This window comes from Candidatus Defluviilinea gracilis (genome assembly GCF_057138825.1).
The window spans coordinates 1-50,394 of the sequence record NZ_DBNHEF010000022.1 but is presented as its reverse complement, the minus strand read 5'-3'; the positions used below and the strand labels follow the sequence as shown (position 1 = coordinate 50,394).

Sequence of the window (50,394 nt, the reverse complement as noted above, 5' to 3'; positions counted from 1 at the left end):
ATTCCACGTGCGAAATGTTGATCGTGATGCCGCGCGCTTTTTCTTCCGGCGCGTTGTCGATCTGGTCGTACGCTTTCACTTCTCCCGACCCGATCGCCAAGGCCGCTACCTTGGTGATCGCCGCCGTCAATGTCGTCTTCCCGTGGTCGATGTGCCCCATCGTCCCCACGTTCAGATGCGGTTTACTCCGATCGTATTTTTCCTTCGCCATAAGAGTCTCCTTGATATAAAAACGAGTTAAGCTTTCAAAATTTCTTCCGCGACCGATTTTGCAACCGGCGCATAGTGATCGAATTCCATATTGAACACGCCACGCCCCTGGGTGGCAGAACGGAGTTGTGTGGCATAGCCGAACATTTCAGCCAACGGGACCATAGCGCGCACCGCTTGCGCATTGCCCAAACGGACTTCCATGCCTTGGATCATCCCTCGGCGGCTATTAATCTGTCCCATCACATCGCCAAGGTATTCTTCCGGCACGACAACTTCAACCTTCATCATCGGCTCGAGCAAAATAGCATTGCCTCTTTGCACGCCTTCTTTGAAACCCAAAATCGCCGCCATCTTGAACGCCATTTCGCTTGAGTCGACTTCGTGGAAGGAACCGTCGAACAACGTCACTTTGATGTCTACAACGGGATAACCGGCAAGCACGCCGCCATCCGCCGCTTCTTTGATTCCTTTTTCAATCGGGTTAATGTATTCTTTCGGAATGGCGCCGCCAACGATCTTATTTTCAAAGACAATTCCGCTGCCACGCTCACCCGGCTCAAGGGAAAATACGACATGCCCGTATTGACCTTTACCACCGGATTGCTTCGCGTATTTGTAATCCACTTCCTTGACGACTTTGGTGATGGACTCGCGGAACGCCACGCGGGGCGCGCCGACATTTGCCTGAACTCTAAACTCGCGGAGGAGGCGGTCTACAATAATATCGAGATGCAACTCGCCCATGCCGCGCAGAATAGTCTGGCCGGAATCTTCATCCGAATTTACGTGGAGTGTTGGGTCTTCTTCCGCCAGTTTACGAAGAGCTTCTCCCATTTTTTCTTGATCGGAGGAACTTTTCGGCTCGACAGCAATCGAAATCACCGGCTCAGGGAAGGAGATGGTTTCAAGAACGAGGGCTTTCGTGTCGCACAGCGTATCGCCGGTAAAGCTTTCTTTGAAGCCTAGAACTGCGCCAATATCCCCAGCGCGGATTTCGGTCACATCTTCGCGGCGATCGGCGTGCATACGGATCAAACGACCGATACGTTCTTTCTTGCCTCGCTTGGTTGTGTTTTGAACAGTTTGCCCCTGGCTGACAACGCCGGAGTACACACGAACATAAGCCAAGCGCCCCACATAGGGATCGGTAACGATCTTGAATACCAGCGCGCTCAACGGGCTACCATCCTGCGCGGGTATCTCAAAAGTGTTTTCCGGCTCATCGGGAACCGATACGGTTACGATCGGCTTATCAGCCGGGGAGGGAAGATAATCAACTACGGCATCCAGTAGAACCTGAACGCCTTTATTCTTTAATGAAGAACCGCAGAAAACAGGCGCGGCTTTGACGGCAAGCACGCCTTTACGCAAGGCGGCTTTGAGTTCGTCAATGCTGATTTCCTGACCTTCAAGGTATTTCATTGTCAGTTCATCGTCGAGTTCCGCGATCTTCTCCACCATTTTTGCGCGGGCTTGCTCGGCGTCTTTTTGCATTTCCGCCGGAATATCCGTTATTTTTGGCTCTTTACCGAGATCGTCTTCCCAAATGACTGCTTGCATCGAAAGAAGATCAATGGCGCCTTTGAATGTCGCCTCAAATCCGATAGGGATCTGCATTGCGATGGGGTTGGCGCCAAGACGATCAATGATGGTGTCAATGGTGCGCTCATATGAAGCCCCGACACGATCCATCTTATTAACGAAACAGATCCGCGGCACGCTGTAGCGGTCCGCCTGACGCCAAACGGTTTCACTTTGGGGCTCGACGCCTTGTACCGCATCGAAGACCACCACCCCCCCGTCCAAGACGCGTAGTGAACGCTGAACTTCAGCGGTGAAGTCAATATGTCCCGGCGTATCGATCAAGTTGAACTGATAGCCTTTCCATTCAGCAGAAACAGCCGCAGACACGATCGTAATTCCGCGTTCGCGTTCCTGCACCATCCAGTCGGTCACCGTGGTTCCATCGTCAACGGAACCAATTCGGTGAGTCTTGCCGGTATAGAACATGATCCGCTCGGTCGTGGTTGTTTTCCCGGCGTCAATGTGGGCAATGATCCCTATATTTCGATATTTCTCAAGCGGATACTCGCGAGCCATTCTTAGTTAAACACCTTTTGTTAGGATTTCAAAAACACTCAAATACGATAATGTGAAAATGCGCGGTTAGCTTCCGCCATCTTGTGGGTTTCGTCTCGCTTGCGGATCGCCGCGCCGGTTTCGTTGAATGCGTCGATCAATTCACCGGCAAGTTTGTCCGGGAAAGATTTGCCGGAACGCTCGCGCGCCGCGGTCAGAATCCAGCGGATCGCCAGCGTGGTGCGACGGTCCGTCGAAACTTCCATCGGCACTTGATATGTCGCCCCGCCCACGCGCCGAGGGCGGACTTCCATGGCGGGCGAAACATTTTTAAGAGCGCCGTCGAAAACGTCCATTGGATTCTTCTCGGTGCGCTCTTTGATCAAATCCATCGCGCCATAGATCAGCCCAATGGCAGTGCTCTTTTTACCGCGTTTCAAGACGTGTTGAACCATCGTCTGCACATGGACGCTGTTGTAACGGATATCAGGGAGAATCTCCCGTTTTTCAGGTTTTGCTCTACGCATCTGTCATTACTCCATCAGTTTACTTCGGACGCTTCGCGCCATACTTGGAACGCGCCTGTTTGCGATTAGCAACACCGGTCGTATCCAGCGAGCCGCGCACAATGTGATAGCGAACGCCGGGCAAGTCCTTTACACGACCTCCGCGGACAAGAACCACGGAGTGCTCCTGCAACTGGTGACCTTCACCGGGGATATAGGCAGTCACTTCCAAGCCATTTGTGAGACGCACACGCGCAATCTTGCGCAGCGCGGAGTTCGGCTTCTTCGGCGTCATAGTACGAACGACCGTACATACACCGCGCTTTTGCGGCGCTCCTTTATCCTGGCGGATGCGCCGCTGTTTATAAGTGTTCAAGGTGAATTGAAAAGCCGGCGCCTTGCTTTTCGCCTTCTTGCTCTTGCGGCCCTTGCGGACCATTTGATTGATTGTCGGCACGATCAGCCTCCGATAATAAAATTATTCACAAAGTTTTTTTGCACAAAATGAGGCCATCAAGTCGATCTGTGATGGCCTCACAAGGTAATGCCATGCAAGCGGGGGTAATGCCGCCTTTTTCAATTGGCAACGGAGCGAGATTTTATCACGCTATTAATATAATCGTCAAGATTTTCGCTTCGCTGTTAAGTTGTCTCCAATGCCCAGCAAGCCGGTATCCATGCGAGGCGGATGCTGTTTCTCCTCATCTTTTCCAAACTTGACAACATCACCGCCTTCGCTAACAGCTTCCACTGCCAACCCCAGCGATTGCAACTCTTTGACCAGCACCCTGAACGACGCGGGGATGCTTGGCTCTTCAATCGGCTCGCCCTTGACGATCGCTTCATATGTATTGACGCGTCCCTGCACATCATCAGACTTGACCGTCAGCATTTCTTGCAATGTATATGCCGCGCCATACGCTTCAAGCGCCCACACTTCCATTTCACCGAAACGTTGACCACCGAACTGCGCTTTACCGCCCAGGGGCTGTTGCGTTACCAAACTATATGGACCGGTAGAACGCGCGTGAACCTTATCTTCAACAAGGTGGTGTAATTTCAATACCGTCATCACGCCTACGGTCACAGGCTGATCATACGGGATACCGGTTTTACCATCACGAAGGGTTTGCTTGCCAAGGATCGGCAGCGGCTGACCCGTGGAATTAACGATCTCCTGAGCAACATCCATCAAGCGCGCCTCAGCCACTCGCCCAGCATGACCCTGGGCTTCGATCCACAAGCGTAAGCAGGCGTTCACTGCCGCATCATTGTATTCCGTCCGATCTTTCGGGTTGATCTCGTCCGGATAAAAAATAGTATCGGGGTCGTAATCCCGGTCACGTAACCATTCGGTTGCTGTGGCAAGGCGAGCATAATCCACATCGTTCAGATCGTAGGCATCATACTTGCGCTTACTCAGCCACTCTTCAAGGTAGAGGCGCCGTACTTCATCATCGTCCTGAATCGACTCAGGATCATACTCCTGCTCCTTGATCCATTCCCACGCTTTCACTCCCACTTCCTTCCAAGCCTCATCAATAATCCAGGCGCGGGCGAGTTCGGCTTCGATCTCCTCTTCAGATGCGCCGTCGAACACCGGCGTGACCGCGCGATACCCCAACCGCTTCGCCGCCCAGCCCAGATGAACTTCCAAAACCTGGCCGATGTTCATACGTCCGGGAACACCCAGCGGATTCAAAATTAAATCCACCGGAGTGCCGTCTTCGAGGAAAGGCATGTCCTCCACAGGCACTACTTTCGAGACGACACCTTTATTCCCATGTCGTCCTGCCATCTTATCGCCCGCGGTTAACTTGCGGCGTTGCGCGACCGAAACACGCACCATCATATCCACGCCCGCTGATAGATCGGAATTTTCTTCGCGCGTGAACACTTTCACATCCACCACTTTGCCGCGTTCACCGTGCGGCATGCGCAGAGATGTGTCTTTCACATCGCGCGACTTTTCACCGAAGATCGCTCGCAACAACCGCTCCTCCGGGGTTAATTCTTTTTCACCCTTCGGCGTGATCTTGCCAACGAGAATATCGTTTGGACCGACTTCCGCGCCAATGCGGATGATGCCGTTCTCGTCTAAATCTTTGATCGCATCCTCGCCGACATTCGGGATATCGCGGGTAATCTCCTCGGGCCCTAGCTTCGTATCGCGCGCTTCCACCTCATATTTTTCAATATGCACCGACGTGAAGCGGTCTTCCTGCACAAGTCGTTCAGAGATCAAGATCGCATCTTCAAAATTCCCGCCCTCCCATGAAAGGAAAGCGATCACCACATTTTGCCCTAGCGCCAACTGACCGCTTTCTGTAGACGAAGAATCAGCGATGATATCGCCCTTCTTGATCTTCTGTCCTTTGACGACAGCCGGGCGCTGGTCAATGCACGTGGATTGATTGGATCGTTGATACTTGCGGAGTTGATACGTGTGATTACTTCCGCCTCGTTCGCGGACGGTGATCGTGTTTCCGGTTACCGACGTTACTTCACCGTCAGCCTCTGCCACCACCACCTGACCCGAATCCAACGCGGCGTGATATTCCATGCCTGTCGAAACAAGCGGGACCTCCGGGCGCACCAGCGGCACAGCCTGCGCCTGCATATTGGACCCCATCAACGCGCGGTTGGCGTCGTCGTGCTCAAGAAACGGAATCAGCGCGGCGCTGATTCCGACCACCTGATGGGGCGCAACATCCATGTAATCAACCGATTCGGGCACTGAGAAAATAAAACCGGAGTGATATCGGCAGGATACGCGCTCACGCACATATTCTTTTTTCTCTGTAAGTGGCGCATTCGCCTGGGCAATCACATATTTGTCTTCCGCATCGGCAGAAAGATAATCAAATTGGTCTGATACATACGGAACAATCTCCACCGGCTGCGCCAGCTTGGAGATCTTCTTCATCATCTTCGAATCTATGGTTTCGCCAGCCTCGAACAACACTTCTTCCGATTTCGGGTCGACAATTTTTTCACGCAAGGTGCGACCCTCAAGGCGCTCATCGTCCGCTTCCATAACTCGGAAGACTTTGCGATACGGGGTTTCAATGAAGCCATACTCGTTCACCCGCGCAAACGACGCAAGGCGGCCGATCAAACCGATGTTTGGACCCTCAGGCGTCTCGATCGGACAGATGCGGCCATAGTGCGAGTGATGCACATCGCGCACATCGAAACCAGCGCGTTCGCGCCGCAAGCCGCCAGGTCCCAAGGCAGAAAGAGTGCGTTTGTGGCGCAACTCGGCAAGCGGGTTGGTTTGATCCATAAACTGAGAAAGCTGTGACGAGCCGAAGAATTCACGCAGAGCGGCAACGACCGGGCGGATATTGACCAGCGTCACCGGCGATAATTGCTCCTGATCACGAATGGACATGCGCTCTTTAATCACGCGCTCCATACGTCGGAGCCCGATGCGGAGCTTGTTTTGGATCAACTCACCCACCGTCTTCACGCGGCGGTTACCGAGGTGGTCGATGTCATCCGCAGGCTCGACGCCATTATTGATCTGGATCATCCGTCGGATGAGCCGAATCACATCGTTCTTGGTGACTGTGCGGTGCGGAATCGGGACGTTGAGATCGAGTTTCTGATTCAATTTATAGCGACCAACGCGCTCAAGGTCATAATGCCTCTGGTCGAATAGCTGCTCCTCGAGGAACTGCCGGGCATTGTCCAGCGTGGCAGGATCGCCAGGGCGCATTTTCTTGAAGAACTCAATGAGCGCCGCTTCGGCGATGGTCAGTCCGCCGGAAAGGTCCCATTCAGGTTCCTGTTTTAAAGTAGAGGGCAGGAATAGACGTTCCGGATTATTGTCCACATCTTGAAATAGCGACAACAACTCTTCATCTGTTCCAAGTTTGAGCGGCGAATCTTTTATCCCATCATCGACCGCCGCTAATGCGCGCAGGAACACCGTAATCGGCACCGTGCGTTTGCGGTTGAACTTCAGGATGATGTAATCGGATTTTCGGGTTTCGAACTCCATCCACGCGCCGCGGTCTGGAATCAACTTGGACATGGCGAGCAGGCGACCCGTCGCGCGATCCGTGGGGGCTTCGAAATATACACCCGGGGAGCGGATCAACTGCGAAACGACCACGCGTTCCGTTCCGTTAATAATGAACGTGCCTTTGTCGGTCATCTCGGGGAAATCGCCAAGAAAGATATCCTGCTTAATCGGCTCAGGCACATCGGCGCCTGCCAGTAAGACCGAAACGTATAATGGGCTTGCGTAGGTCAGGTCGCGCTCCACACACTCTTCGATGGTGTGTTTGGGATCGCCAAACCAATATTTTAAGCCCCATTGTTTGGCTTCGGGTCCCCGACCGGGAAAAAACAGCTTCATCCCTTTGTTATACGATTCGATCGGCGACACCTCATGGAAGAGGTCGCCCAGTCCCTCTTTTTTGAGGCGTTCGAATGAATCCAATTGGACTTCGATGAGGTTGGGGAGTTTGATGTTGACAGGGATACGGGCGTAGGTTTTACGAGGCAAAGTGGAAGACATTTGGTTCGCTCCTGGCTATATGTCTGTGCGCCGTTACGAAGTACCCACTCTCATCCCTGAATTTAGTGCTTGCCGGGTAACAGATGCAATTCAAATTTGGGATGCGTTCAAGAGTTAGTAAACACACGAAGCCATCCCGCGCGATGAGCGGGATAGCAAAACTTGATTATATATGAAGGGTTTGATATACGCAAGGGATTTAAGAGATGAATTTCAACCCATTCCCTCATTGCGATTAGGGTGATTCTATCACAAGCAAGATATTTCGCAACTTGATTAGGTTACACGGGGTTTAGATATACGACACTCACCTCAAAACCGGGAGGACGCAATGACAACAGCACAATCCACGATAAATGATCGGCGCGAAATTTTTGGCTGGGCAATGTACGACTGGGCAAACTCGGCGTTCAGCACCACAATTGGTTCGGTTTTTCTGGGACCGTACGTTAGAGGGCTTGCCACGGCAGTTGCGGAATCTGAATTTCTTGCAAGAACCGGCGCGGCCTGGACCGAGGCAAGCGGACAACCGTTGGTCGTTAAATTCCTCGGCCTTCCAGTTGCGCCCGAAGCGGTCATCGCTTTTGCCATATCGCTTTCTGTTGTATTTCAGGCGGGCTTTCTACCCATTTTGGGCGCCATTGCCGATTACTCTCATCGCCGCAAGCAAATGCTTCAACTTTTCGCAACGATTGGCGCATTGGCGACAATTGGCATGTTCTTTGTCACCCTCGACACGTGGACTCTCGGTCCGATCCTATTTATCATTGCTAACCTGTCCTTTGGCGCGGCGCTGGTTTTCTACAACGCATATCTGCCGGATATTGCCAGCGAGGAGGAACGCGACCGGGTCTCATCTTATGGGTTTGCTTTGGGATACATTGGCGGATTTGTCTTGCTCGCCCTCAACTTGGTGTTGTATCTGCTTCATGAGAGTTTCGGGATTTCAGAAAGCATGTCGGTCCGCATCAACCTCGCCTCGGCGGGAATTTGGTGGCTGGCTTTTTCCACCGTGACGTGGAGAAGGTTGCGTTCGCGCCATGCCGCCCATGAAATTCCGCCTGGCGAAAATTTATTAACCGTCGCCTTCAAGCAACTCTCTAAAACAATGGATGTGCCGGCAAAATCCATTGCCTTCTATCTGCTCTCCCCTCTCCTCATATTGATATGGGCGCCCTTGATTACGCCTTTTATCACGCAACTGATCGGCAGTGGACAATTGGATGCGGACCTCGCGCTTCTGCCGGTCTTTGTTCCCCTGTTTGGTCCCATCATCCTGTTAGTTCGCTTCCTGCGTAACAAGTATCGCACCACACCTGAAACATCCAAATTCCTGACATCGTATTTGATCTATAACGACGGTATCCAAACCGTGATCGCCGTCGCGGCTGTCTTTGCCGACGCGCCTCTGATCCGCGGCGGACTCGAGTTGGGACAAACGACCCTGATCTCTGTCATATTGTTGATTCAATTCGTGGCATTTTTCGGGGCGTTGTTCTGGGGCAAACTCGCCAATTGGATCGGAGCCAAGCGCGCCATTATCGTCAGCCTTGTGATTTGGGCGGCGGTTGTGATTTACGCTTACGGCGGCATGAAAGGCGACTCGCGCGCGACGGAGTTTATGATTCTTGGAGCCGTCATCGCTCTTGTCCTCGGCGGCTCACAGGCGATCAGCCGAAGTTTGTTCGCCCAGATGATTCCCAAGAACAAAGAAGCGGAATTTTTCTCGATCTACGAGATCAGCGAACGCGGCACATCCTGGCTGGGGACGTTGGTCTTCGGCGTCGCAGTGACAATCTTTGGCAACTTGCGAATCGCCATCCTTGCGTTGATCTTCTTCTTCGTGGTCGGCTTGGCAATCCTGCCCTTCGTCAACACCGACAAGGCGATAGAAGACGCAAAACGAGAAGGCGCGCACTAATCAAAACGGGCTGAGGATTTCTCCTCAGCCCGTCAAGTTATAACTGCACCTTACTCAGAACGTCCCGCAGGTTTGGTTGACTGAGCCGTGTTATACAAAAAAAACTGCGGGGCGGCGTATCGCATCTATTACAACTTCGGCAGGACAATCGTCTTCTGTCCTTGATACTTCCCCTTCTTGTCTGCATACGAAACTTCACACTCCTCATCCGCCTCAAAAAACAAGACTTGCGCCAAGCCCTCGTTGGCATAGATCTTCGCAGGGAGCGGGGTCGTGTTCGAGATCTCGAGCGTGACGTAGCCTTCCCACTCTGGCTCAAACGGCGTGACGTTAACGATCAACCCGCACCGCGCATACGTGGATTTGCCCAAACAGATGGTCAACACTTTGCGTGGAATGCGGAAATATTCAATAGTCCGCGCCAAAGCAAAAGAATTCGGCGGGATGACGCATACGTCGCCTTTGAACTCGAACATGGATTTCGGGTCGAAGTTCTTCGGATCAACGATCGCCGAGTGGACGTTCGTGAAGATCATGAATTCATCCGCCACACGAATGTCGTATCCGTACGACGAAACGCCGTAGGAGATCACTCCCTGCCGAACCTGCTTGTCAACAAACGGTTCGATCATGCGTTGTTCCTTTGCCATCTTGCGAATCCAGTGGTCGGGTTTGAGTCCCATAGTTATTCTCCAATTGATGTCACCCTGAGCCGTTAGGCGAAGGGTCTCCAATGCCACGAGGAGATTCTTCGCCGCTTTGCGGCTCAGAATGACATGGGTTAGATTTTATTTCACAACAATCACAACCTGCGTAAGTTTTCCCGATTGTACTTCAACTCGCCTTTCATAAAGGCCGCCGTGATACATGAACGTAATACGATAACGCCCAGCAGACAGGTCGTTGATCCCTATATTCTCCTCGCCTAACGCCAATGTTGAATCATACGTTTCAAGGTAGATCAAACCAAGAATTTCGCCCGAGGGAGAAACCTGCTGGAGAGTGATATCCGCTTTTTGTAACGTTGAATTCGCATCCTGAACCGAAATCGCCAACGCGCCAAAATCTGATTTGCTTGGCAAGAGCCACAATTCAGGGTTGACCATCGAAAAATAATCCTCCACAGCCCCACGGCGGACTTCAAAATGGAGGTGACTCCCAATCGCCACGCCACTGCGCCCCACTTCGCCGATCTTATCACCCGCTTCAACACGATCGCCTGTTGCAACATCAATTTTGGACAGGTGGGCATACAAGGTGAATAATTCATCGTCATGTTGAATCACAACAAGGTTGCCATAAAAAATTGTCCAAGGGGAATAAATTGCTACCTCGTCTGGACCTGCGAAGACGACAACCCCCTCCCCCGCCGCATGGACAGGAGTCCCCAACTCGTTGATAAACTCCACGCCGCGATGCGGGTCGCGCGTCCCGTTGCCTGTCGACGCGAACGGATACGTTCTCTCCACCGAATCATTCGCAGGAGGGTGGATCGGTCGCTGGAGGAGGAAATGTCCATCGGTAATGCAGAAATCGGCGGTGAGGGGATTGCAGGGAATTGGAGTCGCTGTCTGTGTTGACGTTGGAAGCGCTGTTGCTGTTCGCGTGGGAGGAATAGAAGTGGACGTTGGTTCGAAAGGAGGTTGAATCGTTGATGTTGCGCTAACCACTGGCACAACCGTTTGAGTCGATGAACAAGATACGAGGAATATCAAAAAAAGAAAACTGGAAATAATTCTCATGCGGACTATAGAAACCCCGAAGGGGTAAAACGATTATAGATTGTTTTGTAGCTATTCTGTTGTTACGCAATAGATGCTACGACGCGAGATGTATTTCGATTTTGATGTTATTCATGAGAAAGGGCGACATGAATGTCGCGCTACGGAAGCCAAATCGGCTTTGCTTGCGTAACGTCACTAACTAAATCCCACCCCGCTCCTTCATCACTTTGCGGATTTTCGATTCAAGGGTGTCTGCTTGTTTTTCGAGTTCGGTGAGTTCGCTCAAGTATCCATCCCCAGCGGATTTGTCTGGCAATGAATGGATGTTGATCCGCACATTGTAGGCGGCGGCGGTGAGCGATGCGCGCGACATGGCAAAACCTGACAGCGCGTCGCTGATGGCGTTGAGGTTGCCATGCTCGGCGCACTTGACCGCGAGTTCCATGATCTTGACGGATCGTTCAGCTGAATGAAGAGGGATATGCGCGGCATTCAACGTGGCGCGTTGGATCGCGGCAGTGCGGGCTACTTGTTGTTCTTCAGTCTCTTTCGGTAATTTGAATGCACCAATGACCGCCTCAAACGACGCGGCGTCGTCGTCCACGGCTTGGGTCATTTCAGCGCGGAGTTTTTCAGCCATCACGCGCACGGCTTGCATCTCGGCTTCGACTTCGGCGTATTTTTTTCTCCCGATGGTGAGACCCGAAACCATCGCGACCAGCGCGGCGCCCATTGCGCCAGCATACGCGGCGGCGGATCCGCCTCCAGGCGCGGGCAAGGCGGACGCTAACTCGTCTAAAAATGAAGCGGGCTGAGGGGGGGGAGAAGCGGCGGCGGAGGACGAGGTAAAGAGTCGAGACTCGAGAATCTGTTCGGGAGAGAATGAATCCAATTGGGTGTACCAGACCGCCGCATCCACCAACGCTTCTTGCGGAATCAATCCGACGAGTTCGCAGTGATGAATGTTCACGCCGTATCGTCCCGCCTCGCGTCGAATGAACTCGACCACGCGCGCGATGGGCGTTTCGTGAAAGTTGGTGAGATTCATCGAGACCTGCGCGCGTCCATCCACGAGCAAGCCGAGACCTTTCACATATCGAAGCCCGCCCGATGAATGACGCACCGCCTTCGCGATCTTTTTCGCGATGCTCACATCGTCGCTCGTGAGATAGACGTTGAACGCAATCAGCGGAGCGCGCGCGCCGATAACTGTTGCGCCCGCCTTCGGAAGTTTGCTCGGACCATAATCGGGTTTGCGATTCGGATCGGACTCAATTTCGGTCTTGAGTCCCTCGTATTGCCCCTTGCGGATGTTTTCGAGATTCGCGCGCTCGGGACGCGTTGCCGCCGCTTCATATAAATAGACGGGGAGGCTGAGTTCGCCCGCGACGCGTTGACCAAGCCTTTGAGCGATCGCAACGCACTCGTCCATCGTCGCGCCACTGAGCGGAACGAACGGACAGACATCCGTCGCGCCAATGCGTGGATGCTCGCCCGTGTGCGCGTCGAGGTCAATGAGTTCGGCGGCGGTCTTGATCGCGCGGAACGCGGCTTCCTCCACGCCTGCGGGCGAACCTGCAAAAGTCAGCACCGTGCGGTTGTGGTCGAGGTCGGAGGAGCGGTCGAGGAGTTTCACCTCGCTGACCGCTTGGATGGCGGCGACGATCTGGTCTATCACTTCAGGTCGCCGCGCTTCGGAAAAGTTGGGGATGCATTCGATGAGGGTAGTCATGTAGTTGGTTAGTCCGTTGGTTGGGTGGTTTGTTGTGGATTAGTGACGCAATTATAAAGGGTAGAAGATTTTTACGGGAGGTAATGTATAATTTCGAAACTGAAAACTATGTTTGATATAGAAAAAATAGATGTGGTAGTCAATCAATTTATTGATGTAAAACAAGAAACCAGTATAGAAAATTACTGGAACAATGTTGCTGAAGTTATTACCCAGACACTAGGTTTTTACTTCGCTGGGATATACCTATCTGATTCCAATAATAAATTTGTGGTCTTCAAAGGAGGAAGTGGAGAAGCAGGAAAAGCATTTTTGAAAATTGGACATAAGTGCAAGATTGTTAACGGCAAAAACCAATCATGGCACGCGGGGACTGCCGTTTACTCGAATGAAATACAATTGATAAATTGGGCAAAAGGGGAAATTCTCGGCTATCAAATTATGGAACGCAAAGTTGTCAATAGAAATTTCCTAGCGAAAATTGGCAAGTTTTGGAGTCCTCAGTTGCCACTTACCCAGGGAGAATTATTTATCCCAATACAAACAAATCATAAAATAATCGGGATCCTAGAAATCAATCTCGATGTGGAGCCAAAGTTTTCGGAAGAAGAAATAGTTAAGCTATGCTCTCTGGCAGATCACATTGCTTCAATATCTAGGGGAAAATTAGGTGTAGATAATCTCTGACACAACTCATACACAACCAACGGTAAAAATCAAAACACGCACTTCGTCAAATATATAAATCTATATTTACGAGGTGCAGATGTGAGTCCAAACAATTGGAATCGGGGGATTATTGATGAATTTCGAGCCAATCAAGGTAAGGTTGGGGGACATTTTGAAGGGAAAACATTGCTTCTCTTACATACCACTGGAGCAAAGAGCCAAAAGCCGCGTATCAACCCGGCGGCATACGTGAAAGACGGTGACCGCTATGTGGTGATCGCATCCATGGGCGGCGCGCCGACGAACCCAGACTGGTATTACAACCTCGTCGCGCATCCCTCGGTCACTGTGGAGGCGGGGACGGAGAAGTTTCAAGCCGAGGCGAAAGTGATGAGCGACGAACCCGAACGGACGCGACTCTACAACAAAATGGCTGAAATGATGCCCGCCTTTAACGACTATCGCCAGAAAACGAAGCGCGTCATTCCTGTGATCGTGTTAGAGCGCAAGCATTAAGTCTCCTTCAACTCTGTAAAATCCAATTCCCTCCTGACTTCGTTGGGAGGTTTTAAGGTATCATCGGCAAAAAATACAGAGCGGAAATTCGTCAATCGGAGAAAAACATGAAACTTCTTCGCCCTCTTTTATTGATTGCCGTCGTCGTCTTCACCATCGCCTGCAACGCCATCCTACCCACCGAGGAACCTCCGGGCGTGGGAGACTCCGCCGAACGCGGCTACGCGCTCAGCGAGCCAGTCATTGCCGCGCTGGAGGAATACAAAACAGACCATGGCGTCTACCCAGCCACGCTTGACGAACTCACGCCGGACTACATCCCTGAAACGCCGAAGAAAATTGACGGGTTGGATTTTTCGTACAGTTCCACCGGCGATAGTTTCATTTTTTCCTTCCACTATCTCGGTCCTGGCATGAACACCTGCGCTTACACGCCCGAGGAAGAATGGCAATGTTCGGGAGCATATTGACACTTCGTATCAAACGGAGTTAACCAAGACTTACGCGCCATTGGTTTATTGCCCGCTACTTTACGCCAATCTCTGCAAATTTCAAAGTGAATAACGAAAGCATCCAAAAAAACAAACTCGCCAGCGAAAGATCGGTTTCGCTGGCGAGTTTGTTTCTCTCATACCTGCAAGCGGTTACTTTTCCGCCTCCACTTTCACCAGCACGGCGCGCGCAACAACGCGCTTCAAATACGTATTCGTCTTCTCGTCGAAATCTTTGCAGGTGACCAGCGTCAACCATGTTTGTTCCTCGTGCTTGAACACCGACGAATCCTTCGGGCTGACTTCGCGGTTCGCGCGAATTTCATAAATGTATTTCTGCCCATTGGCATGGACGATGACCTGGTCGCCATACTTCAACTTGCCCAAATTTACAAACGGACCCGGCAAGCCGCTCGCCAACACCACGTGACCGGTCAACACGCTGTTTCCCTGCAAGGTTGGGAAAGCGCTTCCTTCCAGCCACCCAGCCTGTTTACCCAACCAGGCGACATTCCACCCCCCATTGCGGAGCGGCACGCCGACGATGTTCATCTTCACGCCGAGCGAGGGGATCTCCAGCCAGATATCGTTGGCAAACTCGGAATACGACTCGCGCGGCACATTGCTCAAGTCGGTGACCGCGTTCGGGGCAAAGCCGGTCGCGGGAATATCTGCCCGGATGGCATTCGATGAACCGGTGCCCGGCGCGCCCAGCACCAGAGTTGAACTTACGCCGTAGACATCGATCGGATCGCCGGGGTCGTAATCGCGTTCAGTCGAAAATATATTGCTGTTCTGTTGCCCCGGCGGATTGCCCACCGGGCTGGGCGGAACGCCCGGCAGACTCGTCCATGCCACAGTGCCTACATTCGTGGCAGGCGCCGACAACACAGTCACATCAAACGTGATGCGCCCATCGCCGCCGCCCAATTGGAAGTTGCTCCACGCGGCAGAGATCGTCCGCGTGCCGGCGTTGTACAAACACGCGCCCACATCCGCAGGTTGAGCGCCGGCGTTGCAGTCCAATGAGCCGAGAACCATATCTAGTTCCACCGGCAACGGATCGGAGACGACAAGGTCGTACGCGTCTGTTTCGCTCGCCGCGGTATGGTTGATCGTCAACGTCAGGGTGACCACAGAACCAACAGACACAGTGGACGAACTGGACGTTTTCAGGATCGACACATCCGGTTCCACGATGGTCACCGTCGTTGCGCGCGGACCCACTGTGCCGGCATCCGAACTCCAGACCGCGCTGTTGTCCAGATCGACGCCGGAGACGTTCGCCGCGCTATCGAGAATCACGGCGCGATAGTCGATCGTCAGGGTTTGTGGAGCGCCGGGGTTGGTGAGCAAGCCAAAATTAAAGGTGACGCGTCGCCCCACATCCACCGGCGTTCCGCCGCCGGCATCATCCACAGTTGGGTTGGCGCAGATGGCGGCAAAACCTCCCGCGATGGAAGTGATCAACGTTCCGGCGCTGATCGCCGCGCAATCGATGAACGAAAGACCGCGCTCCATGGTATCCACCAACTGCGCGTTGTTAAAAGTTCCGGTCGGAATGGTGATCTGAACCCGGTAGGTAACGATCTCGCCGATGGCGACATCCGGGTCGATCGTAAATGCCTGGTTGCTCGAAAGCAGTGTTTTGGCAAAGCCGCCGGGGTTGGCTTGTTGAATGAAACCAAAATCGAGTGTGGGATTCGAAGTGGTTCCGTTATTCTGTGTGACTGTGTTGTTCGATGCCGCGCCGGCGCTCCCCGGCGTGAGCGTGATCGCCGCGCTCGAAACCGCGCCCGAACCTGTGCCGATACCATTATCGTTATTGTCCGCATTTACATCGGGGTCGGTGGAATCGGCGGCGTCGAACGAGTCGATGGCGCTGAGGTATCCCGCAGGCGGTGTAACGCGCGCAATGTAATCGCCCTGGGGCAAACCGTTAAAGAGATACGCTCCGCCCGCGCCGGTGATTATGCCGCCTGCCGCATCGTCTGCCGTTCCCAAAATACCGTCGGGACCGACGTTGATCTCGGTTGCGCCATCTGCGGCAAATAATTGAACTGTCGCGCCTGCGATTGCCACATCGCCCGCGTCGAACACGCCGTTGATGTTCACGTCTTCAAACACAAGGTTGCCCAACTGCTGGCGATAAAAGCCGAAATCCACAGTCATATCGGCGCGATTATCCGCCGCGCCCTGACCCGACCCGGACAGATCCGTTTCTCCGGTTGGTTCAGTGGAGCCGGGTCCAAGTGTGACGGCTGAACTGATCACCGCCCCAGCGAACGCGCCGGCATTTTGGCGCGCGCCGTTATCGTCTGTGTCCGATACAACGAGGTCGGCATCCGGGGCGGCTGTTTCACCGATCACGCCCGCGCCGCTGATCGTTGTGCCGCTGCTCCAATATCCTTCGAGCGCGCCGCCGCCTGCAAAGTTGCTCGCGGGCAGAACCGCCACATAATCCCCGGCGATCAGGTTATCGAAGCGATAATATCCGCCGCCTGCTGTTGTGGTAGTCCCCAGCGCAACCCCTGTGGGATTGCCCGCTCCATCTGCCGCGTAAAGTTGAACGGTTACTCCATTCACCCCAACTTCGCCCGCGTCGATGGCGCTGTTGTTATCTGTATCGAACCAGACGCGGTTGCCGAGGCTATATGGAACGGTCACCACGCCTAGATCGACGCGCGGTTCGTCTGTTGTGCCAGTGGCATTGTTGGCGGAAGCCTCGGCGCCCGGCGTGAGCGTGACCACCTCAGTCTGGATGACTCCGCCCGCGCCTAACACGCCTATGACCGATCCGTTATCGTCGTTATCGCTCGTGTCGACATCCGCATCGGGCGCGGGTTCGTATATTCCGCCGCCCGAACTGGAGGTCAACCCTTCGAGCGTGCCGCCCACGTTGAATTCTGCCGCGGCAATACGCACGATGTAATCGCCGGCAGGAAGACCGGCAAACGAATAATCGCCATTGCCAGCGGTCGTGGTTGTGGCGATGACCGTCAAGCCATCGCCGGACAGCAATTCTAAATCGACTCCGTTAATGCCGATCTCGACGCCCAGCAAGCCGTCATCGTTCGCGTCTGCCCACACGCGGTTTCCAAGAGTCATCGTGTAAAAGCCAAAGTCCACCGTCATATCGGCGCGGTTATCAAGGGCGCCTTGCCCGCCGGAGAGGTCGGTCTCGCCGGTCGGTTCCGCTGAGCCGGGACCCAACGTGACCGCCGCGCTGAGGACTGCCCCGTTGAATGCGCCGGCGTTTTGAAGCGTGCCGTTATCGTCGGCGTCGTTGACAACAAGGTCGGCGTCTGGAGCGACAGGCTCGCTGAGCGCCCCGTTCGGGAGGCGAGTCGTGCCGGAGGACCAGTAACCAGCCAACACGTCGTTGGAACCGTTGACGATGAAATTATCCGCCGCGACGACGACCACATAATCCCCGGCGACAAGATTATCAAAGCGATAATATCCGCCGCCCGCTGTAATTTGATTGGCAAGCGCCGCGCCGGTTGGGTTGCCCGCTCCATCCGCGGCGTATAACTCGACCAGCGCGCCATCGATGCCAAGTTCGCCGGCATCGAGCGCGCCGTTGTTGTTGGTATCGAACCAAACGCGGTTGCCGAGGCTGTAGGCGCGCACAAAGCCAAAGTCCACCGTTGGGTCGGATGTGGTTGCGGTTGCGTTCGTCACGGTGATATTTGCGGCAACTTCGCCGGGCGTCATAGTAAGCGTCCCGCTATTCACGGCGCCGCCGGCAACGCCAATGCCGTTATCGTTGTTGTCGGTGTTCGTATCGGGGTCGATCGTGTCGGCAGGCGCGGCAGTATCCACCGTGCTGGTGAATCCCACCGGCGGCGTGACGCGCGCGATGTAATCGCCGGCGGGCAACCCGCCGAAGGTATACACGCCGCTCGCGCCGGTAATCACTCCGCCAGGCGCGTCATCGGCTGTGCCCAGAATGCCATCCGGTCCAACATGGATCTCAGTGACGCCATCCGAGGCAAACAATTGCGCCGTTGCGCCAGCCAGCAAGGCATCCGTTCCCGCATCATAATCGCCATCGCCGTTCACATCTTCAAAGACGAGGTTGCCAATTTCGACCCGGTAAAAGCCGAAGTCAACTGTGCGGTTGGATCGGTTATCCGGCGACTCGCCCGCTTCAGGATTCGCTACCGGGTCTGTCTCGCCCGTAGGTTCCGATGTGCCCGGCCCCAACGTCACCGCCGTAGATGCCACGTAATCGATGGCGGCGCCGGTGAGGGTTGTGCTCCCGTTATCGTCGCTGTCCAGGACGGTTGTGTCCGGGTCGTTCGCGGTTGCGTCGGTGATCGCGCCGTTCGCCGCCATCGACGTGAGACTGCTCCAATATCCCGCCAGCGGATTCGCCGGCACGGTATCCCCCACTCCCACATCGCGGAAGTTATCGTCGGGGATCAAAACCACAAAGTCGCCCGCGGGGAGATTATCAAACCGATAGTAGCCGCCGGCATCGGTGGCATCGAACGAGAGGAAGGTGTCGCCCGCATCCCACACGCCCGGCGTTGCGCCGTTATCCTGGAATAATTCCACCCGGACCCCGCTCACGCCCACTTCCGCGTTGTTCAACAAGCCGTCATTGTTCGTGTCAAACCAGACGCGGTTGCCCAAACTATACGATTGTGTGAAACCAAAATCGTAGGTGTGATTATTATCGCCCGCGTTTCCCGTTGTGATCGTAATGACCGCGTTGTTTCCATTATAGGTTCCATCCGAATCGCGCTGATCGGCATCGGCATCTGCCGGGGAGAGCGCCAACCCGGCAAGCGGGGCTTGCTGGCTCCCGCCCAACGCATTGGGAACGCGTATCTCGTAGGTGGTGTTCGGGTCGAGGGTGTCGAGCAGGTAGATGCGACTGCCGGTGGAGGCGCCGGGTCCCGAACTAAAGTAATAACTCCCGTTCGCATCGGTCACGGCGGTGGCGATCAAAGTTCCGCCTTGATACAGTTCCACGGTCACGCCTGCGAGCGGTAACTCGCCCGGGTCTTGAATCCCGTCTCCGTCCGATTCCATCCACAGACGATTCCCGATCTCGATGGGAGCCATGTAGCAGAATCCTTCCACGTCGCCGATGCCGGCGGCTTTGCCAAAGAGGCTGGCATTGTCGGTGCGCGGGAATAACTCAAAGGCGCGCGTGCGCATGCCGGTCAGGTTGCTGAACCATGCCACCCCGCCCGAGCGAATATCGAATGGATCGTATACAGAAACGGCGATCTCGTCGGTGCCCGGCATAAGCACCAAGCCGCCCAATGTCACCTCGTTGTGGGTGCCGGAGTTGAGCGCGCCGGACACGGCGTACATATCCTGCCAGTAATATTCGCCGCCACCCGGTCCTTGCGCGGGCGCGCTCCCTGCCCCGCCGGTGGTGATGCCTCCGCAGGTGGCGTTATTCTCCAACACAAAAGTTCCCGCTACATTGCACACCCGCAAGATATCGCCCGCCGAGGTGCCTTCAAAGGTGGAGCCGGCGTTGATGGTCACCGAAGTGATCGTGTACCCGGTCGTAAAATCGTAAAAGTTGAACGATGTGGTTGCCGCGGAGGTGGAGTAGTTGACCTCGCCGGTCTGGTGACCCATGCGATCCATCAAACCTATGAGCATATCGCCATCTGTATCGAATTCGATATCGGACAGGATCGGCTGGGGATAGATCAATTGATTTCCGTAGGAAAGCCCGGGCGCGCAAGGCGCTTCGCAGAGGGTGGTGAACACGTTCGACCAGGGGCGCCATTCTGCCGGGTAACCGGGCGCGTCCGCGCTGACCACGCCGCGCGGATAATTCAAGGCGAATTCATACACCAGCGTCCACGCGCCCGGCGCGGATTCGCTGGTGCGAATAATATACGCGCGCAAGTCGTTGACGCTCTGAGTGCTCTCAGCCGAACACACCACGCCCACATACACATTGCCTTGATACACTTCCACCGCCCACGGGCGCGTGTCGCTTGCCGCGCAGGCTGTCGCGCCGGGGGGAAGAGTGATGGCGGTTGCCGTGTTATAGGTTGCCGGCGCAACGGCGGGAATGCCAATATCGAGAGAGTAAAGTGAACGGTCTGTAAGGTTGATCAACCACAAGGTATCGTCGGACGCGCCGATATCCATATCGCCGATCGCTTGTTTGCCCACAGCATCCCACGCGTTTGGATCGTTGTTGGGGGTGGCTGAAACAGCCGGCAAGCCGCGCGCGGTGTCATCCAGCGCGCCATCATCCACGCCGGCGAAGGTGTCGATATCGACAAACGTGGAAACCGATGTGGAGGCGCCCGTTACCGGGTTTACGACAATGGCGTAAATTCCGCCGCCGCCCAATGAGCCAAACCCCGAATGTCTCTTTGCCAGCGCGGCGGCAAATACTGTGTTGGTCGAGCGTTGATACGCCAAGCCCCAGGTCGCTCCGATTTGCGCGTTGGTTGCCAAGATCTGTTCAACCGTGTTATTCGCGCGCCCATAGGCAGAATTGGGTATCGAAACCATGGCGTCGGTGGCGCCAGATGAACCGCCGCCTAATGGATCGCCATTGACATAACAAGGCATCACCAGGAACGGGTTGTTCTGGCAGTATTCATCCGGTTTGGATAACCCCAAATCTACACCGGCAGAGGGACTGGTGACGAACTGGACCGTTGTTCCCGAGTCCCTGCCGAATGCGCCGGGGCGAAGCGCGGCAGGAATCCCCGTGAATTCGATGCGGACTTGCGTCCCGTTGGGGATGGCGAGCGTGTATCCCCCGGAGGCATTCGTCACCGCGCTTGCCACAACGGCGCCGGTCGCGTCATACGCCGTGACGGTAATGCCGGCAACGGCGGTATCCCCCGCGCCGCGGACTCCATTATCGTTGTAATCGGTAAAAACGTTTCCGCTCACGGTGTTCGGGTTGGCGCTTGTGATAACCAGTTGGGCGCGGTTGTAGAAGCCCGTTTGCCCCGCGCTCGTATCGCAGATACGCAACACCCAGGTTCCCGCAGAATTTTGCCCTTTGAACGCGCTCAATAATTCATAGGGTCGCGCGGATGTTCCGGGAGGGGCGGTCTGTCGATCGTAATAAGGAAAGCCGACGCTGTCATTGCTGTTATCGTAGATCGAGCCAACCGCCGTGTCGTCCAGCATGATGTCGTAGTTATCGTAATCGTCCGGGCTGGCGATGGTCGGCGCGCCCAAGCCGCCACCGGAGATCAAGACGACCGTTGTCCCCGCCGGCGAAGTGAGTGTGACGCGCACGTCACTGCGGCGGGTATGATTAAGATTCACGCCAACGTTAATATCTGAGATTACGACATTCGCGGCAACGGCGATATTCCGCGTCAGCGGAGCGCCGCAACTGAGATCAGTAATTGGAGCAAAGACCGGCCCATCATTGACTGTGGTGGTTAATGCGCGCGCAACAGACACCCCCATCGGGTTAAAAAGGAAGACAAAAGACAAAACGAAACAAAGTATTCGAATAACCAACCCATGGGGTGCGGTTCTCATAACACGCCTCACAGCCGGGCGCGCCCGGCGACGGAAGTGCAAGAATATTAACACAAAATGGCTGGCGCGCGCCAGCCATTTTGTTAAAGTATCAGATTACCGATCGGCGGCGGTCACATCCACCAACACGGCTTTGACCATGACCCAGTGTTTGTAGGCGCCTGTTTTGATATCGTACTGGTCGCAGGTGAGCAAGGTCAGCATGGGCTCATCGGCATGCTCGAGAACGCCAACCGAGTGCGGCTGGACAACCTCTTTGGAGATCACCTGATAGGTATAGAGATAGCCGGAGTTATAGACGTACACGTACGCGCCTTTAACCACATACTTCAAACGATAGAAGACGCCGGGTTTGCCGTCTGCCCCAACCACGTGACCACTGATGACGCTGTTGCCGCTCCAAGTGGGATAGGCGGTCTCTTCCAGCCACCCAGCCTGATTCTGCAACCACGAGGCGTCCCACATCCCGTCTTTGAAATCCATACCCACGATCGGCGCGGACATCTTGATGGACGGAATCTTAATGGTCAGGTTGGACGAGTCGTAGGTGGGCTTCGTGGCAACATCCAGCGGGGTGACGGTATCCGGGGCAAAGCCGAAACCGCCGGAGACGAGGATGAAGGGACCCGTGCCGCTCTTTGCGGTCGTATTACCGCCCCCGCCCCCGCCACCTCCGCCGTTGCCGACGGGGTTCAACACGAGGTTATCGCTATCGCCGTAGATCGTGTTGATCGGGTTCGGACTGGCAGGGTCGTAGAAACGTTCGGTGGCAAATCCATTGGGCGGGTTGGAGAATGAATCCGGCGTTTCCTGCGGACCAAGCTCGCTGGTCCATTGAACGTTGGCTACATTGGTGATGGTCGTGCCCGGTGTCAGAGTCGCGCTGCCGGTTACCTGGAAGCGGATGATCAACCGGTCTGTGGTGGGCAGGCGAGTGAAAGCGCTCCATTCGCCGATGATCGTATTCGTTGGCGCATCATACGCGCAGTTCACGAGCGCGGCATCCTGGTCGCCGTCAGTGCATATGATCGAACCGGCGACATAATCCAACCCGGCCGGTATCGGGTCTGTCACCAACACATCGAACGCGTCGGCGAGACTGTTGGCAGTGTGAGATATGGTCAGCGTAAAGTCTACCGGTGTACCTGCCGCCACAAAGTTCGTGCTCGATGATTTCACGATCTGCAAGTCTGGCTCGATCAGAGTCACCTGGCGCGACACCGGTCCAAGCGTGCCGTTGCTGGAGGTGAACACCGCGCTATTGTTGAGAACCGTTTGATTATTGAGCGTGCCGCGATTGGATGGAATGTCGAGAACGATGGCGCGGTAGGTGATGGTCAGGGTGGCGTCGGCTTGACCGGAGTTGACGATATTGCCCAGCGAGAAAACAACCTGGCGATCTATATCTTCCGGCAAACCTGTGCCCGTATCGTTAGTCGTCACGTTATTGGCGCAGATCGTTGAAAAATCACCCGGCGCGACACTGGTTGTCAATGTAGCCGCCGAGGCGGTTACGCTGACGCAGTCAAACAGGGCAAGCCCGCGATCCATCGTGTCGGTGACGACAGCGTTGTCGTACGCGCCGGCCACAGACGGCGGGATTGTCACCACCACCTGATATGTTACCAGTTCGCCGATGGTGAGAGTCGACGGATTAACCGTTTTCAGAATTCCGTTGTTTGCCTGCACAAACCCAAAGTCAACGGTGGGATTGCGCGTGGTTCCATTGTTTTGGGTAACTGTATTGTTGTTCAACGCGCCCGCGTTGCCCGGTGTAAGCGTGACAATCGCGCTTGAGACAACCCCGGCGCCGGTGCCGATGCCGTTATCGTTATTGTCGCGGTTGATGTTGGGGTTGGCGTTGTCGGTAGAGTCGAATGTGTCGATCGTGCTGGTATACCCGGCAGGTCCCGTCACACGGACAATATAGTCGCCTTGCGGCAAACCGCTGAACAGGTAGTTTCCATTGACATCAGTTAACACGCCGCCCGGCGCGTCGTCTGCCGTGCCGAGGATGCCATCGGGACCAACATTGATTTCCGTCACACCGTCCGCGGCGAATAGTTGCACGCGCGCGCCTTGCAGAGGTACATCGCCCGCATCGAACGTGCCATTGTTATTTACATCTTCAAAGACCAGGTTACCCAGTTCGAGGCGATAGAAACCAAAGTCCACGGTCATGTTGGCGCGTTGGTCGATGTTGCCTTGACCGGTGGGTGAAAGGTCGAGTTCGTTGGCTGGCTCGGAAAGACCGGGTCCCAAGGCGACGACGCTACTGACTACGGCGCCCGCAAACGTCCCTGCGGTTTGAAGCGTGCCGTTGTCATCATCGTCGGTATCGTTATCGGCTGGCGCGGCAACAGTCTCGCTCGTTGTGCCGTTATTATTGATCGTTGTGGCGCTGCTCCAGTAGCCCACCAACGCGCTGCCCGCTCCGCCCGGTGAGAAGTTGTCGGCAGGGATGACGACCGAGTAATCGCCGGCGGGGAGTCCGTCGAAACGATAATAGCCGTTGGCGTCGGTGGTGGTTGTGGCAACAAGCGTATAGTTGCCAAGCGCGTCGACAGAGTACAACTCGACGATCACGCCCGCCACGCCCACTTCCACGCCGTTGTCTCGCGCACTGTCGTTATCGGTGTCGAACCAGACGCGGTTGCCGATGCTGTAAGATGGCACGAAACCAAAATCGACGGTCATGTTGGCGCGCGAATCGGGAGCGCCCTGCCCGGCGAAGGGACCGCCGGTGGGAATATCCGGTTCATTGGTCGGTTCGGCGGGGCCGGGAGGACCGAGCACAATGTTGTTACTGCGGATGCCATTGAGCACATCGGGTACCGTCCCGATACCGTTGTCGGTCTGATCGACGTCCACATTGGGATTGGTTTCATCCGGTGTGCTGCTTGCCAGGCTGAACAACGGGTTGCCCGAGTTGAAGTTCGCGGCGGGAATTTCAACTACATAACCGCCCGCGCGCAAATTATCGAAACGATAATATCCGTCGGCGTCTGTGGTCACTGTTGCGAGGATGGGTCCATCGGGGATGTTGTCGCCGTTATCGTCGCGATAGAGATTCACCACGACGTTCGCGATTCCAACCTCCGCCCCATCCTGGATACCATTGTCAGCGCCACCGCCGCCTGTGCCATCGTCCAACCACACGCGGTTGCCGAGGCTGTAGGTGCCGGTGAATCCGAAATCGTAAGTGTGATTATTGTCGCCGGGCGCGCCGGTCGTCACAGTCACCACGGCATTTGTGCCGACTGGCGTTCCATCTGAATCGCGCTGGTCTTCTGTGTTTCCGTTCGCGTCGTTGGTGGTGAGAGTCAAGCCGCTCAACGCCGGCTGTCCCAACGGAATGCGCACTTCATATTGCGAATTCGGCAACAAGCCGGTGGTCAGCGAACTGAAAATATAATTTCCATTCGCATCGGTCGTAGTTGTTGCAACCAGGTTGCCGTTTTGGTCATACAGCTCAACCGTCACGCCTGCCAGCGGAGTTTCTCCCGCATCTTGAATGCCGTCGTTATCCGCATCCAGCCAGACGCGGTTGCCGATCTCGATGGGAGCGGCAAAGCAGAAGCCTTCGATATCGCCCAAACCTGCGGCTTTACCGAAGGTAGTCGCCCCGCCGCCCGCGTCGATGCCAAACACTTCGTATGCGCGCGAACGGTCACCGGTCAGGTTGTTGAACCAGGCAATACCGCCCGCCCGCAATTCAAATGGATCAAAGACCGATACCGCGATCTCGTTCGTGCCGGGGATCATCAACAAACCGCCCAATGTGGTTTCATGATGGATGCCGCCGTTCAGATCGGTGCTGGGGGGATGCATTTCCTGCCAGTAGTATTCGCCTCCGCCCGGACCTTGCGCCGGGGCGCTACCGGCTCCGCCCGTGGTAACACTTCCGCATGTGGCGTTGTTTTCGAGGATGAAGCCACCGCCGCCGTTACTGCACAAGCGGATCGTATCCCCGGCAGATACGCCTTCATAGGTCGTCACCGGGTTGGTCGCCGGGATGTTGACTACAGCCGGCGCGTAGGTATCTTTGTTATACAAAGTCACTGTGCCCCATGGGTCTGCTGTGGCAAAGTTGGCATTACCCGTTTGATGCCCGAGACGGTCCATGAAGCCGAGGATCAAATCGCCATTGACGTCGAACTCGATATCCGAAAGCACCGGTTGCGGGTAAATGATTTGCTTCCCAAACGCCAGGTCGGCTACGGAGGCGCACGGCGCGGCGCACAATGACGTCATGGTTGGGATCCAGGGGCGCCACTCCGCCGGGAAGCCGGTTACAGGATTGCCGACAAAGGCCGGGTTGGTTACAAACCCGCGCGGGTAATTCAGGGGAATATCGATAACAAGTGAAAACGCGCCGGGCGCGGCTTCGCTCATGCTCAAAACATATGCCCGCAAATTATTCACGTTTTGCGTACTCTCGGCGGAACAGACCACGCCAACATAGACGTTGCCGCGTGAAATTTCCACCGCCCACGGACGAATGTCACCGGCAGGGCAGGCTGTCGCTCCCGCCGGCAAAGTAATGGGGTATGCAGTCAGATCGGCGACTGTGGGAGTGACAGGCGGATTGCCAACGTTGATAGCGTATAAAGTTTGGTTGGCAAGATTCATCACCCAGAGGGTAGTGTCGTTCGAGCCCATGTCCATATCGCCGATGGAAACTTTGCCAACCGCGTCCCAGGCGTTGGGATCTGTATTCGGCAATGATGAGGTGGGACCCAAGCCGCGCGCGGCATTCGACCCTAACGACCCAGCCCCGGTGGGAATGCCCAAAGTGGCTAGATCAACAAACAATGTCGGAGCGGAACCGGCGCCTGTGTTCGGATTCAAAACGAGAGAGTAAATCGCTCCCGCGCCGTTCGGTCCCAAACCCATGTGACGTTTTGCCAACGCCCCGGCGAAGACCGTCCCCGTTGCGCGCTGGAAAGCCAAGCCCCACGTGGCGCCGATTTGAGATCCGGTGGCAAGCGTATTCTCGATGGTGTTGTCTTCGCGCCCATACGCATCGTAGGGGATGGAGATCAAAACATTTGCCGATCCAGCAGTGCCGCCGCCGAGAGGGTCTCCATTGATATAGCAAGGCGAAACGAGCCAGGGGTTATTCTGGCAATACTCATCCGGCTTTGCCAAGCCCATATCCACTGCCGCGGCGGGGCTGGTGACAAACTGAACGGTCGTTCCCGAATCGACGCCGAACGCGCCGGGGCGCAGGTTGGACGGGATGTTGGTAAATTCAATGCGTAACTGCGTGCCGTCCGCGATCCCCGCAAAAGAATAATTGCCATTTGCGTCCGTAGTGGTGGTAGCGACAACTGCGCCTGCCGCGTTATACGCTGTGATGGTTACGCCCGGCACGCCCACATCGCCCTGCTCACGCACGCCGTTATCGTTGTAATCTGTAAACACTACGCCAGAGACGGTATTCGGATCTGCGCTCACGATGGTGAGTTGCGCGCGGTTGTAGGTTCCAACATCGCCGTTCCGGGTATCGCAAAGTGAGAGAGTCCAGTTTCCAACCGCGTTTTCGCCTTTGAAGTTGACGAGCGCTTCAAACGGGCGCGCATTGCGATCGTAGAAAGGCGCAGCCACATCGTCGTTATCGTTGTCGTACAACGAATTGATGCTTGAATCATCGAGCAACACATCGTAATTATCGTAATCATCCGGGCTGGCGACCACAGGATTGCCCAACCCCGCGCCGGAAATCAAAACAACTGTGGTGCCGGCTGGCGAAGTTAGGGTGGCTCGCGCATCGCTTCGACGCGGGTGGGAAATATTCAAGCCGATGTTGACATCCCCAATAATGATCGGCGTCGGCGAGCCGACGGTGATCGTCCGATTCGTGCAATTCGGCGCTGGGGGCGCGTCGGGAATCAACACCGCGGCGACGGGAATATCATCTATAGTTGTAGTAAGCGCCAGGGCGGGTTTAACGCCTGTCCCAAGCGCGCCCAAAACTAAAACTAATATGACCAGCAATGTCAGGATTTTGGAGAACGAGCGAGCAATAGGATAGTTCATCTTCTCTCACCTTACAAATTACTTACAGAATCGGATTTTTGTATTATATCTTACCTATTTGAGAAATGGCGACGAATTTCCCAACTGAGCGAAAAGTTCGCGCCTCCAGCCCAAGCGGCACTCTGCCGATGGTCGGAGCAAGATCAATGAAAAGCGCCGCCAGCAAATCGTTGCAGTGGAATCCAAAGATCATATTTCGAAGTGAACAACAACAGAGTAATCACCGGCTGAACCATCAACTCTACAGCTTGCATCGGAGCATTGAACGCGAACTGCGTATAAAAAAGCCCGTTTGCAAGGGAGATGTTTCGGTGCCAGCCAAAACTTTCCCCAAGCAGGTACAATCTGTTCGCTCGTCAAGACGAAACTTTACCATAAAAGATACAACACACCTCTTACAGTAGTGATTTGAGAGGGGTGATAAAATCACCCAATGCTCCCAGATTTCAGAGTCAGACAGCGCGACTACCTCCTCGAACTCTCGCGCGCGCTTACGCAAGAACTCGACCTCGAAAAACTCCTCGCGCGGATTTTGCTGATCGCCGTTGAAATGCTCGCGGGACAGGCTGGCATCATCGCGCTCAAAGAACGGGATGGCTGGCGCGTCGCCGCCGCCCATGGGATTGCCCCGGCTTTCCTCAGCTACCTCACCCCCCTGCTGGCTGACGAAGACATGCGCGAGTTGGATGTGATGGAACTCAACCGCATGTTGAAAGAGTTGACGTACACCGCCAGCATGGGACTGCTCAACGGCACCGCGCTCGCGCTTGTTGCCCACAGACAGGTGATCGGTGTCATCTTTATTTTCCGAAATTATGAAGGTGGATTCACTCCGAACGACCGCGTCATCCTACAATCCTTTGCAGACCAAGCCGCGATTGCCGTGTACAACGCGCAACTGTACGGACAGGTCTCGTACGAAAAGCAACGACTCGACGCGCTGCTCGACTCCGCCGCGGATGGGATCATCATCCTCAACGCGGACCTGACCATCGAGCGCGTCAACGACGCCTTTGAGCGAATCTACGGGAAGACTCACGCCGAACTTGTGAACATTCCTCACAATGATGTGATCCGTTGGGATGGCGATCCGCAAGGATCGACACTGGATGAAGCGATGACAAACGGCTGGCCCCTCACACCAAATGCAACGTTGTACGTGGAGGGTGATCTTGAACGCGACCTACCACCAACATTGCCAGTCGGGGTCACGTACGCCCCATTACTTTCGTCAGATGGGAAACTTCGCAACATCATTGTCAGCGTGCGCGACATTACACACTTCAGAACAGCGGATGAACTCAAAGCAACGTTTATCTCGATAGTGAGTCACGAACTACGGACGCCTGTCGCGTTGATAAAGGGATACGCGTCCACGCTTCGGCGCGACGATGCAAAATGGGACAAGCGCACGATCAGCGACTCGCTGGCGGTGATCGAAGAGGAGGCAGACCGCCTGAGCAAGATGGTTGATGATCTGCTCGACGCGTCTCGCTTGCAGGCGGGCGGGTTGAGTCTGAATCGAGCAGATGTTTCGCTCCCCGCGTTGGCAAAACGAATCGCCGAGAAATTTTCGACGCAATCGAAGAATCACACTATCGTCACCGACTTCCCTGAGAATTTCCCCATCGTGCTGGCGGATGAAACACGCATCGAGCAAGTCATTGCTAATCTTGTATCCAATTCTTTGAAGTATGCGCCGAAAGGCGAGATCAAGATCAGCGGCACGGTGTACCCCGAACAAGTTGTGATCTGCGTATCCGATGAAGGCGCGGGGATCGATGCAAAAGATTTGCCACACATCTTCGACCGATTCTATCGCTCGACGAAAGCGGTCAAGCAGACAAAGGGCGCGGGGCTGGGACTGTATCTCGCGCGCGCGATCGTCGAGGCGCACGGCGGGAGGATTTGGGCAGATCCCAAGCCCGATGCAGGGGCGCGGATTTGTTTTTCGTTAGTCAGGTAATTCTTTTTCATCTACAACTTGTTTTCCTAATGACACTTTGCAATTTAATAACTTACTTACGCAGTTAACTCCGTAACGCGAGATTTATCTCGCATATTAGGCTGTTCTCGCGCAAGAGCGACATAAATGTCGCATTACGAAAACCAAATCGATTTCATCAGTTAATAATTCATCTTACGCAGTCACAACTCCGAAGGAGTGAAATGATTATAGAGGGCGCATAAAATCGGACGCCAACCCCGAAGGGGTGTCATGGGTTTTCTATGAAGGCATATCATCCCTTCGGGATTTGATGGTGAATGGTTCATTTTCTACAATTCTGCCATCCCTTCGGGATTGAACGCGCACTACGCAAAGGTTATTTACTGGGAGAGGGGAACCGTCAGGGTGGTAAAATTTGAACGAAAGCCGACTCAAGCCGACCCTGAGAAGGACGCGGGGTTACATCCAGAAAAGGAAAATTAATCATGGCGAACACAATCCCTCTTCGAAGCAAGATCAATAAAAAATTTACGTGGAATGCCGAGAGCGTTTTTAAATCCGCGAAGGAATGGGAGGCGGAGGTTGCCGCGATTTTGGCGGACTTGCCGAACGTGAAAAAGTTCGAGGGCAGGCTCGGCGAAAGCGCGGACGTGTTGCTCGAGGGGATGCGCGCGGTGGAGGCGCTGGCGAACCGCACGTATAAAATTTTTATGTATGCGGGGTTTTCGTATTCGGTGGATACGACGAATCAAAAATCTGCGGCGTTGTTTGGCAAGGCGCAAGGCGTGGGGGGACAAGTCTTTGGCGGGCTTTCTTTTGTTAATCCCGAATTGATCGCGATGGGAAAAGCCAAACTCGACGAGTGGATGAAGGGCAACGAAAAACTTGCGGTGTATCGGCACAGTTTTGAAGATTTGTTCCGACAACAGGCGCATGTGCGTTCGGGCGAAGTGGAAGAATTGCTCGGCATGGTCGGCGACCCGTTCAGCGGCGCGCAAAATAGTTCGAGCATGTTGGTGAATGCCGATTTCAAATTCGCGCCCGCGAAAGACAAGAAGGGCAGGAAGTTCGAGGTGACGCAGGGGAGTCTTGCCTTATTGGAACATCCAGATCGCAAAGTGCGGCAGAGCGCGTTCGAGAGTTACATGGACAAACATCTCGAATTCAGAAACACGCTCGCGGCGAACCTCAACACTTCGATCAAGAACAATATCTTCAACATGCGCGCGCGGAAGTTCGACACGTCTCTGCAAGCCTCGCTGTTCGGACTCAACATCCCCGAATCGGTTTTTCATAACCTGATCAACACGTTCAAAAAGAAATTGCCTGTGTGGCATCGCTACTTTGAATTGCGCCGCAAGGCGTTAGGTCTGCGCGACGTGACGTATTACGATATGTGGGCGCCGATCGTCAAAAGCAAGCCGAAAGTTCCGTACACCAAAGCGGTCGATCTCATTTCTGAAAGTCTCGCGCCGCTCGGCAAAGAATATGTGGATGTGTTGCGGCAGGGTTGTCTCAAAGACCGCTGGGTGGATATTTACCCGAACAAAGGCAAACAGAACGGCGCGTTCTCATGGGGCATCGCGCCCGACACGCATCCCTTCATTATGATGTCGTACACCGATGAAGTGGGAAGCATGAGCACGCTCGCCCACGAACTCGGTCACTCGATGCACTCGTACCTCACGGGTCAAAACCAACCGCGCGTGTACAACAATTACTCGCTGTTCGTAGCGGAGGTCGCGTCGAATTTCAATCAGGCGATGATGCGCGGTCACTTGCTCAAGACGGTGAAAGATAAAAACTTGTTGATCGCGTTGATCGAAGAAGCGGTGGGACACAACTTCTTCCGCTACTTCTTCCAGATGCCGACTCTGGCGCGCTTCGAGTTAGAGACTCATCAACGCGTCGAACGCGGCGAAGCGCTGACCGCCGACTCGATGCAGGAACTGATGGCGGATCTCTTCGCGGAGGGATTCGGTCCCAAAGTGAAAGTGGATCGCCCGCGCGTCGGCATGATCTGGTCTACATTCGCGCATCTTTTCTCGGACTACTATGTCTACTCGTACGCGACGGGCATTTCTGGCGCCCACGCCCTCGCGGGACGAATCCTGCGCGGTGAGCCGAACGCGGCGCAAGATTATCTCGGCTTCTTGAAATCAGGTTCATCACTGTATCCGCTGGATGTGTTGAAAAAAGCAGGCGTTGATCTCGCATCGCCCAAGCCAGTGGAGGAGACGTTTGCTGTGATGGAGAGTTATATTGATCGGCTTGAGGAGTTGGTTGGGTAGTTAGATAGTTTTGTAGTTGGGTAGTTTTATAGTTAGATAGTTCGCTGGTTGAGTAGTCCCGCGCGCGCTGAGCGGAGCGGTAGCGAAGACGAAGCATCGCGGGACGTATCAAAACCAGCAGTAACTTGAAAATAAAACGCTTGAATCGAACTCGGTGGTTTCGATACGTTCCTCGCTGTCACTCGGAACTACTCAACCACCGACTATAATAAAAATCGTAAATCTAAAATCGGAAATCGGAAAATCGTAGAATGCCTCAAACACAAATCGCATGTCCTAATTGCCGCCAGATGATCGCGGCGAACGTTGAACAACTCTTTGATGTGACGCAAGACCCGCAAGCCAAACAGCGACTGCTGGGCGGCGTTTCAAATATGGCGCGTTGTCCGCATTGCGGGTTTCAGGGACGACTCGCCACGCCGATCGTCTATCACGACAACGACAAAGAATTGCTCCTCACCTTCTTCCCGCCTGAGTTGAACGTGCCGCTGAACGAGCAGGAGAAGATCATCGGTCCGCTCATCAAGAAGATCACGGATAGTCTGCCCGCCGAAAAGCGGAAAGGGTATCTGCTCAATCCCTCCCCCAACTTGACGTACGAGTCAATGATCAAAGTGATTCTCGGCAAGGATGGCGTCACGCCTGAGATGCTCAAGGCGCAACAAGATCGCGTGCAGATCGTCGAGCGACTCATCCAAGCCAGTTCGGCGGATGTGCGGAGCGAGATCATCAAACAAAACAGCGCGTTGTTCGATGAGCAATTCTTCGCGCTGTTCAGCCGTCTCGCGCAGGGAGCAATGCAAAGCGGACAGGACACCATCGGCAAACAACTCGCGGATGTGCAACGTCAACTGCTCGACGAGACCGAGTTCGGGCGCGGGTTGCGCGAGTCGGTTGGGGAACTGGAGACAGCCCAAAAGTCCCTGCAAGAGGCGGGGCAAAGTCTCACGCGCGAAAAACTGCTGGACTTCGTCTTAGAGTCCCCGAATGACGCGCGTCTGCGCGGCTACGTCACCTTGGCGCGGCAGGGAATGGATTATCAATTCTTCCAACTGCTCACCGAAAAAATCGACAAGGCGAGCGGCGATGAAAAGGCGCGACTCGAATCGATCCGCGAGAAGTTGCTTCAATACACGGATGAGATGGATAAGCAGATCGAAGCGCGTTACAAACAGGCGCAAGAGTTTGTCGAGTCGCTTCTTGCGCAGGAGGATATTGTCAAAGCCGTGCGCGATAATCTCGACGGCTTCACACAAGATTCAGTTGACTTGGTGAATCAAATGTTGCGGCAGGCGTCTGAGAAAAACGATTACACGCGCATGGGCAAACTGCAAAAGATGGTGGAAGTGCTACGCGAAGTTTCGACTCCGCCCGAAGTGGCGCTCGTTGAACAATTGCTCGACGCGCCCGATGAGGCGGCTGTCGAAAACATGTTGGAAGCGAACAAGGCGATGGTCAATGACCAGTTCATGCAAGCATTGATCGGACTGGTCGGGCAAGTGGATCAAGCCGCAGAACAAGGCAATCCCGAAGCGAAGGCGCTGGGCGAGAAAATTAACGCGATCTACAAGACCGCGTTGAAGTTTTCGATGAAACAGAATATGTGACAGAAGACCTCACAGGTCTTGCAGACCTGTGAGGTCTTTATTTTTTAATCGTGAGCAACTTTCCACACGCGTTCAAACTCCATCAAAAATTGCTGGGCTATCGCTTCGTTATAAATGATAAGCAGGTTTTCGTCGTTGCGCGTTTCGGCGCTTTGCGAAAAGTTGTAGGAGCCAATCACCACAATGGACTCATCAATGATGAATACTTTGTGGTGCATCTGCCCTTCGATGCCGTCAATGCGGACATCCATCCCCGCTTGCTTGAACGGATCGAACTCCGTTCCCTGATTCGATGAGATTTGCTCTTCATCCATCACGCCTTTCACGGTGAGTCCATCCTCCGCTTTTTCGCGGACGATGTCGCCGAGGTCATTCGATGTGAACGAAAAGGCAAGGAAGTAGATGCTTTCCTCCGCGCCGCTCAACACAGCCGCCACTTGACTCTGCACGCCGTCGTCGGGGGAGAAAAAAGTGTCCACGCGCGTCGAATCAATCGTCAGTGTGGGATGAGGCGTTTCGGGAGTTGTGTTTTCGCCGAAGCGGTTATCCAGAAACATTTCATCAAATTCTTTTGTGTAGTTCTCCGCCATCTTCGTGGAGAGGATGCGCATCAAACTATTGTCGTCGTCGTACGCGCCCGAGTCGGTGAAGTTCATCGAGCCAAGCCACACTTCGGACTTGTCGATCACCATGAACTTGTCGTGCATCAAGCCATCTTGTTTATCGCCGATGATCGGGATGCCCGCTTCGAGCAACTTTTCCACATCGGACGAATCCATGTTCGTGGACTCCATCACCATGCGGATCGTCACGCCGCGATCGTGCGCGTTCAACAACGCATTGCGGACGCTGTTCAACGTGAGGCTGTACGCGGCAACGTCAACGCTCAGCCGCGCCGCGTCAATCGCCGCGACGAGCGGCACATCCACGCCGCCCGTGCCTTGCGACGAGAACGGGTCAACGGGATCGGTGAAATATAACTCGAACCACGAGCCTTTCACGCCGTAGCCTGTTTGCAAGTCAATGGGCGTGAGTTCGGTTGAGGGAGTCGATGTTTCGGTGATCTCGATGTTGGGAGTTGATGTAGATGATCCGCAAGAAGAGATCAACAAGCATATGACACAAAGCAAACTACGAATCTTTTGCATGCTCATCCCCAGCCATTTGCACGGCATTTTTCAGGAATTGGTCGTAATGCATTTGACGCAGTAAAAGAAAGCGCACGAGAGGACGCCGCAGAAAGCGCGGGAGCGGTAGATACATCACCATCGCATCGTGGACACGCGTCCCGCCGTCGGGCAGCGCTTCCAGCCGAATTGTCTCAGACATCTTTTTCTGTCCATTCTCAAACGAATCAATGGTGGAGTATTCGAATGGACGCCAATCGAGAGTCACTTCGGTGCTGGTGTTTTTTCCATGCGCGCAATGATTGCTTGCGCCTCTGCCCGCGCGCCCGCGCGGTCTATCGCCGACACTCCATTTGACATGACCCTGCATCCATAAGTTGCGCTTGAGCGGGTCTTGCATCCATTCCCACGTCACGGCGGGAGGCGTGGGGAAGTCAATGCGTACGATCACGTCCGCATCTTTTTCGTCAATCAAGATGCGGCGCGTTTCTGTGAGTTCTTTGTATCGCTGATGCAAGTCAATGTTGTAGGTTTTCACATCGCCTAAATGTTCGTACTCTTCCATCTGCACATGCGTGTTCTCAAGATTCAAATTCAAATGGTCGAGGCATCGTTCAGTGATCAGCATGTACGCCCGCCAACCCGTAGATTCAGTGACATGATTCTTCAACAACCGATGCGTGAGATTGACATCCGTGCCAACCATCTCGCGGATGTCTCGCACTTGTTGGATCACATAATCGCCGTGATGCGCGATGAATTTCAGGTCGAGCGTTGGGATGTTGCGGCACGCATTGCACGTACAGGTCGTTGCGCGCTTCATTGAAACTTGCTTGTCCCGAAACGTCACATATGTTGATTCCATCAACTCAAGGATCGTCTCGCCGCGCGTGATCCTTGATTCGGGGATGTACGCGAACACGGCGTCACCTTCCAACTTGTGCAACGTCAAAACCGTTTCGATCTTTTCGCAGATTGTCTCGAGCAGGTCAGAAAGTATTTCGTGCGAATGTTCCAACTCCGTTCCCGCGAGGAACGATGTGTATCCCGAAATATCGGCGATGACCAAATATCCGTGTTGGGTCACTACGCTCATAAGCATGATTATAATCCCGACCCCGACCCCCACCGCCGCTGAAGCGGCACCTCCCCCAAATTCCGCTTGCGAATTATGAATAATCATTCAAACTTTTTCTGCGGAATTTGGGGGAGGCTGGGAGGGGGTCGTTTATAATCTCCGCTCGTGACAACTTCCAACGCAAACAAACAGATCGCGCGCGCCGCGGGGACGGTGATGTTCGCGATCCTCTTCGGTCAACTCGCGGGACTCGCTCGCGGCATCCTCGTCGCGGACACATTCGGCGCCTCGCCCGAACTCGACGCGTTCTTCGCCGCGAACCGCGTCAGCGAGACTCTCTTCCTCCTCGTCGCGGGCGGCGCGCTTGGCTCGGCATTCATTCCGACGTTTACTGGACTGCTCGCCAAAGAGGATACGGATTCGGCATGGCGACTCGCCTCCGCGCTTGCGAACACGGTCACTCTCACCCTCAGCCTGCTCGCGGCATTAATAGCCTTGTTCGCCCCTCAAGTTGTCCGCTTCGCCCTCGCCCCTGGACTCTCTACTGACCCTCAACTTTTTTCGCTCACGGTATCACTTCTTCGCATTCAATTGATTTCAGCCGTCCTATTCGGCTTGGGTGGATTAATCGTCGGCATCCTCAACGCGCATCAAATCTTTCTCATCCCCGCGCTCACTCCCGCCATGTACCAACTCGGCATCATCTTCGGCGCAATCTTCCTCGCGCCCTCAATGGGAATTTATGGACTTGCTTGGGGAGTCGTCATCGGCGCGGTTTTATATCTCGTCGTACAAATTCCATCCATATGGAAACTCCTCACTGAACGCCAATTACTGATCACTGATTACTGGTCCCTTGGTCTTACTAACTCTCATGTTCGCAATGTCCTCCTCCTCATGCTCCCCCGCCTCCTCGGCGTCGCCGTCGTTCAACTCAACTTTTGGGTCAACACGAATCTCGCCTCTACAATGGAAGCAGGCAGTGTCGCCAGCCTCACATACGCATTCTCATTGATGCTCATGGCGCAAGCCGCGATTGCTCAATCGGTTGCGATTGCCGCCATGCCAACTTTTTCTGCACAGCACGCGCTCGGCAAAATAGACGAGATGCGCGCCTCGCTTGCCGCATCGCTTCGCGGAATCTTGTTGATGGCTGTCCCCGCCAGTGTGGGACTCATCCTCTTGCGCGGGCCGTTGATCTCATTCCTTTATCAACGCGGCGAATTCGATTCGCGCGATGTTCAACTCGTAGCGTGGGCATTGCTCTGGTTCGCGGCGGGACTCGTCGGTCACTCCATTATGGAGGTGTTGACGCGCGCCTTCTATGCACAGCAAGACACAAAGACCCCCGTCATCATCGGCACGATCGCGATGGGACTCAATGTGGTGTTCAGTATCTTATTTTCAAAATATTTCGCGTCAATTGGATGGTTTCCGCTTGGCGGACTTGCGCTCGCAAATTCACTCGCCACCGCGCTTGAGGCAATCGCGTTGTTCATCTTCATGCGAAAACGGTTGAATGGAATTGAAGGCAAGGCAATCGCAAACAGCGCGTGGAGAGTCGCGCTGGCGGCGCTGGGGATGGGAATCGGCTTAGAGGTGTGGACCCAGTCCACCCTAGGTCAGACGCGTTGGCTTGTCGCGTTGGGAGGGGTCGCGCTTGGGGGAGTCATTTATGTGGCGGGGGTAACGATTCTCAAAGTCCCAGAAATCCAAATTGTAATTAGGGCTGTAATGAGGACGCTTTCGCGGCTTCGTCGGACTGCGCCCTCCTCGCAATGACATTTCATTTCCAGATCATCCACTGACTCGTCGCGACGATGATGCCCAATAAAATTCCGCCCGCCACTTCGAGCGGCGTGTGACCGATCACTTCGCGCAAATCTTTTTCGCTGAAGATGTGCCCCTTCAACAATTCATCGAACAACACGTTGATGCGTTGCGCGTGGATGCCCGCCTGCTGGCGCACGCCCGCCGCGTCGTACGTGACGATCATCGTGATGGCAACGCCCAACGCGAACAATGGATTCGCAAAGCCGTGATACAAACCGATTGCGAGAGTCGTGGCGGTCATCAACGATGAATGCGAACTCGGCATCCCGCCTGTCGTGAGCATCAACGACCAGTTCCATTTGCGCGTGCGAAAAAAATCGAGCGGCAATTTGATGATCTGCGCGAGTATCCATGCGATGAGACCCGCGATCAGCGCTTTGTTTTGCAAAATATCCAACACACTCATTCAGACTCTTCCTCGAACGCGGACACATCGTCGCCCGCGACTTGCTTCACTTTGAGTTGCGCCGCCTCGAGCAAGACGCCACATCGCGCCGCCAGAGCCTGCCCGCGCTCAAAAAGTTTGATCGCCTCATCGAGTTGACTCTGCTCCCCTTCCAGCGTTTCGACGATCCCTTCAAGTTCAGCCAGCGCTTCTTCGTAGGTTAATTCTTCCACAGGTCTTTCTGATTTCTTGGTTGATGCTTTTGGCATAGTTATTCCTTTTCCGCGCTGAGCGGAGGGACGGCGCTTCTCCGTCCCGCAGACGAAGCGCAATTTGATTCAAATATTTGTTTGCCTGATAGCGCCCTTCGTCTACGAGACTTCGACTTACACTCAGTCTCTCCGCTCAGGGCGAGTGTTTGACTTCAAACTCTCCATCACTGACTCTAACTTTCATTTCATCACTCGCCTGCGCAACGCGGGATACAACACTGCCATCGTCTTTTCGCGTCACCACGGCATATCCGCGCGCCAACACCGCCAGCGGACTCAACGCTTCGAGTCGTTTGCGAGTCCCTTCGAGGTGTTTGCTTTCCAAAATTATACGATTGAACGCGGACGAAGACGCGCGGCGAGATAATTCATCCACGCGCTGGGATTCTGATTGGATGAGGCGCGAGGGAGAAAGATAGCGGAGTTGGGAGGCAAGTGAGTTTAGAGAGAATTGTTTTGAGGAGAGGGTTGTTAGTGTGTGGGTGAGAATTAGAGAATTGAGATTGGAGATTGTGGCGGCTAGGTCTTGGATCGTGATCTGGGTTGCGAGTTCCGCGGCGGCGGTGGGAGTTGGGGCGCGGAGGTCGGCGGCGAAATCGCAGAGGGTGAAGTCCGTTTCGTGACCGACGCCCGAAATGATCGGCACACTCGACGCGGCTACCGCGCGGACGACGCGTTCGTCGTTGAATGCCCAGAGATCTTCAATGGAGCCGCCGCCGCGGGCGAGGATAATTACATCGGAGGATTGGAGAATTGGAGAATTGATGGCTTTGACGAGGGCGGGAGGAGCTTCGTTTCCCTGCACGGGTGAGGGGGCGAGGACGACTTCAACGAGCGGCAAACGTCTACGCAGTGTGTTGAGCATATCGCGCAATGCCGCGCCTGTTGCGGAGGTGACGATCCCAATCTTGCGCGGCAGTTCAGGGATGGAACGTTTGCGTTCAGGGTCGAACAATCCCTCGGCTTCGAGTTGCGCTTTGAGGCGCATGAACTCTTGGTATAGCGCGCCCTCCCCCACAGGGCGGATCTGATCCGCGTAGAGTTGATATTGCCCTTGCGGTTCGTAGATGCCGATCTTGCCATGGACTTCCACTTCCATGCCGTCGCGCATCGCAAGGTTGAGTCGCGCCGCGCTGGTCTTCCACATCACACACTTCAACGAAGCGTTGGCATCCTTGAGAGTGAAGTACACATGTCCCGACGCGGGACGCGAGAGATTCGAGATCTCTCCCTGCACCCACACATCTTGAAGAATCTCGTTCTCCTCCAACAATTTGCGGATATGGAATGTCAGTTTGGAAACAGTGAATGTTTGCGGCGTTTGAGCGGGGAAAAGGGACGGTTGCATTGGTGGGAGGATAATCGAAAAAGGATGAATTAGGAAGGATGAAGGATGAAAAACTCAGGGTTGTTAGATTTTTTAGCCTATAATGGCTATAGCTCAAATCCAAAGAGGTAGAAATGGGTAAGTTTTTTGAAAAGTTTTTCATGGCTCTTCGAAATATTCTTTTAGCAATTCGCGAATTCATAGATTCGCTTATTGGAGATAATCAAGAAACGCCTTCCCAAACACTGGAACGGGAAGAAAAACGCGATGTAGCAAGACCAGTAGAGTTGGGCATCTCAAGCCACGACCAGCCAGCATATAAGAAAAAACAATATGTAATTACATATCGAGAAAAAGTCTTGCTGGAATCTCTGCGGCAGGCAGTTGAGGATAAATACACCATACTTATGAAGGTGCGAATGGGAGATTTCATCACCCTTAGAAACGAACCTGAGAATCGTAAATTTCACGAGAATCAAATTATGTGCAAACACGTTGACTTTTTACTTTGTAGCAGAAACAACATTGAGCCAATACTTGTTATAGAACTTGATGACAGTAGTCACAAAATATACTATAACGCGGAACGTGATAGGTTTAAAGATGAAACATTTAGGGCGATTGGGCTACCATTTATTCGAATGAAAGTACAAGAAAAGTACGACCCAACCGAGTTAAGAAAACAGATACAGGAAAGGATTTCTTTCATTTCCCAATGAATCACCTCTGGTCACCGTGGCGTATGGAATACATCGAAAATCACGACAAAGCAGAAGGCTGTGTGTTTTGCATTGCGCAAGCGATGGAAGACAGCGCGGAGAACCTCATCGCGTATCGCGGCGAGCGGGCGTTTGTGATCCTCAACCGCTATCCCTACACGAGCGGACATTTGATGGTCATCCCCTTCGTCCATAAGCCAAATCTCGAAGAGTTGGATTCAGCGACCCGCGCCGAAATGATCGAGTTGACTTCGCGCTGTACGACCGCGTTGAAAAACATCTACCACCCGCAGGGATTCAACGTCGGCGTGAACATCGGCGAAGCGGCGGGCGCGGGCGTGAAGGAACACGTCCACATCCACATCGTGCCGCGCTGGAAGGGCGACACGAACTTCATGTCAACAGTGGGGGAAACGCGGGTGCTGCCTGAGGAACTTGAATCAACGTATGAGCGCGTGAAGAATGAGTTTGAGAAATTGTAACAGTAGGGGCGACCCGTCTGGGCTTCCCGCGCGTCATACACAGCATCGTACAAACACTAACAATCGTCACGTTTGGCATTGGCGGGTCGCCCCTGCTTCAGGTGACTGTCACTTACGAAGTGACAGTCACCTGCATTGGCTCATAGTATTTTTTCTCCTCCTCGTCAGTTGCGCACCCACCACCGCAACACAACCCGCGCCAACGAACACCCTCGAGCCAACCTCTCCCCCGCCGCCGACACAAACCATCGAACCTCCGCAACTCATCAATCCGCTCACGGGCTTGCACGTGCAAGACCCGTCACTGCTCGAACTTCCCGCGCTACTCGTATCGATCTCGCATTTCCCCGTCACCGCGCGGCCGCAGGCGGGCTTGTCGTTTTCGCCGCTCGTGTTCGAGATCTACATCACCGAAGGCGCGACGCGGTTCCTCACAACTTTTTATGGCGAATTCCCCGCGCCCGAATCGCCCGTCACTGGCGGATGCGATACGCGCCGCGAAATTTTCACGCAGACAAATTTCATCCTCGGCAACCGCGCATGGCTCGATGCGAATCAAAACAACATGCAAGACGCGTGGGAACGCGGCGTCGGCGGCGTGTGCGTCAACCTCTACGACGCGAATCTCAACCTGCTCCAACAAACGACGACCGACAGCAACGGCTATTATGGATTCAACGTGAGCGCGGGCACATATCACATCGCGGTTGCGAATCCCCCGCAGTTGGAGTTCGCGCAGAAACATGTCGGGGATGAGAGTCGGGATTCCGATGTGGATCCAGCCTCGGGGTGGAGCGACGCGGTGAACGTCGAATCCACGCTTCTTTCTCTGGACGTCGGCTTGATTCAGTCCAGCGACATTCTCCCATCTTCGACGACTCTCCCCGAACCCAAGATCGGACCGATCCGCTCGGGGCGACTCGTGTACGCAGACATCGCGGCGATGTTTACCAACTCATGCCTGATCTACGCGCTCGCCTCGCCCGAAGTGTTGACGGAACTTCCGCAGTGCGTGCTGGTGACGCATGATATTCAGGGCGGCGGATATATGTATGGAATTGACAACCTGCCCGCCGTTGCGCGAAATTACAAAGAGCCAAAGATTACCATTGATTACACGAGCAACACATTTTCAGAGGAGCCGCCCGCGGGAGGAATGATTGCCGATGAACTGCATGTATTCATCGCTTATTTGAATCAATCGGGCTGGGAATACGACGCGCTCTCGCAAAGTTACTGGCGATCGGTGGATGATGCAAGTTCAGACACAGCGGGCATCCTGCATCCCGAAGTGGATCGTTTGACGAATCGCCAACTGCAATTCGAGAACGTGGTCGTTCTGTTTGCGAAACACGATGTTGTTTCCCCCACCAATTTGGATATTCATCTCGAGGCAAACCTAACGGGCGACGCGATTCTATTCCGCGATGGATTGCGATACGACATCCGCTGGAGCACCGAACTCAGCGAAGAGGAAATTCAAACGGGCGTTCGCAAGCCGATTCGGTTTTTGTATGCGGGTGAGGATAAATTATTCCCGCTCAAATTTGGTCAAACATGGGTGATCGTCGTCACGCCTGAGACAACGGTGACGGAAGAATTCTCTAGCGAATGGTTGTTGCGATTCGCGCAACCTGAAGGGGCGAAATAACAAAGCAGGACTGACGCAGTTGGCGGGCAGTTGTACTGCCGCCGCCGCAGTGCAACTACGGCGCAACAGGTTCACCTGCGTAAGTTCTAAAAGTAGAAAATTGATTACCTGACGCGTTCAAAATCGAGACGCAGATGAACGCTGAACACGCAGATTGTTCTTTCCGAATCAGCGTCAATCAACGTTTAACTGCATCCCCAAAACCATTGCGCAAGGTCGTCAGGAAGAAAGTATATTCGATCTCGTGCAAAAGTTTCGAACCATTGAAGAGAGATCGCAAAGACGCCTGCTTCGCGCTTCTATTTAATGAACGCGCCGAGATGGTTGCCGACTTCTCTTTCATTACCGGGGATATTATCGTTCATCAACTTGTTCGCCGCGCGCGGTTTTCCGTCCGCGCCTTTGACGATCATCGCCGATGAGCCGCCGCCATCCAGCGCGACGCCCGTGTAGACGCTATGCGCCAGCAACAGGTCAGCCAATTCAGGGAAGGTGGCGCCTTCGCTGAATTCACGCCCATCCACCACCACGATCACGAGGTAACGGCCATTCTGACTGACGCCGATCGCCGTGCGCGGATCCATGCTGTTGGATTCAAGCGATGCAACCTTTTTACCTTTCGTCACCAAATAGCGGTCGCCGGTGATCGCATTGAATGCGCCGCCTGTTAATTTGTCGAATGTAACCACATTCTTCTGACTAATGTACATGATCGGGCGGCCCGGCGCTTTTGTGGAATATTGCTTGCCGCGTGAAGCCGCCATGCCCACAAGTTTGGCCGGCTCGCCGCCGCCCGCGCAATACGTTGCGGGAGGATAAGCGGCGGGGTCGAGCGTGTAAAAACCGTCCGCGTTGATGGCGATGTGCAACTTGTTCTTCTCAAGGAACTTCGAGGTGGTTTGAGTGCATAAGAACGGCTCGGTGGCTCGAAGCGGCGGCGTGACAAGGAACTCGAACGTCGCCCCTTTCAGGTCGAGCACCAGCGTGTGAGAGACCAGGCGTCGCGGAGTGGAGCGCGTCTTGCGATAATACAACACGCCTTTGAACAACTTCTGCATCGCTGTGGCGGGCGTTTTCCCCACGTTGTTCAGGAACTGTCCGGAAGCCCAACCGGTAAACCCATCCACTTTTTCGATCTTATGCCAGCCGCTGGTTGAAATCTCCAGCGATTTCACAGTTTCGCCCTTCGTCAGATAGCCGATTACTTTAAATGACGACGAGGGTCCCTCGCGAACATTGAGCGTGGTCGCGGTCACTTGATACCAGTCATACTTTTCTTCTGAAACAGGCGGAGGCGCGGTAGTCGCTTCCAGATAATCTTTCGACGCCCAACCGGTAAACCCATCGTACGACCGCTTGACCTGATACCACTTGCCGTCGTCCGAGGTGTCGAGCCGTTGCACAACTTCATTGCGATATACCAGACCCAGTGAGCGGTATTCCGTGCCTGGTCCTTCGCGCATGTTCAATGCCGAAGCGGTGACCTTGAACCACTCCTCGTCCCCCGGCGGAGGCGGCGGAGGTGGAGGAGCGGATGTCACGATCAGATATTGACGCGAAGCCCAGCCCACGAGTCCATCCGACTCGCGCCGAATCTTCGCCCACGCCCCATCGGCGGAAATGGCGAGTCCTTCCACCACTTCATCCTGTTTCAATAACCCGATAACGCCAAACGTGGTACCGGGACCGGAACGCACGTTGAGGGCTGAGGCGGTAACCTTGTACCACACCGGACCCGGAGGCGGAGGAGGAGGCGTTCCGAGTTTGAATCGCGTGTTGAAGGCGGCAAGATCGCCGTTGAAATAGTTCAAGTCGATGCGCGAACTTTCCACGCCATATAAATCTCCGTCGCCGCTGTCGGTGAATTGCCAGAACGTCCAGCCGTTGGCATCCCAGGGTTTTGGCACAAGCGGCGTGGTCACGCCATAGTTCGCAACCCACAGGGGATATTGCTTGAAATAGGCTAGGTTGGCGGCGTCGGTGGTTGCGTTGGGCGCGTTCCGCACCCAATAATAATACGCGGTGTAAATTCCGATCTCATGGTTGCCAACGCGCGATTTGATCCGTTCTAAAAATGTTTTCCAGTGTTTCCAGCCGGTGTATGCGCCGCCGTAGGCTTCTTCAAAATCGGCAAATAAGGGCAGTTCGCCGAGGTCGCCATCGAACGTGGAATACCACAGGTCTGCCTGGTCAGTCGGGTTGGCGCGGCTGTCGTAAAACCAATAGGAGCCGCGCGGCAAGCCCGCGCCTTTGGCGCCGGTCCAGTTGGTTCTGAAATCGGAATCGACCCACACATTCTGCCCGGAGCGAATGATGACATACCCCGCTGTTTGCTTCATCTTTACAAAATTGATTCCCTGCGGGGTGGTTTCGGCGTCCTGATAGAAACTGACATCTGGTCCAATGAGATTTGCCATGTATGACTCCTCAGTCGATAGTGCACAGACATTTTACCAGCGAAGAGGCGCGATTCAAAACCCTTTATAATCGTTATATGGATATTCCCGAGCGCGTCATACCCACCCGCGAGCTACGCAAACAAAACGGCGAACGCGGCGCGCGAAAATTTATCGCGTACAAGGGCGTCGTGTACGATGTGACCGATTGCCCGAAATGGCGGCTCGATCTGCATGAAAACTTGCACTTCCCCGGGCAAGACCTCACCAGCGAACTCCCCGACGCGCCTCACGAGGAGGATGTGTTTATCCGTCCATGCGTGAAAGCGGTCGGCAGGTTGGAAAGTTAGACGGACTATGCGGGATTCCAGTTCCATGGGCACGATTGTGCCGAATCGCCTCTGGAGCGCGCCGGTTATTTTGTTAATTTCCATCGTCGCGCGATGGGTTCTCGTCCTACGCGGCGGGCAATATTATTTTTCAGATGAAGGACGATACGAAACATCGCGGGCATTTGTCGATTTATTGCTTGCCGGGGATTCGTCTTCGGCATTCGCGCAATTGTTCACCGCTCCCGAGCACCTCGGGTTCAAACTTATCGGAATCATCCCCGCGTTTCTCGAACGACTGACGTTCGAAAGCCTCGTCTTGCCGGCGTTGTTCTTCAGCCTATTCTCCGTTTTGAATCTTTTTCTGATCTACAAAATCTCACAACAGGCAGGCGCAACCCAACAAGAATCGCTATTCGCGCTCTTTTTCGCCGCGTCCAGTATGTCGCTGTTGTATTTCTCACGGCATCTTCTTCCGTACGACAGCGCCATGACCTTTGGCTTGCTCGCTATGTTCATCGCGCTGACGGAAAAGCCTTCGCGAAAAGCATCCTTGCTTTGCGGCGCATTGGCATTTCTCTGCTTCATCACCTACAACGGATACTGGGCATTGACGGGAGTTGGGATGTTCATCCATGTTTTTCGAAGCAACCGCAAACCCAGTAACCTGATCCGCAAGGCATCATTAACCGCGGTTGGATTCGCTCTTCCTGCAATCCTGCTCTTCCTGCTTGCCTCGCTCGCGGAGACCAACCTGCTCGCCGAATATCGCGTCTTTTCAACCACTGTCAGCCAGGGGAGTTTCGAAGAAGGCTGGAGCCTTCCTTTTGAATATTTCTGGCATGCCGAGCATTGGCTGTTCATCCTCCTGTTTCTGCTTTCAGGCTTTGCCATTTATTCATCCAGACAGATGGGACTCTGGGTTGTCGCCATCATTTTTATGTATCTGTGTTTACTGATCCCTTCCGTGTTTTTGCATTCGTTCGTTGTGTACGGCAGGCTGGCGCGGCAGATGATGCCATTCTTAATTCTTCTCGCCGCTGGCGGGCTAGTACAGCTGAAAAAGGGTTTTTCCTTCGGCGATAAACTCGTCAAGGGAATCTTGGTTGCCCTCGTGATACAAGCCGCGTGGAATTATCAGAAACCCTTCTCTCTAACGTATCCGCGAGACTTTGCCGAGACAGCGCAGGCAATGTATCCCGATTTCCAATTCTCGGAAAAACGACTGATCTTCGGCGCACCTACGCTCTGCCAAAACAACGGTTACATTGCCGAATACATCAAGCGATTTGAGGTTCCGCCAAAACCAGATCCCGCCATTGAGGGTGAAATGTTGTTAACAGCCAAACACCCCGATAACTTTTTGCCGTATCAATACGAAGGCTACACGCCGCAAGAACGGGCAACTCTGCGCGACATGCAAATCGAAATGCGACTCTACCGGGCGGCGGAGTCTTTTATGAACGATGCCAATCCGGTCTGGAAGTCCATGAGGAGTTGCGTTGTGAGAGAAGAATAGCTGGCTATGCCAACGCCCCCGCGTACCCATCCGCGCGCGGATCGCTTCCGCCGCACAGGACGCCTGATTCTGCGTCGCGGAGAATGACCTGTCCCCTGCCGAACAAGGCGCGCTCGTAGCCAGTGACCGAATACACGGGGTGTCCCATTTTTTGCAAACCAGCGAATGTCCCTTCTGGAATCCCCTCTTCGATAGCAACGCGCCCGCCTGATTCGTCCACGTCAATGCAAAAGCGCGGACGATCCAGCGCGGACTGGGGATTCAGTCCATCATCCACCAACGCGGATAACACTTGCACGTGTCCTTGCGGTTGCATGAATCCGCCCATGACGCCGTAGGAAGCGTAGAGAGTCTCGGACTCGTTTTCACCCTCATCCCCAGCCCTTCTCCCTGAGGGAGAAGGGAGTCTTGTGACCATCGCAGGGATAATTGTGTGATACGGTCGCTTGCGCGGGGCGAGGGCGTTGGGGTGATTTGGGTCGAGGCTGAAGTTGTGTCCGCGATTTTGAAGCGTGAAGCCCCAGCCTTTTGGGACGATGCCTGTGCCGAATCCCATGTAGTTGCTGTTGATGAACGAGCAGGCGTTGCCGAATTTATCCACGACGCTGAGGTAGACGGTGTCGGAGGAGGAGACGGGAACGCCGCGTTCGATATTGCGTATCGCGGACTGCGTGTTGATTAGTTTGCGGCGTTCGTTGGCGTATTCTTTAGATAATAATTCTTTGATGGGGATATTTGAAAACTTCGGGTCTGTCACATACCAACTCGCATCGGCAAAGGCGAGACGCATCGCTTCGATCATCAGGTGCATCTTTTCAACGGAGAGAGATTCAAGTGAAGCGAGATCAAATCCTTCGAGGATGTTCAAGGCGATCAACGCGGTGATACCCTGTCCATTGGGCGGACATTCATAGACGCGATAGCCGCGATAATCCACCGAGATCGGTTCTTCCCACGTGGAGGTGTGCGACGCGAGATCGTCCATTGTCATGCACCCGCCCGCATCTTTCAACACAGCGACGATGGCTTCGGCAATCTCGCCTTGATAAAACGCTGACGTCCCTTCGCGCGCGATGGTTTCAAATGTTTTCGCCAAACCAGGATTGCGGAAAATTTCCCCCGCGTTGGGTCCGCGTCCGTCAATGGTTAACTCTTGTCCGTTTGGCGCGGAGGCGAGTTGACGTTGTACGCCGCGTCCCCAAAAATAGGATGTGATCGGCGCGACGGGAAAGCCTTCGCTGGCGAGTCGAATCGCGGGCGCGAGAATCTCAGACATCGAGAGCGAGCCGTGTTTGTGAATCAGATCGAACCAGCCCGCGCACGCGCCGGGGACAGTCACCGTGTATGGATGGAACGGGGGAATCGAAGATTCGAATCCGCTGGTCTTTAGCCGATCAAGCGTAAGGGCGGAGGGAGCGCGTCCCGATCCGTTGAGGGCGGTGACTCGTTTCGTATCCGCAGAAAAATAGAGGGCGAACATGTCGCCGCCAATCCCAGTGGAGGTTGGTTCGGTCACGTTGAGCGCCGCACCCGCCGCCACAGCCGCATCTGCCGCGTTGCCTCCCTTCGCAAGGATTTCCAAACCAGCGGCGGTGGCGAGAGGTTGCGAGGTTGCGACGATGCCATTGCGACCATAGACCGAAGATCTTTGTGAATGAAAAGTGAAGTTTTGCATTTTTTGCCTCGATATGGGATGGTTGATTGTAGCAAATTCCCTTGTGTTTTATCTTGACAATTCCCGCTTTCTGCATAAAATCATCCATATACCATCCATGTGGATGGCAAGGAGATGTTATGGCAGAGACCGAAAAAATCACCATCAACATGAGCGCCGTGGATTTGGGGAAGATAGACCTCATGGTTCAGGAGGGCTTGTATTCCAACCGGACGGACTTTATCCGCACGGCGATCCGCTCGCAATTGGAGAAACACAATTTTGAAATTCAGCAGTCCATCACGCGGAACTCGTATGTGATTGGCGTCCTCACGTATGATCGAGGCGATCTGGAGCAGAAAAAAGCCAAAGGCGAGAAAGTCATCATCAAAGTATTAGGGCTTCTTCATTTGGCGAGCGACATTTCGCCCAATCTGGCGCGGGAGGTCATTGAATCAATTCAGGTGCGCGGAATGTTTCAGGCATCCGATAAGGTGAAAACCGCGTTGGCAGACAGGATCAAATAGGAGATCATTTCATGGAGAACAACGGGTCAAGATCCATCCCGCAAAACTGGGCGCCGCGCTTCTTCACCATTTGGACCGGGCAGGCGTTCTCATTGTTTGGTTCGGCTTTGGTTCAATTCGCGCTCGTGTGGTGGCTGACGAAAGAGACTGGCTCCGCCACCGTGCTGGCGACCGCCACGTTGGTGGCGCTGTTGCCTCAGATCGTTTTTGGCCCGTTCATCGGCGCGTTGGTTGACCGTTGGAACCGCCGCTTGATCATGATCGTAGCAGACGGGAGCATCGCGCTTTCAACCGCGTTCCTGTTTTATCTGTTCGCTACTGGGCAAGTTCAAGTTTGGCACATCTACGTGATCATGTTCATCCGTTCGTTTGGCACGGCATTTCATTCGCCCGCCATGACCGCTTCTACCTCGCTGATGGTTCCCGATAAATATCTCGCGCAATTATCCGGCGCGAATCAATTGCTTCAAGGTCTGGTCGGCATTGCCGCGCCTCCGCTTGGCGCGTTGTTGATCGAGGCGTTCTCGACGCAAAATGTTTTGCTCATTGATATTGCGACCGCCGCCCTTGCGATCCTGCCTTTGTTATTTATCCCTGTGCCGCAACCTGCCCGCGACGCGATTCAAAAACCGTCCACGTATTGGGAAGATTTGAGGGAAGGTTTTCATTACGTTGTGCGCTGGCGCGGATTGCTCGGCTTGACCATTCTTGCGATGATCTTGAATTTTATGATCACTCCAAGTTCCGCGCTCCTGCCTCTCGTGGTTACGAAAGTTTTCAACGGCGGCGCGCAAGAACTCGGTTGGAGCGAAGCATTGTTCGGCGTCGGCATGATCGCGGGCGGCATCTTGCTCGGCATCTGGGGTGGATTCAAACGCCGCATCATCACCTCGTTCAGCGGCATCATCGGCATCGGCGTCGGATGCGTCCTGATCGGGTTCGTGCCAGCAGACAAATTCTATCTTCTGCTCACCGCCAACTTCATCATCGGGTTCACGCAAGTCTTTGCCAACGGACCGCTGATGGCGATCCTTCAATCCACGGTGGCGCCCGATAAACAAGGGCGAGTCTTTTCGCTCCTCGGCGCGGGCGCGACCGCCATGATGCCGCTCAGCCTGCTGGTCTCGGGTCCCATCGCCGATCTCCTTGGGATCCGCTTCTGGTTCATCTTCGGCGGCGCGGTCTGTGTTCTGATGACGGTCATCGGGTTCTTCATCCCCGCGATCATGAACATCGAGAACGACCGCGAAGCCGTGTTGACTCCTGTGGCTGAATAAAATTCCATTGGACAAAACCCCCCGTTGCTGACGCAGTTGAACTGCGTCAGC

At 54.4% G+C, this 50,394-nt stretch carries 32 protein-coding genes; 15 read left to right on the top strand and 17 right to left on the bottom strand.

Going from position 1 to position 50,394, the window contains the following annotated elements:
- The 5 genes from AC16KF_RS02930 to rpoB form a co-directional block, all read right to left on the bottom strand.
- Nucleotides 1-211: GTP-binding protein (locus tag AC16KF_RS02930; protein WP_484035794.1), on the bottom strand; the 211-nt coding region annotated here is incomplete at its 3' end.
- A 26-nt stretch (nt 212-237) separates the two neighbouring features.
- A complete protein-coding gene (gene fusA / locus AC16KF_RS02925) occupies nt 238-2,313 on the bottom strand; it encodes an elongation factor G (RefSeq protein WP_484035793.1) in 2,076 nt (691 codons plus the stop codon).
- 38 nt (nt 2,314-2,351) lie between these two features.
- Entirely contained in the window at nt 2,352-2,819 is a 468-nt protein-coding gene (gene rpsG, locus AC16KF_RS02920; protein ID WP_484035792.1) for a 30S ribosomal protein S7, read from the bottom strand.
- 19 nt (nt 2,820-2,838) lie between these two features.
- Nucleotides 2,839-3,255 carry a 30S ribosomal protein S12 gene (gene rpsL / locus AC16KF_RS02915; RefSeq protein WP_484035791.1) on the bottom strand — a complete coding sequence of 139 codons (417 nt, stop codon included), beginning with the start codon at nt 3,253-3,255 and terminating at the stop codon, nt 2,839-2,841.
- Nucleotides 3,256-3,420: 165 nt separating this feature from the next.
- On the bottom strand, nt 3,421-7,326 hold the full coding sequence (gene rpoB, locus AC16KF_RS02910) for a DNA-directed RNA polymerase subunit beta (RefSeq protein ID WP_484035790.1): 3,906 nt from the start codon (nt 7,324-7,326) through the stop codon (nt 3,421-3,423).
- A 331-nt stretch (nt 7,327-7,657) separates the two neighbouring features.
- On the opposite strand from rpoB, the gene AC16KF_RS02905 reads away from it, so the two are divergent.
- Nucleotides 7,658-9,247, top strand: coding sequence for an MFS transporter (locus AC16KF_RS02905; protein ID WP_484035789.1), 1,590 nt, complete (start codon nt 7,658-7,660; stop codon nt 9,245-9,247).
- A 128-nt stretch (nt 9,248-9,375) separates the two neighbouring features.
- Here AC16KF_RS02905 and dcd read toward each other — a convergent pair whose 3' ends face one another.
- The 3 genes from dcd to ftcD form a co-directional block, all read right to left on the bottom strand.
- Complete coding sequence (gene dcd, locus AC16KF_RS02900; RefSeq protein ID WP_484035788.1) at nt 9,376-9,930, bottom strand: dCTP deaminase; 555 nt, start codon at nt 9,928-9,930, stop codon at nt 9,376-9,378.
- Nucleotides 9,931-10,035: 105 nt separating this feature from the next.
- Entirely contained in the window at nt 10,036-10,917 is an 882-nt protein-coding gene (locus AC16KF_RS02895; RefSeq protein WP_484035787.1) for a M23 family metallopeptidase, read from the bottom strand.
- 253 nt (nt 10,918-11,170) lie between these two features.
- A complete protein-coding gene (ftcD, locus tag AC16KF_RS02890; protein WP_484035786.1) occupies nt 11,171-12,703 on the bottom strand; it encodes a glutamate formimidoyltransferase in 1,533 nt (510 codons plus the stop codon).
- 108 nt (nt 12,704-12,811) lie between these two features.
- Between ftcD and AC16KF_RS02885 the strand changes: the two genes are divergently transcribed.
- The 3 genes from AC16KF_RS02885 to AC16KF_RS02875 all read left to right on the top strand — a co-directional run bounded on the left by AC16KF_RS02885 (nt 12,812) and on the right by AC16KF_RS02875 (nt 14,358).
- Nucleotides 12,812-13,390: a GAF domain-containing protein gene (locus AC16KF_RS02885; protein ID WP_484035785.1), complete on the top strand. Its 579-nt coding sequence runs from the start codon at nt 12,812-12,814 to the stop codon at nt 13,388-13,390.
- Between the two features lie 81 nt (nt 13,391-13,471).
- Nucleotides 13,472-13,888 carry a nitroreductase family deazaflavin-dependent oxidoreductase gene (locus AC16KF_RS02880; RefSeq protein WP_484035784.1) on the top strand — a complete coding sequence of 139 codons (417 nt, stop codon included), beginning with the start codon at nt 13,472-13,474 and terminating at the stop codon, nt 13,886-13,888.
- Nucleotides 13,889-13,995: 107 nt separating this feature from the next.
- The gene (locus AC16KF_RS02875; RefSeq protein WP_484035783.1) at nt 13,996-14,358 is read left to right on the top strand and encodes a type II secretion system protein; all 363 of its coding nucleotides are present in this window, start codon (nt 13,996-13,998) and stop codon (nt 14,356-14,358) included.
- 174 nt (nt 14,359-14,532) lie between these two features.
- Here the strand turns inward: AC16KF_RS02875 and AC16KF_RS02870 are convergent, their stop codons facing one another.
- Nucleotides 14,533-21,879 carry a sortase gene (locus tag AC16KF_RS02870; RefSeq protein ID WP_484035782.1) on the bottom strand — a complete coding sequence of 2,449 codons (7,347 nt, stop codon included), beginning with the start codon at nt 21,877-21,879 and terminating at the stop codon, nt 14,533-14,535.
- A gap of 96 nt (nt 21,880-21,975) precedes the next feature.
- On the bottom strand, nt 21,976-27,921 hold the full coding sequence (locus tag AC16KF_RS02865) for a sortase (protein ID WP_484035781.1): 5,946 nt from the start codon (nt 27,919-27,921) through the stop codon (nt 21,976-21,978).
- 433 nt (nt 27,922-28,354) lie between these two features.
- On the opposite strand from AC16KF_RS02865, the gene AC16KF_RS02860 reads away from it, so the two are divergent.
- The 3 genes from AC16KF_RS02860 (at nt 28,355) to AC16KF_RS02850 (ending at nt 33,767) form a co-directional block, all read left to right on the top strand.
- Nucleotides 28,355-29,887, top strand: a complete 1,533-nt coding sequence (locus AC16KF_RS02860; RefSeq protein ID WP_484035780.1) for an ATP-binding protein — start codon at nt 28,355-28,357, stop codon at nt 29,885-29,887.
- A 467-nt stretch (nt 29,888-30,354) separates the two neighbouring features.
- On the top strand, nt 30,355-32,160 hold the full coding sequence (gene pepF, locus AC16KF_RS02855) for an oligoendopeptidase F (protein ID WP_484035779.1): 1,806 nt from the start codon (nt 30,355-30,357) through the stop codon (nt 32,158-32,160).
- Nucleotides 32,161-32,411: 251 nt separating this feature from the next.
- The gene (locus tag AC16KF_RS02850) at nt 32,412-33,767 is read left to right on the top strand and encodes a CpXC domain-containing protein (protein WP_484035778.1); all 1,356 of its coding nucleotides are present in this window, start codon (nt 32,412-32,414) and stop codon (nt 33,765-33,767) included.
- Between the two features lie 44 nt (nt 33,768-33,811).
- On the opposite strand, the gene AC16KF_RS02845 is transcribed toward AC16KF_RS02850, so the two are convergent.
- Both AC16KF_RS02845 and AC16KF_RS02840 read right to left on the bottom strand, forming a co-directional pair.
- A complete protein-coding gene (locus AC16KF_RS02845) occupies nt 33,812-34,915 on the bottom strand; it encodes a phospholipase D-like domain-containing protein (RefSeq protein ID WP_484035777.1) in 1,104 nt (367 codons plus the stop codon).
- Nucleotides 34,899-35,996 carry a DUF2652 domain-containing protein gene (locus tag AC16KF_RS02840; protein ID WP_484035776.1) on the bottom strand — a complete coding sequence of 366 codons (1,098 nt, stop codon included), beginning with the start codon at nt 35,994-35,996 and terminating at the stop codon, nt 34,899-34,901. The genes AC16KF_RS02845 and AC16KF_RS02840 overlap by 17 nt, the downstream gene beginning before the upstream one ends.
- A gap of 141 nt (nt 35,997-36,137) precedes the next feature.
- On the opposite strand from AC16KF_RS02840, the gene murJ reads away from it, so the two are divergent.
- Nucleotides 36,138-37,754 (top strand): murein biosynthesis integral membrane protein MurJ, encoded by a 1,617-nt coding sequence (murJ, locus tag AC16KF_RS02835; protein ID WP_484035775.1) that lies wholly within the window; start codon nt 36,138-36,140, stop codon nt 37,752-37,754.
- Between the two features lie 4 nt (nt 37,755-37,758).
- Here the strand turns inward: murJ and AC16KF_RS02830 are convergent, their stop codons facing one another.
- The 3 genes from AC16KF_RS02830 to xseA all read right to left on the bottom strand — a co-directional run bounded on the left by AC16KF_RS02830 (nt 37,759) and on the right by xseA (nt 39,810).
- Nucleotides 37,759-38,211, bottom strand: coding sequence for a divergent PAP2 family protein (locus AC16KF_RS02830; RefSeq protein WP_484035774.1), 453 nt, complete (start codon nt 38,209-38,211; stop codon nt 37,759-37,761).
- On the bottom strand, nt 38,208-38,459 hold the full coding sequence (locus AC16KF_RS02825) for an exodeoxyribonuclease VII small subunit (RefSeq protein WP_484035773.1): 252 nt from the start codon (nt 38,457-38,459) through the stop codon (nt 38,208-38,210). The genes AC16KF_RS02830 and AC16KF_RS02825 overlap by 4 nt, the downstream gene beginning before the upstream one ends.
- Nucleotides 38,460-38,595: 136 nt before the next feature.
- A complete protein-coding gene (gene xseA / locus AC16KF_RS02820; RefSeq protein WP_484035772.1) occupies nt 38,596-39,810 on the bottom strand; it encodes an exodeoxyribonuclease VII large subunit in 1,215 nt (404 codons plus the stop codon).
- A 113-nt stretch (nt 39,811-39,923) separates the two neighbouring features.
- Here xseA and AC16KF_RS02815 point away from each other — a divergent pair, with 113 nt between their 5' ends.
- Genes AC16KF_RS02815 through AC16KF_RS02805 form a run of 3 tightly spaced genes read left to right on the top strand, consistent with a single transcriptional unit; the run spans nt 39,924 to nt 42,641 of the window.
- The gene (locus tag AC16KF_RS02815; protein ID WP_484035771.1) at nt 39,924-40,508 is read left to right on the top strand and encodes a DUF2726 domain-containing protein; all 585 of its coding nucleotides are present in this window, start codon (nt 39,924-39,926) and stop codon (nt 40,506-40,508) included.
- Complete coding sequence (locus tag AC16KF_RS02810; protein WP_484035770.1) at nt 40,505-40,990, top strand: HIT family protein; 486 nt, start codon at nt 40,505-40,507, stop codon at nt 40,988-40,990. The genes AC16KF_RS02815 and AC16KF_RS02810 overlap by 4 nt, the downstream gene beginning before the upstream one ends.
- The gene (locus AC16KF_RS02805) at nt 40,971-42,641 is read left to right on the top strand and encodes an SdrD B-like domain-containing protein (RefSeq protein WP_484035769.1); all 1,671 of its coding nucleotides are present in this window, start codon (nt 40,971-40,973) and stop codon (nt 42,639-42,641) included. The genes AC16KF_RS02810 and AC16KF_RS02805 overlap by 20 nt, the downstream gene beginning before the upstream one ends.
- A 299-nt stretch (nt 42,642-42,940) precedes the next feature.
- Here AC16KF_RS02805 and AC16KF_RS02800 read toward each other — a convergent pair whose 3' ends face one another.
- Nucleotides 42,941-45,058, bottom strand: coding sequence for an SH3 domain-containing protein (locus tag AC16KF_RS02800; RefSeq protein ID WP_484035768.1), 2,118 nt, complete (start codon nt 45,056-45,058; stop codon nt 42,941-42,943).
- A gap of 2 nt (nt 45,059-45,060) precedes the next feature.
- Here AC16KF_RS02800 and AC16KF_RS02795 point away from each other — a divergent pair, with 2 nt between their 5' ends.
- Both AC16KF_RS02795 and AC16KF_RS02790 read left to right on the top strand, forming a co-directional pair.
- Nucleotides 45,061-45,387: a cytochrome b5 domain-containing protein gene (locus AC16KF_RS02795; protein WP_484035767.1), complete on the top strand. Its 327-nt coding sequence runs from the start codon at nt 45,061-45,063 to the stop codon at nt 45,385-45,387.
- A gap of 25 nt (nt 45,388-45,412) precedes the next feature.
- Nucleotides 45,413-46,885, top strand: coding sequence for a hypothetical protein (locus tag AC16KF_RS02790; protein WP_484035766.1), 1,473 nt, complete (start codon nt 45,413-45,415; stop codon nt 46,883-46,885).
- A 4-nt stretch (nt 46,886-46,889) separates the two neighbouring features.
- On the opposite strand, the gene ggt is transcribed toward AC16KF_RS02790, so the two are convergent.
- On the bottom strand, nt 46,890-48,560 hold the full coding sequence (gene ggt / locus AC16KF_RS02785; protein ID WP_484035765.1) for a gamma-glutamyltransferase: 1,671 nt from the start codon (nt 48,558-48,560) through the stop codon (nt 46,890-46,892).
- Between the two features lie 119 nt (nt 48,561-48,679).
- Between ggt and AC16KF_RS02780 the strand changes: the two genes are divergently transcribed.
- Both AC16KF_RS02780 and AC16KF_RS02775 read left to right on the top strand, forming a co-directional pair.
- A complete protein-coding gene (locus AC16KF_RS02780) occupies nt 48,680-49,066 on the top strand; it encodes a CopG family transcriptional regulator (RefSeq protein WP_484035764.1) in 387 nt (128 codons plus the stop codon).
- 11 nt (nt 49,067-49,077) lie between these two features.
- Nucleotides 49,078-50,343: an MFS transporter gene (locus tag AC16KF_RS02775; protein ID WP_484035763.1), complete on the top strand. Its 1,266-nt coding sequence runs from the start codon at nt 49,078-49,080 to the stop codon at nt 50,341-50,343.
- Nucleotides 50,344-50,394: the final 51 nt, after the last annotated feature.

Bases quoted from the DNA above. Each gene is read 5' to 3' on its own strand.
- AC16KF_RS02805 (WP_484035769.1), top strand. From the start codon at position 40,971: ATGAGTTTGAGAAATTGTAACAGTAGGGGCGACCCGTCTGGGCTTCCC.
- pepF (WP_484035779.1), top strand. From the start codon at position 30,355: ATGGCGAACACAATCCCTCTTCGAAGCAAGATCAATAAAAAATTTACG.
- AC16KF_RS02905 (WP_484035789.1), top strand. From the start codon at position 7,658: ATGACAACAGCACAATCCACGATAAATGATCGGCGCGAAATTTTTGGC.
- AC16KF_RS02825 (WP_484035773.1), bottom strand. From the start codon at position 38,459: ATGCCAAAAGCATCAACCAAGAAATCAGAAAGACCTGTGGAAGAATTA.
- AC16KF_RS02830 (WP_484035774.1), bottom strand. From the start codon at position 38,211: ATGAGTGTGTTGGATATTTTGCAAAACAAAGCGCTGATCGCGGGTCTC.
- AC16KF_RS02815 (WP_484035771.1), top strand. From the start codon at position 39,924: ATGGGTAAGTTTTTTGAAAAGTTTTTCATGGCTCTTCGAAATATTCTT.
- rpoB (WP_484035790.1), bottom strand. From the start codon at position 7,326: ATGTCTTCCACTTTGCCTCGTAAAACCTACGCCCGTATCCCTGTCAAC.
- rpsG (WP_484035792.1), bottom strand. From the start codon at position 2,819: ATGCGTAGAGCAAAACCTGAAAAACGGGAGATTCTCCCTGATATCCGT.
- ftcD (WP_484035786.1), bottom strand. From the start codon at position 12,703: ATGACTACCCTCATCGAATGCATCCCCAACTTTTCCGAAGCGCGGCGA.
- ggt (WP_484035765.1), bottom strand. From the start codon at position 48,560: ATGCAAAACTTCACTTTTCATTCACAAAGATCTTCGGTCTATGGTCGC.
- AC16KF_RS02865 (WP_484035781.1), bottom strand. From the start codon at position 27,921: ATGAACTATCCTATTGCTCGCTCGTTCTCCAAAATCCTGACATTGCTG.
- AC16KF_RS02840 (WP_484035776.1), bottom strand. From the start codon at position 35,996: ATGCTTATGAGCGTAGTGACCCAACACGGATATTTGGTCATCGCCGAT.
- AC16KF_RS02780 (WP_484035764.1), top strand. From the start codon at position 48,680: ATGGCAGAGACCGAAAAAATCACCATCAACATGAGCGCCGTGGATTTG.
- AC16KF_RS02795 (WP_484035767.1), top strand. From the start codon at position 45,061: ATGACTCCTCAGTCGATAGTGCACAGACATTTTACCAGCGAAGAGGCG.
- AC16KF_RS02775 (WP_484035763.1), top strand. From the start codon at position 49,078: ATGGAGAACAACGGGTCAAGATCCATCCCGCAAAACTGGGCGCCGCGC.
- dcd (WP_484035788.1), bottom strand. From the start codon at position 9,930: ATGGGACTCAAACCCGACCACTGGATTCGCAAGATGGCAAAGGAACAA.
- AC16KF_RS02860 (WP_484035780.1), top strand. From the start codon at position 28,355: ATGCTCCCAGATTTCAGAGTCAGACAGCGCGACTACCTCCTCGAACTC.
- AC16KF_RS02875 (WP_484035783.1), top strand. From the start codon at position 13,996: ATGAAACTTCTTCGCCCTCTTTTATTGATTGCCGTCGTCGTCTTCACC.
- xseA (WP_484035772.1), bottom strand. From the start codon at position 39,810: ATGCAACCGTCCCTTTTCCCCGCTCAAACGCCGCAAACATTCACTGTT.
- AC16KF_RS02790 (WP_484035766.1), top strand. From the start codon at position 45,413: ATGGGCACGATTGTGCCGAATCGCCTCTGGAGCGCGCCGGTTATTTTG.
- fusA (WP_484035793.1), bottom strand. From the start codon at position 2,313: ATGGCTCGCGAGTATCCGCTTGAGAAATATCGAAATATAGGGATCATT.
- AC16KF_RS02800 (WP_484035768.1), bottom strand. From the start codon at position 45,058: ATGGCAAATCTCATTGGACCAGATGTCAGTTTCTATCAGGACGCCGAA.
- AC16KF_RS02850 (WP_484035778.1), top strand. From the start codon at position 32,412: ATGCCTCAAACACAAATCGCATGTCCTAATTGCCGCCAGATGATCGCG.
- AC16KF_RS02845 (WP_484035777.1), bottom strand. From the start codon at position 34,915: ATGCAAAAGATTCGTAGTTTGCTTTGTGTCATATGCTTGTTGATCTCT.
- AC16KF_RS02870 (WP_484035782.1), bottom strand. From the start codon at position 21,879: ATGAGAACCGCACCCCATGGGTTGGTTATTCGAATACTTTGTTTCGTT.
- AC16KF_RS02885 (WP_484035785.1), top strand. From the start codon at position 12,812: ATGTTTGATATAGAAAAAATAGATGTGGTAGTCAATCAATTTATTGAT.
- AC16KF_RS02810 (WP_484035770.1), top strand. From the start codon at position 40,505: ATGAATCACCTCTGGTCACCGTGGCGTATGGAATACATCGAAAATCAC.